The sequence below is a fragment of the Paenibacillus ehimensis NBRC 15659 genome, from assembly GCF_004000785.1.
Lineage (GTDB): Bacteria > Bacillota > Bacilli > Paenibacillales > NBRC-103111 > Paenibacillus_G > Paenibacillus_G ehimensis.
In genome coordinates, this window is the sequence record NZ_BILX01000027.1 from 1 (window position 1) to 57,112 (window position 57,112).

Sequence of the window (57,112 nt, forward strand, 5' to 3'; positions counted from 1 at the left end):
CCAGCCGGTACCGGGTTTCGCGCCCAACTTTCCGTTCTTTGACCAGTCCGGCATCGGCTAAGATACGCAGATGCTTGGACACGGCCGTCCGGCTCATCGGAAAGTGGCCGCTGATCACGGTCACGGGCATTTCCCGTTCTCCCAGCATGCTCAGCAACTGGCGGCGGGTCGGATCGGCAATGGCTTGAAAAACGTCAGTCTTGCGCGAAGGGGCGGCCATATCAGCCCTCGACGAAGGTAACGAGTTTCTGCACAATGCCGACCCAGCCTTGGTCCATCCGGTCGCGTACGGCTTGATGGGTTTGCCCGAATTCGGTAACCTTGTCGGCATCCCAGCCGGAGTGAATCAGCGTAAATTCCGTTTGACCGTCCTTCTCCGTCAGCTCGAAGACAATCGTCCAATCTTTACCCCATTGGAACGAAAGGCGGGTAGGAGGGTCAAGCTCCGTTACTTTGCAAGGAGACATGCCGAACGGGCCGGCGTTCAATTGGAATTCATAGCCGAGGATCGGCTGAAAATCGTTGGGCATAAACCACGCGGCAATGCCTTCCGAGGTGGCGACGGCGTCCCAAACTTTTTGAATCGGCGCTTTGAGCAGGGCAGTTTTACGGATTTCAGGCAGCGTATTTTGCGTATTGTTTTCCATATGATTTTATTCCTCCTCTGTAAATGGGGGTAAGTTATTTCGAAGTCTTCACTTTATCCTGATGGCGGAAACGCAAGGCGGACCATGTGGCGTCGACGGCTACGTTGCTGACCGGACGGTAGGCTGTTTTTGCCTGCACCATCGCGGCCAGAATGTCGCGATTAATATCCGTTTTCACCTTTGAGCTTTGCTTCGGGTAGGTGATCCAGAATACCGCATCTTCGTTCAAGAGCGGGATCACTTTCGGCAGCCATTCGTCCGTTTCTTGCGCATTTTGAACGAAGAGCTGGATAAAATCGTAGGTTTTGTCCGGCACCGTGCCGCTTTCGATGCCGAGCCGGTACCCTTCGGGAGCATTTAAGACTAAAGCGGCTCCTTCTTTGTACCGCAGTTTTTTCAATAATGCCTCCACGTGTTCATCCCTTTCCTTGTATAGCATGTCCTTGAAGCGATCACCCGTATTATATGAAACCAAAAGGTTTCATGTCAAGCTGCAGAAAAAACTGGTTATAAAAAGCCCGAATACTCATCGATTGATCGAATGGTATCCGGGCTTTGCAGGCGGTTGCTTCAGTCACTTCCGCTTTTTACGGGCGGCTTCGCGCACCATGTCCGGGGTGACGTGAACCCGGGTCGGGGAGATTCCGCTCTGGGCGTGGCGGTTGATGCGATCCGTCGCTGCGTTAATGGCATCGACGCTGAACGGTTCGCCGGCGATGCATAAGGCGATCGCTTCTTCAATCGCAGCCTCCCGTTCGTTGTCCAGCACAAGGAATCGTTCCAAGTGCGCGTTTTGTTTACGGGTATGTTTCGTGATAGCTTCATGGACACTCATCAGATAGCAGCTCCTTTAACAGACGGAAATCGATAAAATTTATGATACTATAAGGGGCTTGGCGTGACAATGCCGCAAAATCAAATAACGATGTACTTCTGCATTATTCGGCAAGCATGCTTGAACGTCGTAATACGCAGCAAGAGGCGGTAGTATATTGACTAAATTTAATGCTATTAAATAAAAAGATTAATGACATTAACTTAATTATTGATTAACTATGTTAATTATGTAGAGAAAGGAGGAACGGCTTTAGCTCCATTCTTCAGAATAATTTAAAACTTCTGCTACTTTCTCCTAAGATGTATTGGATACGATGGGAAACGTAGGAAATAGGAGGATGAGGAAAGAAGGGGCCAGTTCATGAAAAAAGTAGGGCGTTATACGTCGGCGTTGGTGGTACTCCTAACGGGAGCGTTACTGCTTCTGGACCGGACAATGGAGACGGAATATTTGCATTTGGCGATTGGCTGGTGGCCTGTCGTGCTGGTTGCATTTGGGGCTGAGTTGTTGGCCTTTAACTTCCTCCGGCGCGAGAAGCGAGGGAGGTTGAAGCTGGATTTCGGGGGCATGCTGTTCACGGTGTTGCTCTTATGGGGGCTAAGCTTTTTTACACCGGCCTCTCCTACCGTTTCCTCTTCTGCAGCGAGCTATAAGATTGCAGGAGGCATCAGCACCGTGGCGTTGAGCGAACGAACGGACAGCCTCATCATCGATAACCCTGCCGGCAGCGTGGTCGTCAAGCCCGGACCTGTGGACAAAATTCAAATCGATGCTTCTTTGTGGGCCGAAACTCCAACGGCATCGCACGACTTCAAAGTTGCCGCCAAAGAGAAAGACGGAACGATAATCATCACCGCAAGCGGAGGTCTATCCGGCTTGAGCAAAAAGAGCAAGCCGCTCATTCGCCTGCTGGTTACCGTCCCCGAGCAGCGCAAGCTGGATATGCGGCTCAAATTAAAAAGCGGCGATGTGGAAGCTTCGAGACTGCCTATCCGCAATCAACTGACGGTGGAAACTTCGAACGGAGAAGTGACGGTCGCGGAGATCGGCGCAAACGTAATGGTCCGTACGACGGAAGCCCAAGTCCAAGCGGACCATATTCAAGGCGATATGAAGATGCATGCGTCAGGCGGTTCGATCCGGCTGTCCGAAGCAGGCGGCAAAGTCAATGTCGTCGCCTCCAATGGCCCTGTTTGGATAAGCGGCTCGACGGTCCGGGGAGATTGGAACGTGGATTCGAAGCACGGTGACATCACCGTCGAGGTTCCTGCGCAGGGCGATTTCCGCATCGACGGCTCCAGTCCCGGAGGCCGCGTAACCGCCGGGCTGCCTATGAAGGTAACCGCCAATGCCGCGATAGGAACGGTCGGCTCCGGTGCCCATCTCATCCGCTTGCATGCGGCGAACGGGAACATTTCGATATACGAAGCGCAAAGTACCGGACAGGGCGGAGGAGGGGTGAAATGAATCAGCTAACGGATGTTTCATGAAAAACAAGGCGGCGGTCTTCATCATCATGCTGCTGCTTCTTTGAAGAGGCGCTTTCGCATCCGCACTGTTGTCAGTTGAAATGATGCCGGCATGTTCAGCAAAAAGGCCGCAAAGTCCGCTTGACGAAAGAAGGCCTGACATGGCATATAGGTTGTATGAAAAGGAGGGGAACGGATGCTGCCGGATCAAGGAACGTTAGAGAGCGGACTGACGATGATTGCGATGTGCAAGCAGGAAACGGGGGATATATGGCACGCCCACTTCGGCGCCGCCGCGATTGCCGGTTATTTTTTCGCTAAAGAGAACCGGTTGTCCGACCTGACGCTGCACAGCTTGGCCGATCAGTCCGAAGCGATGATCAAGAAGCATTTGCAGACTCCGGCAATCCCCAGGACGAACGGGTGTACGGTTCGTTGGGCCGAATCGGCCATTTTGGAAGCTCTCGAGCCTACGATCGACCGGCTTCATTGGGTAGGGCACAATGTCATTTACGCCGCGGTCAGCTTGCTTGCCCTGCATGAACTCGGAGGCTGGGGCAGCGAGAAAAATATAGCCGGCATATGCGAGCTTCTTCGTTCTTTTGAGAACACCGTCCCCGGACGGTCGTGGCTCGGCTTTACGGCCTCGAAGGTCAGGCGGCTGGGACTCGACGAAACCTGAACATCTTGTCGGATCTCGGTCATGAATCGTTGTTCCGCCGCGGGCTGCTTCCGCTTTTTACTTTGGTTAAGGTGCTTCGGCGAAGTCATGACCTCCAGCCGGGGGACCCGATCCGGTTGGTCTCGCCGGTCGACCGACTGCCGCTCATGAAAGCCAGGAGGGCTGCGGCGCTGCCTACGGAGCCGGATTATTGGACCGCAGATCTTGGCCGGTATGATTGGGATTTCGGCCATTCGTTTAAATTCGCTTTCAGCTTTTACAACCATTTGAACCGGCCGCCGCAAGACAAAGAAGCGTCCATCGAAAACTTTCGCTATCTTATCTGCGGTTAAGGCGGCAGGGGAGAGCTGAATGAGGGCAGTATGGAGTGTAGGCAAAAGATAGCCGAACTGCGGGCGGAATGTTTGCAGCCCTTACGCCGAAGCGGTTATGATAGAAACGTTATGCGCAAATAAGAACGGACGGAGTGACCGTTGATGCAGATCGAGAACATTATTATTACGGGACGGATGTACCGGGAGCTGGAAACCGCATGGCCGGAGGGCGCTGGCAAGCAAGTGCGGTTTCTCGCCGAATCCGAGGTGAGGGAAGCCGATATGGCATGGGCCGATGCGTATGTCGGCTTCAAGCCCGTCCCGGCGTTTCATCTGGAGTCGGTCCGCTGGGTGCATGCGCTCGGAGCGGGTGTCGATGCATTCGTCTACCGCAAGCCATGGAAGCCTGACGTGCTCCTCACCCGCACGACCGGCTCGTTCGGGCGGAAAATCGGCGAATATTGCCTCGGTCATATGCTCGCCGAACTCCAGCGTCATGAAATGTTCGCGCGCAGCCAGTCGGATAGGAGCTGGCGCCCGGTCCCGCCGCAATCGCTGTCCGGAAGCCGGGTGACGGTGATGGGGACCGGCTCCGTCGGGCAAGAGCTCGCCCGGATGCTGCAGGCGCTTGGAGTTCAAGTGTCGGGCGTTTCCATGCGCGGGGAAAAGAAGCCGTACATGGATCATGTTTATCCGATATCACGCATCGGGGACGCCGTTTCCGCCGCCGACTGGGTGATCAATACTTTGCCTCTGACCGCGCAAACGGATAAGCTGTTCGGGTCTGCGCTTTTTGCACGGATGAACGGTGCCGGTTTTATTAACGTTGGCCGTGGCCCGTCGGTCGATCACGCTGCGCTGCTGGAGGCGCTTGATAAGGGACATCTACGCCTGGCGGTGCTCGATGTGTTCGAGGAGGAGCCGCTCCCCGACGCGTCGCCGTTGTGGCAGCGCAACGATGTTCGGGTGACGCCTCACGTAGCCGCCGTCACTTCCGTAGAAGAGGCGCTGAGCGGGTTCTTGGATACGCTGCGCAAGCTGGAGGCGGGGGAACGGGAGCTTGCCAATAGGGTGGACCCGGCACGCGGGTATTAAACGGGCGTCGGGTTGCGGGTTATGCAACCCGTTTTAACGAGCCGAGGGGGAAAACATCATGACGCCAAGCGAAGAAATCTTTGACATTTTTGACGAACGGATGAATCCGGTGGGACAGGCTTCCCGCTCCGAGGTTCATGCCCGGGGGCTGTGGCACCAAACGTTTCACTGCTGGATTGTAGACCCTGCGGAAGGGGAGACGGTACTGCTGTTTCAAGAGCGGCACCCGGGGAAAGATACGTTTCCGTCATTGCTCGATACGTCCTGCGCCGGTCATTTGCTGTCAGGCGAAGGAGTCGAAGACGGTGTCCGGGAGCTGGAAGAGGAGCTTGGACTAAGCGTTCCGTTCGAAGCATTGGTTCCTTGCGGTTTGTTTGCCGAGGAGGACATCATCTCCGAAGCGTGTATCGACCGCGAGTTTTGCCATTTATTTCTTCATATGAACCGGCAGCCGCTCACCCGGTACCGCTTACAACCGGAGGAGGTCACGGGGTTATATCGAGTTCCACTTGTGCAGGTACGGAAGATGGCTCAAGGAACATTCGTGGAGCCGATCCGAATCGACGGCGTTGCGCCGGATGAGAATGGCGTTCTGGTACCCGTCGAGCGGACGGTCGGACCTGCGGATTTCGTTCCGCATCCGGGGGCTTATTATGAGCTGGTGCTGCAGGCGATAGTCCGGATAGGGAAATCCGCGCCTTGACAGCGAGCGTCCACCTGCATCCGGATATATCACGAGCTGGGCACCGGGAAGACAAGGCGGTGAAAGAGAATAGGGAAATGAAGCAAAGCTGGGAAATGAACGGTGTATTTCCCGGGTAAGCGCACAACTCGATTCATTTTTCGATTTTTCAGACATTTTCGACAAATATTCCCGGTGAAAATCCACATGTAAACTGAACAGTTACGGACTGTTCAGTATGGACAACCGTTTCTCTCTATACGCTATCGATCCCAAACCGGCCAAAGCGTCGTCACTCACGAATAAGCTCCATGTTCCATTGGGGGGCAATCCGTTAAAATTGCTGAGTGCAACAGAGGCAGACGATGGGGGCGCAGGAGCCGGGAGATTTTCAGGAGGGAATTCAAAGTTGGTCGGCTTAAACGTGCCGGAAACAATCGCAGTAGTAAGCGGAAGGAAGCTTGGCGCCTGGTCGTCAAATGTCAATGTAACATTGGCGATGTCAAATGCGCCTCCCGTGTCTGACATCAGGATAGTATTGGTTAGTCCGTCGGGTCCGACAAGCAAAATATCAATGTCTGTCGGATCTTGATGAGATAGATTGAATAGCGTCACGGTCACCTTCGTAATGGGACCCGTGAGGCCCGATACGTTTATCGTTGAAGGATAAGGAACAGCCGGAGCGAGGTCGATAAAAGGTAAATGTACTTGCCGGGAATCGGCTGCAAGAGCTTCGGAAAGGAATAAACGGTCCAGGGGGGCCTGCCGGGCCTGTTAAAACCGTTGGACCTGTCAAGCCTGTCGGACCTGGTACTCCGCTCATTTCGTATTTACCTCCTCTGAGTTTTGTTATATTACGTATTCTGCCATTGCAAGGAGTTGGATGCTTGCCTAAATTCACGAAATATAGGTACGATGCCAGACCTAAAACGATCAGCAGCGGGTTCCTGCGCCTCTCCTCAAATGGCCAATGTCATAAAGAGGGAAGCGGCAGGTGACCCGCTGCTATTGGTTTACACGGACATGCGGCTGATGGTCAAGAAGGTCTGGTGCACGCCGCCCGGCGGCACTTCCACCAGCTCTTGCTTCCGGTTCAGCTCGTCGGTTTTGGCCATCCACGGTTCGACGCAGACGAAGCCTTTGCCGCTTACGGACCACAGCACGACATATTTGAACGGATCGCCGTATGTCATCCTCACGATCAAGCGCTCCGCCGGGCTGAAGGTAATGTCCCGTCGCTGCGCATTCAGGAAAACGACCGATTCCGGCAGCTTGTCGAGGTCGATGACCCGGCCGTCATAGCTTTTTTCCATACCATCGTTGTAGTCGAAATATTTCGTCGCGTCGGTTTCGTACGCGAGCGCTTTGCGGTCGGCCACAAAATACGGGTGGAATCCGGGGTACATCGGCATCGGCTCTGCCGACCCGTTCCGGTATTCCTGCTCGATGGTCAACTGGCCGCCCTTCAGCCGATAGGTAAAGCGAAGCTCAAAGTCGAACGGGTACGATTCCCGTGTTTCCGCATCGCTCGCGAGCGTCAACGTAATGGCGGCGCCGTCGGTGGTATCCGTCGATTCGACACGCCACGGGCGTACGCGGGCGACGCCGTGATTTTTCATGCGGTAGCGCTGTCCGTTCCATTCGTACGAGCCTTCCGAAAGCTGCCCGGAAATCGGAAACAGCACCGGAATGCCGCCGCGGATATTGGCGTTCGGATCGTCGAACGTCGCTTTGTCCAAATAAAGCAGCTCCTGACCGTTCGCCCCGAAGCTGATGACGATTCCGCCGCGCTCCGGAGCGATTTTGAACCACGAACGGGTACTGTGCTCGATCAACTCGTAAATTTCGTAGGAATCTTGGTAAGTCCGGATTTCGTATGGTTTCATGGTCCGTCTCCTTTCTCGTCTCCGCTATATTTTACCATACCGCTCCGCGTTTGTTCTACGAGGACGCTTGCGCACATGGAAGGAGATCCGAAAATGTATAGCTAAGTCGGGGGATGCATAATATTTCTGCACATGAAGATACTGGAATTAAAAAAGAAGAGGTGTTCTTCATGTGCGAGCGTTTTTCGTTGACGGCCGAGCTGCCGGAGCTGTCGGAGCGTTACCGGATCGCCCGAGTGACTTACGACTACAAGCCGCGATATAACATCGCGCCGACACAACAGGTGGCCGTCATTGTCCGGGGAACGGAAAGCCGGATGCTGGAGGAGCACCGGTGGGGGCTCGTCCCGTTCTGGGGGAAGGACGCCGTGAATGCCGACAGCGCAGCCGTACACGAAAAACCGGCGTATCGCAAGCTGTTCGGCAAGCAGCGCTGCATCATTCCGAGCAACGGCTTTTATGTTTGGAAAACAGAGGGCAAAACAAGACGGCCGGTTCGCGTCGTCATGAAGGACCGGGGCATTTTCGCCATGGCCGGGCTGTATGAAATATGGAAGGATTCGCGAGGCGGGGAAATCCGCACCTGTACGGTCATGACGACGAGGTCAAACCGGCTGGTGTTCGATTACGACGAGCGGATGCCGGTCATTTTGGACGAACGGGATATCGAAATGTGGCTCGATCCGACCATGAACGGTGAACCGGACAGGCTGCAATCGCTGCTCCGGCCTTATGCGCCCGAGCGCATGCATGCGTACCCGGTCTCTCCGCGGGTCGCGGACCCTCTTGTCGAGTCGGAGGAATGCGTCGAAGAAGCGGTGGTACCCGTCAAGTATGCGCTGCTCAAGCGCTGAGCCTCCAGGCGGCTGGTTCTGCAACGCAACGCCTACCGACGCATAACAGCTCTTTGAGCCTTATTCCCTTGCGGAGTAAGGCTTATGGAGTTGGTCAATAAGGATGGAAAAACAGGTTAAAAAAGGATTTTGGCACGGCTCTCTCGAACTTGGAAAGGAATACCTTGTACCAAAACAAGCTGAAGAGGGAGTATGGGCGATGGCGAAGCAAGTTTATCCAGTGGAGGAATGGATCGAGGAAGCGACGGTCGACGAATTGCAGCAAGCGATGGAATCCGGGAAGCGAACCGCAGCGGAGCTGGTCCTGGCGTATATGGCGCGGATTGCGGCATACGACAAGCAGGGACCGGCGTTGAATGCGGTATTGGAGCTTAATCCGGATGCGCTTGCAATCGCCGAAGCGCTGGACGCCGAACGGCGGTCGCAAGGTCCGAGAGGCCCTTTGCACGGCGTTCCGGTGCTGTTGAAGGACAATATCGATACGGCCGATAAAATGCACACGAGCGCAGGCTCCCTTGCGCTGGAGGGACACTATGCGGCCAGCGACGCCTTCCTGGTCAAGCGGCTGCGGGAGGCTGGCGCCGTCATTCTGGGAAAAGCCAATATGACGGAGTGGGCGAACTACATGACGCAGGGGATGCCGGGAGGCTACAGCTCCAGAGGCGGCCAAGTGCTGAATGCGTACGGCCCCAAGTTTGGAGCGGGGGGTTCGAGCACCGGCTCCGGCGTGGCCGTGGCGGCAAACCTGTGCACGCTGGCCGTAGGGACGGAAACGTCCGGATCGATTTTGAGTCCGGCGGCGAGCAGCTCAGTCGTCGGCATCAAACCGACGCTCGGGTTAATCAGCCGCAGCGGAATCGTTCCGCTGGCCCACAGCCAAGATACGGCGGGACCGCTTGCCCGAACGGTGGCCGATGCGGCGCTGCTTCTCGGAGCGATGGCCGGAACGGATCCCGCCGATCCGATCACGGGCGCATCGCTGGGCCAGGTGCCTGCCGATTACAGGCAATTCCTGGAGAAGGACGGATTGCAAGGAGCCCGGATCGGCATTCCGCGGGCGGTCTACCATGACAAGCTGGGCGAGGAAGAGCGCCGGGCGTTCGAAGCCCACATTGCCGCTCTGCGGCTTGCCGGAGCGGACGTGGTCGATCCGGCGGACATTCCTTCCGCGCAGGAGCTTGCTTCGTTCAATTCCAGCGTGTTCCGCTATGAGTTCAAAGCGGACGTGAACGCCTACTTGAGCAAGCTTGCGCCGCATCTTCCGGTCCATTCGCTGCGCGAGGTTATCGCCTTCAATGCGAAGCATTTTGAGAAGACGCTAAAATACGGCCAAATCACATTGATGCGGGCCGAAGAGACATCGGGAACGCTTACCGAAGCGGAATATATGAGGGACAGGTTGAAGGACCTCCGGCTGTCCCGCGCCGAAGGCATCGACGCGGTGATGGCCCGGCACCGGTTGGATGCTTTGCTGTTTCCCGGGACGGCCGGTGCCGCGATTGCCGCCAAGGCGGGCTACCCTTCGATTGCCGTTCCCGGAGGCTATGCCGCAGACGGCCGGCCGCTCGGAGTCACGTTTACGGGGCAGGCGTACAGCGAGCACGTGCTGATCCGGCTCGCCTATGCGTTCGAGCAGCTCGGACCGCAGCGGCGAAAGCCGGTATGGCCGAAGTAAGACGAAACGCCCAACCGGATTCGTGCGGTTCATGATACGACGAGTACGGATGGGGAGAAAAAGGTTCGTTTTGGGCGGCCTGTGTTGTTTTGAACAGGTTGGAGTTGAAGGGAAGTTGGTGCAAGGCAAGGCGTAAGAGGAGCCGGGGCTCCGTCCTTGATGAACGTTTAATCCCCGGCTTTTTTGCGCGCGCGAAAACGGCGCACCTTCATCAAATTGCCGCACAATTTGTCATCGCAGTATCGCTTGGACCGGTTACGGGTATCGTCGTAGTAAACCCACAAGCAGTCGGGGTTACTGCAAATGCGCATCCGGGCAGGATCTTTGTCAGCCAAAGTCTGTGCGAACGAAGCGGCAATTTCGGCTCTGATTTGCGTCCAGCCGAGCAGGGGCGGCACGCAGTCCAGCCGATAACGCTCGTCCTTCCGGACGATTTGCCGAACGACCGGCCCGTCGGCCATGACCCGGTTTAATTCCCCGAGATCGCCCGGATCGGGCTGCGAGCCTGCGGCGAAGGCTTGAAGCATGCTAAGCAGCAGGTCCCGCAGCTTTTTCAATTCGGCCAACTCTTGAGGCGAGGGAAGGTGAGGGGCAGTAAGACGGTGCTCGGACAGCCATTGCTTGATCCACTCGGGGCTTTCCAGCCGGTCCTCGCTTCTGCCGCTACCGCGCCAATCCCGCCACACGCTGTTGAGAAAATCATCCCATAACATTGCAATCCCAGCTTTTTTGTCCCTTATTGTAGCATGGAAAGATTGGCCTGCGCCAGCTTCTATACAAGTGGCTTAGCCTGTGGTATATTATGGATGTAACCATTAAAATAATATTAGATGGTTACAATCATGGTGAAACGGGAGGAGAACACGGAATGAACAAGAAGGAGCTGCTCCTGCACGAATGGGATATTTGCTATGACAAGGAAGACTGGTTTCCGCCGCTGAGCGAGGCTTTGAATGGATTAACGGCGGCCGAAGCCGACTGGCGGCCGGAGGGAGCCGCGGCCAATACGATCCGCGAAACCGTCCGGCATTTGACGTTCTATAAGGAGCGTCTGCTGAAACGGCTGTCGGGGGAAGATCCGCAATATCCCGACAGTATGAGTAACGATGATACATTTGCGGCGTACGGGGAAAAGGAAGAGACCTGGGAGGAAGAGGCCGCCCGTTTGGAACATGTGCATAAAGCCGTTCGGGCTGCGCTGGCAGCGTTAAGCGAAGACGACTTGGAACGGCAGCTCACGCAAACAACGATTGCGCTTTCCGTTACGAGTCTGGTCGTGCACGACGCGTATCATACAGGACAGATCGTGCAGATCCGCAAGCTGCAGGGCTCATGGCCTGCGCGGCGTTCTTTCGATTAGCGTAACGCCACAGCTCATACATCCTCATCATACGCCAAAAAGACCCGGGCCTTTCCCGTTCGTGTGAAAGGTCTCGGGTCTTTTTGCCGCGCCCTGTGCTTCGCTCAATACGAAGGCGCTTGGACATCTACTCTTGCATGATGGCTTCGATTCGATCAAGCACGTCCGCAGACAGCACGATGCCGGAAGCGGCGCAGTTCTCCACGACCTGCTCCGGACGGCTCGCACCGACAAGCGCGCTTGCCACGTTATCCTGCCGCAAAATCCAAGCCAGCGCGAGCTGCGATACTTTGATGCCCAACTCGTCCGCAACCGTCTTCAACTGCTCCACTTTGGCCAGGCGGCTCTCGGACAATTGCTTCTCGTCCCAGCCTTTGCTCACGGCGCGGCTCTCTTGCGGCAGAGCTTGTCCGCTGCGGTATTTCCCGGTCAGCAGTCCTTGCGCCAACGGGGAGAAGACGACTTGGCCGATGCCTTTGGCGATGCCGGTCGGGATGACTTCTTTTTCAATATACCGATTGAACAGGTTGTACACCGGCTGATTGACGACGATGTGGTCCAGCAAATATTTGTCCGCGATCGCGTGGGCCTCAATCATCTGGGCGGCCGTCCACTCGCTGACGCCGATATAGAGCACTTTGCCCTGCGTGACCAGATCGTCGAGTGCGCGCAGCGTCTCTTCCAGCGGCGTCTCCGGGTCGAACCGGTGGCAATAATACACGTCCACATAATCCGCTTGCAGCCGCTTCAGGCTGGCATGACACTGCTCGATGACATGCTTGCGGGAGAGGCCGCGATCGTTCGGGCCTTCGCCCATCGGCCAGAAAACTTTGGTTGCCAGCACATAAGATTCGCGGGGGTACGCTTTCAGCACCTCGCCCACGACTTTCTCCGCTTCGCCCCGTTCGTATACGTTAGCCGTATCGAAAAAGTTTACGCCTAAATCGTAAGCTTGTTCGATCGAACGGACGGCTTTTTCGTTCTCTACATAGCCGCCGTATGTCATCCAACTGCCGAGACTGATCTCGCTAACCTTCAGTCCGGTTCTGCCTAATTTGCGGTATTTCATCGATGCTCCGCCTCCCGAATCGAAGTATAAGAACATTGCTATTATATCGATAATCCGTAGGGATTGATAAGTACTGAAAAGTTATTGCCTTAGTTACTTGAATGTAAGTTATGGCGCGGGACATGGCTTCGTGACGAAGGATCTCGCGTCCTACTGGCGGTTCACAACGAAGCGCCTAACTCCACGTTAGGCACTGTATGGATGCTTTGCGTTCTATGCTCTCCGTAACCGAGGCGCAGGGGATGGCGCTGTTTTTTGCTGATTTTGCTTGAGGGAAAGGAAATATACACACCAACTGGGAATATATAGTAAACGTAACGATCATTTTGGAGGACTGATCTTTTATTGTTAGGGGGGTTCACTTTGTCCAAAGGCAAAAAAATACTGCTGTTCTCATTATCCGGTGTATTGGCATTGGGGGCCATCGCCAGCGGAGGCAGCTATTGGTTTGTCCGTCATACGCTCGCGAAGACCGACGGCGAATTGAATTTGGGCGTATCCAAGCCGGTGTCCGTCGTGCGTGACGATTATGGGATTCCGCACATTTATGCATCGAACGAGCGTGATTTAATGTTTGCGCAAGGGTATGTCCATGCCCAGGACCGCCTCTGGCAGATGGAGCTGGCGCGTCGTTCCGTCAGCGGAACGCTGGCTGAAGTGTTCGGCGAAGCTGTGCTGCCGCAGGACCGGTTTAACCGTACGATCGGGTTCAGACGGATGGCCGATCAACTGGTTCCGAAGCTGGACGAACGGACCAAGGAAGCGCTACAGGCCTATGCGGACGGCGTTAACGCTTTTCGGGAAACGGGCCCGCTGCCAATCGAGTATACGTTGACCGGCGCTGCTTTCGAGCCATGGCAGGTCAGCGATTCGATCGCCATCGGCAAGAATATGGCGTGGTATCTGGGCGATAACGCCATCACGGAGCTGTTCGTGAGCTCATCCTTAAAGAAGCTCGGTTTCGACAAGACGCAATCGCTCATCCCGGAGATCAGGCCGGTGGAAGAGGGAGCCGCCGCTCTAAAAGACAGAGATGTGCGGCAGCTTGTCGACCTCTTGGACGCTTCGCGCCGATACGGCATTCCCGGCGAAGGGCTCGGCAGCAACAACTGGGTCGTCTCAGGAAGCAAAAGCGCAACCGGCAAGCCGCTGCTCGCCAACGATATGCATCTGCAGCTGGGCGCGCCATCGATTTTTTACCAAAACCACCTGACCGTCTCCGGGCAGTACAGCGTCACCGGCGTGGTCTTCCCGGGGCTGCCGGGCGTCGTAGCCGGACATAACGAGCATATCGCCTGGGGCTTTACCAACTTGAACCCCGACGTCCAGGACCTGTACATCGAGAAGCCGAATCCCGATAATCCGCACCAATTTGAGTATGCGGGCCGTTACGAAGACGCCATCGTGATTGAAGAAACGTATCGCGTCAAGGGAAGGGCGGAGCCCGTTCGGGGCGAGACGGTCATCACCCGGCACGGTCCCATCATTACGGATATCGTCAAGGAAATCGGTTTGTCGGAACAGCCCGGCCAACCGCTGGCTCTCCGATGGACTGCCTATGACATCGGCCCCGAAAACGAGATCACCGCATGGCTTATGATGAACAAAGCCAAAAACCGTGACGAATTTGAACAAGCGATGCGTCTTTTTGCCGCGCCCGCCCAGAACATTGTCTATGCGGACGATCAGGGGAACATCGGCTGGCGGGCGAACGGACGGATTCCGATCCGCGCCAAGGGGGATGGCATGCAGCCGGTGCCCGGCTGGACCGGCGAATACGAGTGGAAGTCATACATACCATGGGAAGAGCTGCCGCATGCCTGGAACCCTCCGGAAGGCTATATCGCCACCGCCAACAACCGCATCGTCGATGACAAATACCCGTATTTCATTACGAACAACTGGTCGGAATCGTACCGCGCCGACCGGATTCACGAGATGCTGCGCGAGAAATCGCTATTGACCCTGGAAGACATGCAGCGCATGCAAGGGGACTGGAAAAACCTGCAAGCGGTCCAGTATCGGGACATCTGGCTGCCCATTTTGAAACGCGGCTCCTGGAACGCAGCTGAGCAGGAGGCGCTGCGCACGCTGGAGGAATGGATGCGGGATCCGGTCGACGCCCCCGATCTGGTCGGTCCGTCCCTATTCCACACCACGCTGAACAAGACGATGGAGAAGCTGTTTGAGCCCCAGCTTGGACCGGCTCTTTACGCCGATTTTCTGTCTACCGGGTTGAGCAGCAAAGCGGTTAACGAGCTGTTCGCAGGCAAAAATAACAAATGGCTGGCAGGCACCGGCGGGACGATGGAGCAGGCGCTGCTTGACGGCTTCAAGGAGGCGATGCGCCTCTTGGAGCGGCAGCTTGGCGGCAAACAGGAAAAGTGGGTATGGGGAGCGATTCATACGCTGACGTTCGAGCATCCGCTCGGCGCCAAGAAACCTCTGAATCTGATGTTTAACGACGGCCCGCACCCGTACGGCGGAAGCAACGTTACTGTAGGCGATGCCTCTTACTCGCGCCAGCGTTGGCCCTTCAAGGTGGTTGCCGGGGCTCCGTGGCGCTTTACGGCCGACCTCTCCAACTTGAAAGCATCGGAGGAGATCATGATCATGGGAGCCTCCGGTCAGCTCGGCAGCGCGCATTATTCCGATCAGACCTCGATGTGGCTCGCCGGGCGCTACAAAACGATGTATTTCGATGAGGCGGATGTTGCGGCTCATACGAAAGCGACGCTTGTCCTCCGTCCGCGTTAGAGAGGAGGAGCCGGATGAACGTGGGAGCGCAGACTCCCGCGTTTTTCATTAGTTAACATAATAAATATTATGTATACTTTATTGAGGCAAGCAAGCTGCCGATTAAATATGGTATAATAGCAGGAAACTTAAACTGCGGGAGGGCCGAGGCCATGTTTGTCGTTACGGCGGAAGAAATGAGAAGGATCGATCGGCATACGATTCAAACGGTCGGCATTCCCTCGCTTGTGCTGATGGAGAATGCGGGCCGGGCCGTGGCGGAAGAAGGCTTTGAGCTGTTCGATGCCCGAAGGGGCGCCTTGGCCGTTCTCGCAGGGAAGGGCAATAACGGCGGGGACGGGCTTGTAGCCGCCAGACATTTGATCGAAGCGGGTTACGACGTTAAAATCATATATGCCGAATCCCCGGATTCGTTCCGCGGGGAAGCGGCGATTCAGCGGGATATCGCGTCCCGGTTAGGAATACCTTACGAAGTGTACGATTCGACGACTATCGATTGGAGAGGATACGGCGGCATTATCGATGCGCTGCTCGGAACCGGCAGCCGGGGGGCGCCGAGAGAGGCGTATGCCGATTTGATCGGACAAGCGAATCTTTCCGGACTGCCCGTCCTTTCCGTTGATTTGCCCAGCGGCTTGGAGGCGGATACCGGGCAAGTGTCCGATCCCTGCATCAGGGCCGCCCGTACCGTTGCGCTGGCTTTTACGAAGCGGGGTTTGGAGCAGTATCCGGGCGCAGAGCATGCCGGTGAGGTGAAGGTGCGTTATATCGGCATCCCTCAGAAGACGGCTGCCGAAGCGGGTGTCCGCACATTCCGGATCGAAGAGCCGCTCTTGTCGCGGCAGCTCCGGCTTGGGGATTACCGGCTGCGCCGGGCCGATTCGCATAAAGGCACCTACGGCCACGTGCTTGTTGCCGCAGGCAGCCGATCGATGAGCGGGGCGGGGCTGTTATCCGCCAAAGCCGCGCTACGTGGCGGAAGCGGCCTGGTTACGTGGGCACTGCCGGATCGGCTGGCCGAGGCGATGTTCGGCAAGGTGCCGGAGGCCATGCTTGCGGGGCTGTCAGACGAGCAGAGGGGAGACTGGAGCGTCGTCCGGGCGGAAGCTCTGGTACGGCTCGCCGTCGGAAAAGACGCGCTGCTCTTTGGTCCGGGCGTCGGACGATGGCCACAGGACACGGCCTTCTTGCGCACGCTATGGGAGGAAACCGATGGTCCGCTCGTGCTGGATGCGGATGCGCTCAATATACTGGCCGCTGCGGGAGACGCCGCTACTTGGCCGAAGCGCGGTGCACCGGTCGTGCTGACGCCACACCCGGGGGAAATGGCGCGTTTGACCGGCTCCTCCGTACCGGCTGTGCAGCGAGACCGCATAGAGACAGCCCGCCGTTATGCGGCGCGCACCGGCGTGACGCTTGTGCTGAAAGGGGCGCGGACGGTAATTGCCGCTCCCGAGGGGGATGTCTATATCAACCCGACCGGCAATGCGGGCATGGCTACCGGAGGAGCCGGGGATGTGCTGGCGGGAATCATCGCAGGCTTGTTGGCCCAAGGTTGGGGCGGTCCTGAGGCGGCCGCGCTAGGGACGTATCTTCATGGCGCAGCCGGAGACCGGGCGGCTGCCAGCCGCGAGCTTCCTGCATCGCTCACCGCCGGGGATATTGTCGACCATTTGTGACAATTATCGACACTTATAATTCATTCGATTGATTGTACTTTGCATTAATATTTAATGAGATTAATTATAAATTTCGACACAATTTATGCTTTATCGCCATAAAACGCCTCACAAAAATTGTTCGGCTGTCGAATACTATAATCATGACGTTTGAAGGAGGTTTCCATGGAGAAATCCATCAATCAACGTTACGTGCTTACCGAGCCGATTCTTCCGATGTTAAGCGGAATGCTATACAGCGGAAAAGATTTGCCTTTGCGAAGAGACGTCGTTTTTTTCGTCGTGGAAAGCACGGACGAAGCAGTCAAAGAGGCGTATATCCGCAAGCTGCGCGAGGTTGCGCCGCTTAGCGATAATCGTTTTTTACATATCCTCGATGTGGGGATGGAACCAAACTATATTTTTGCCGTGCTGAAGACGTTCGACGGCAAGCCGTTTATCCAGGAGCTGAAGGGACATCGTTTTACCCCCGAGGAAGCGGTATCCAAAGTGCTCGAGCTCGGAAAAGGCTTGATGGATGCGCTTGAGGAAGGGATATCCGGCTGTTCCGTACATGCGGCCAACCTGTGGCTCAGCGATGACGGCCAGCTCAAGATCATTAATTACTGGGAGAAAGGGACGCACGCGCAGCGCGGCGCCCAAGGTCTCGGCTGCCTGCTGTACCAGATCCTGACCCGTTCCGAATCGATCCCGGTTTCGTTCGATTCGATGGAGCCCCGGCTTCGCGAGGCGCTCTCGTCAACTTCGCGCGTAGAACAGGATCTGTTGATTGCTACGCTGCGACGGGTATGGAACGATCAGGAAACGTTAGCTTCGTTTATGCTGGTGCTGCAGAGCTTGCGGCAGGACACTGCCGTCAGGCAGGATCCGGTATGGGACCGGCAAGTCTGGGATAAGAAGGAACCGGAGAGAGTGGATAAAGAGGAAGATCCGGCCGAAAAGGAAGAAGAGGAGCAAGAGGCTCCGCCCCGGAGAAGCTTGGGACGGGCAGGCCGTAAGCTTCTGGTCGGTACGGCAATTGCCTGCTTGGGAGGCGCCGCAGCTTTCGTATGGCTGGGGAAGGATCATGAGGAGCCTTCGGGCAGGAGCGCCTCGCCAACCCAAACCGAGCACCGCGCTCCCGTGCAGCCGACGCATCAGACGTACGATAAGCCGGCCGGACCCGAAATTGTAGAGGCCAGCGATCCGAATCAAGCGGAAGCCGAAATCGTAATTGTGCCTAATTTGATCGGGCTGCAGAACGATACGGCCGGCAAGCAGGCCATCGCGGCCGGATTGCGTTTCAGATTCTTTATGGAGGTGGATGAGCGCGAGGAAGGCACGGTGTTCAAGCAGGAGCCGGCGGCCCATACGCAGGTCCCCAAAGGCACTCAGATCACCTACTGGGTAAGCAAAGGAAAGCAGGAATAAACAAGCCGGCCCCGAGCGAGACGGGGACCGGCTTACAGGCGTTATTCCGAAGGCTTATCGATCGCTTCGGCCATCGTTTTATCGGTCAGGTGCGCGTAAATTTGCGTCGTTTCCGGCGACGCGTGCCCCAGCTGCTCCTGCGTTTTGTACAAATCGTTGCGCAGGTAGTAGTCGGTCGCGAACGAGTGGCGCAGCTTATGCACGGACAAGTAAGGCTTGCCGAACCGTTTGGCGTATTTGATCACCATCTCCTGTATGGCGCGCTTGGTCATGCGCTCGCCTTCTTTTTTGCCGTTGGCGATGGCAAGGAAGAGGGCTTTTTCCCGTTTGGGCGCTTTGTATCTCAGCTGGCGCTGCTCCAAATACGCGGACAAGCAATCGACGGCCTCCTGCCGGAAATAAACCGGCGTCTTGAACGTATCGTCGTTTTTCCCTTTGCGGTATACATACGTCAGCTTTTTCTTCAAGTCGATGTCATCGACATTGAGATTGAAAACCTCGGATACGCGGAGACCGGAATTCAAGATCAGGCTGATGATGCAGACGTCGCGGACCTTGTTGAGCTCGTAGGAGTAGAGCGCTTGTTTGTTTTTGGCCACATCGACCGGATAGCCGGTTTGCACGTAATTGATAAACTCCGCGATTTCCGACTCCTGCAGCAGCTTCCCCTCCAGCTTGGCCGCGGTATCCTTGGGCTTGTGCGTGCGTTTGATTTCGACCTTGGCCATCACGTTGCGCTTCAACAGCGGATAAAAATTCTCGTCCTCGGCAATTTGGCTCAAGTAATGAAACAGGGAGCGCAGCGAGGACAGCTTGCGGGCGATCGTCGTCTTGCCGTTCGAATTTTCTTTGCGGGTGGCGAGGAACATTTTAAAATTGTCGATGCTGTCCATATGCAGCCGTTCCAGGTCGATGAGCGGCACATCCTTCACCGAAGCAGCGGAGGACAAGCCTTCCGCAAGCAGCCATGAAAAGAAAGTATCGTAGTCCCGCACATATTCGAGCAGTGAAGAAGGGGAGAGGTCCGGCAGCTTGTAATTGATGAATTTCTCCACATACCAAGGCATGGAGGGTAATTTTTTCTCCAGCTCGCTTCGGTCTTTGATTTTGATGATATTCATGCGAACCGCCTCCATACGATAAATAGTTTACATAATAATTATTATGTAATGTAATGAGCTTGCTGAAAAAAGTGGTCATTAAGGGAACAGAGGGGGCTGAGAGGGATGTTCCACTTCCGGTCACTGCTTTACCCTGCAAAGTGAAGTTGAATCAGGGAAGCTCAGTGGAAATCACAGCTCAATTGTATCTCTGTTCTTGGTTAAGGATAATTTGTTCGTTTTTTTGTTTACATAAAAATAATTATGTAAACTCATTGGCCGATATCATAAAACTCTTTGGTTCCTTAAATTTATTATGGGAGAGCAGGAACAGGTCTGTCAATGATCATCGGGGGTCCCCGCGTATTAGCGGCGGCCGATGCCCAAAAAAACGCCATCTGCTTAAATTTCAAGCAGCGGCGTTTTTCTGACATGCATGCAAATTAGGCGGGCAATGGAGTCGGAGTCGGTTTGGCGTAGCCTTTTTGATACTGCTTGTCGATCTGCTCGCGGATGTCTTTGGCCGATTGGCCCTGCTGCTGCCACTGCGCGGATTTGACGGCAATCTCCAGACATACGCCACAGCGGGTGGCGTGATCGTCCCATACGACCGAACCGTCGGATGCGGTTTCTTTAATGAAACAGTTCATGTTGCTCTGATGTCCTGCGCTCTCGCCGCAGCCGCAATAACAAGGGATATTGCGCAGCAGATCCTTCGTCTGGGCCGCGACCAAATACGCTTTCTTCATCTGCTCCGGCTGCTTGTCCAAAAAGGAGGGCAGCGTGCTCAGCGAAGCCGTCTTCTCTTGCAGATCGCCGCTCGGCGTTTGATGCCGGGCATCAGACTCCTCCGCCGGCTTGGCGCCGCCGCAAGCGCCCAGCATCAGCAGAAGGGCGGTTGAAGCCAGAACTACCGTTGCGCGTCGTAACAATGGATTCACCTCTTCGCATTCGCTTTATTCGATCAGATTATACCATACCCTCGTATACCATGACAAAAGCAGCTCGGCGTCCGCCGCGTTTATCGATACTGTCAGGATCGCTTGAAGAAGATCAAGCTCTTGCAGGTCTATGCGATCTCTCCTTCACGACCCTGCGCGCAAACAATTGCCTTTCTCAAGCTTTCAAAATGAAATGGATTGTATCCCATAATAGTGGAAATTTATCCCTCCTCACCTCTATACCGATATGCCATAATAAAAAGGAATGAGCCTTAGAGACCTTATATGCCAAGAGGAGGGAATTGATGTGTTTGATACGATCGTCCAAATTTTGTGCCAAATTAAGGAGGGCAGCCCGTCGCTGCGGGAAAGGCTTACGCTCGAAACGGATCTGAACGACGATGTCGGACTGGATTCGCTGCAAATGATCAACTTTATGGTCAAGGTAGAGGAAGAGCTGAGGATCGAGATCGATTACGACGAATTCGATTATAGTCACCTTCGCTCCATCGGCACGTTTATCGACTTCTTAAACCGGTGCGCTCCGGCGGCGGGCACTTACGAGCATGCTGTCGAGTAAATCCGCTGTCGCTTTGCGCAAAACGGTCATGGGTACGTTTGACCCGGAAACGCGCTGGAGAGATCCTCTGCTGTCGATGCTGCCCCGGATTCCCGATCCTGAACGAGACAGGATCGTTCTTTGCATGGATGAACTGCTCTTCCCGCTCTGCGGGCCTGACGATATATTGGTTACCCGCTGCCGGATCGACGATGCGCTGCTGGATTATTTTTCCAAGCTGGGCGTCTCGTTCGAACACCGCAGCGTCATCGATTTGACTTCGCCGGAGGCCGGGGAAGCGCTGCGCACGGAGCATTTCTCGTCGTGCGTATTCAAGCTCGCTTCCAGGGACGGAATCCCCGGGTTCGGTGCGGACAAGCCGTATGTGCTTGAGCCGTACGCGGTAACGGAGGAGGCGCACGAATACGCAGGGAAGGATATTTTCGCGAACCCGCTTCCGGATTTGGCTGTGGTGAAGCGCGTGAATTCCAAGCTGTATCACCATCGGCTGCTGGAGGACACAGGCATGGGCACTTACGGTACGCCGGCCATGAGTGCGGAGGAAGTGGGACAATACGGCACCGAGCTGCTGCGTAAAGGCGCTTTTCTGATTAAGGACCCGTTCGGCGTTTCCGGAAAAGGCAATCAGCTGATCGAAAGCCCGGCGCTGCTGAAGCGGATCGTTTCGCACCTGCGGAAGCAAGAAAAAGCAGGGTCCCAGACGCTCTTTTTGCTCGAACCGCTATTGCCCAAGGCAGCGGACTTCTCCAGTCAATGGCTGCTTGAGCCGGACGGCTCCCGGCAACTGATTTCCGTCCAGCGGATGATGAACCGCCAGCAAAATTACGGAGGCTCCGTCACGGCGGAAGCCGCCTTTGTGAACTCCCTCGAACAAAAAGGCTACTTTAGCATGCTCGAAGCGGCCCTGCACGAGCTGTTTCTCGACGGCTATTTTGGATACGTTTGCTTCGACTCGATGATGCTGGAGGATGGAGAACTAGTTCCCATCGTCGAAATTAACGCCCGCATGTCGATGGGACTTATCAATGCCCATCTGGACCGGCTGCTTGCTGGATGGAACCTTAAGGGCTGGCTAACCTATCTGTCCGTCGCTCTGCCGGATGAATTCCGCTTCGAACGGCTGCTTGAAGCGCTGGAGGCCGAGCGGCTGTTGTTTACACCGCTGCGGCAAAGCGGGATCATGCCGCTTTCCTCCGGTACGTTAACCGTAAACGCCGGTCCGGGCGGATGGTCGAAGGGGAAGCCGAAAGGCCGGTTGTATGTGTCGGCAATCGGACTGACGGGGGAGGCCCGGGAAGACGCATTGGCGCGGCTGAAGCAAGTGCTGCATGACCTCTCGGTTAAAGTATTCCATTAACGGAAGGGCAGGGGGCTGTCCATGACCAAGGATGCGATCACGCTGCTCGCCTCGGGCAATTCGCTCGGCGCCTATATTCCTGCCATTCATCTGCGGGAAACCCTTGCGCGCCGACATGTTCGGGCGGAAGTGCAGGTGCTTGAAACGCTCTACCGCGAGGAGACCCGCAGCAAAATCAATGGGTATAAAAAAGCGTTCCACAACAACTTTTCCGTCGCCTTGACCGGCCATAGGCTGGCCAAGGACATCAGCCCGAATCTCGACGATTCGGCGGTCCGCCGGCTGCATGCGCATTGGCGGCAAACGGGCTGCGCGACATTTATCGCATTCACGGGGTTTTGGCTGCCTGTTCTCGAAGCCTACAAGGAGGTTGCGGGGTTTCCCGTCCATATCGAATGGATTCGTATGGATGCTTGCGACACCCCTTCGTATAAGGTTTACAAGTCGTCCTACGAAGCGTACCGCAATGTGCGGTTTTACGAACCCGCGCTCGAAGGCCCCGGTTATTGGATTGCGCCGCCGGACGCAGAAGCTGTGCCCTTCGAGGACCGGAAAGACCGGTTTCTGATTCATGGCGGCGGCTGGGGGATCGGCACCTACCGGGACAAAATCGAGCGGCTGCGGCGCGGCGGCTGCTCGCTGGATATGATTGCGTATGACGAGAGCGAAGTGCAGGAGGACGATGGAGAAACCCGCTATTTTATGGTGGATCCCGAGTGGAGTCCGTGGATCAAGGACGCCGGCGGAGCGCATACCTATCCTCCGATGCTGGAGCTTGTGAGACGGCAGGGGACGGTCGAAAAGCAGAGGCTGCCGGACTACGCTTCTTACCTGGAGCTCGTTCGCTTAAGCCGGGCGATTATCAGCAAGCCGGGAGGCGCTACCTTGAACGATTCACTGGTATACGCCACGCCGCTGCTGCTGCTTGAGCCGTTCGGATACCACGAGGAAAGCAATGCCGCTTTTTGGAAGCGGTGCGGATTCGGCATCGGCTATGACGATTGGGAGGAGGACGGTTTTCCGATCACGTCTTTGCAGGCCTGCCACGAACGGCTGCGAAAGCAGCGAATTGCAGCCAGCAATTACGGGAGGGAATTGGATACGATCCTTGCAAAAAGATGAAGGACGGAGATCTACGATCAGGAGGACGCCATGGAACGGATCCGGGTGAACGGGCTGCATAAATCCTACGATTATTACACGAAGGAAGCGGGTCTCCGGCATTCCTTGAAAAATTTGTTTTCCCGCAAAATGTTGACAAAGGAAGCGGTCAAGCCGATTTCGTTCGAGATCGCCCCCGGGGAATGCGTAGGCTTCATTGGGCCGAACGGAGCCGGGAAGACGACGACGCTAAAGATGCTTTCCGGGATACTTCATCCGACAGGCGGGGAAGCTTCGGTATTTGGCCATACGCCCTGGGAGCGCAAAAACGAATTCAAGCGCATCTTCTCGCTCGTCATGGGGCAAAAAAATCAGCTGTGGGTCGATTTGCCGGCCATCGAATCGATCTACCTGAACAAATGCATTTACCAGATTCCGGACGATGCCTACGAGCGGATGCTTGCCGAGCTGTCGGAGATGCTGGACGCGAAGCATCTGCTGCATGTTCAGGTCCGACGGCTGTCGCTCGGCGAGCGGATGAAGATGGAGCTGATCGCGGCGCTCATCCACAGCCCCAAGCTGTTGTTTCTGGATGAGCCGACCATCGGCCTCGATCTGATCTCGCAGAAGAAGATCCGGGAGTTTCTGACCTATTACAACGAGCAATTCAACGCAACCTTGATTTTGACCAGCCATTATATGAAGGATATCGAGGACGTCTGCAAGCGCACGATCGTCATTAGCGAAGGCCGGATCTTGTATGACGGCGATTTTAAGAAGATTAACGAGCTGTTCAACGAAGTCAAGGTCCTGAACGTTCAGTTTTCCGAACCGGTGCCGGAAGAAAGCCTGAGGCCGCTCGGCTGCGTCACGAAGCGCGACTCCTATCACGCGGTAATCGAACTGCCCAAGGAGCATTTGAAGCCGGTATCCCGGATGCTGCTGGACCGGTTTCCGGTGGTCGACTTCACGGTGGCGGACCTCCCGCTTGAAGAAAGCATTGCCAAGCTGTACGGCAAAGAAGTAGCCACCGGATGACCCTGCAAGGGAAAACAATCGTGGTGCCTATGAAAGGCAAAGGGGGGAGTTTATGCTATGAACCGGTACCAATTGCCGCTCCAGCCGCCGCCGATCAAGGGCTTCTTGCGCTGGGCGTATACGTTATCGATTACGCACAATTACGAAGAGACGCTGCCTTGGTATTATACCAATTTCATCCAAATGTCGTGCACAAAGTATTTTCTGGAGAAACGGCAGACGTTTTTTTTCGATTTTTTCCGGGGCAAGCCGAACGAGCTGAATTTCAACAATCCGTTTCTGCTGACCTGCGCCGTCAATTATGAGCTGTTGTCGGGCTATCGGCCGGATGAGCTTGTCGAGTTTATGATCGGGCGCATCAAGCAAGGCTATTATGCGATCGTCTTCATCGACGAATCGAAAATTACGGCCAGCCCTGCCTATGAGGGCGATGCTTTTCCCCATCATCTGATGCTCTCCGGATACGACTTGAAGGAACGAACGTTCGATGTGTCGATGTTCGATTTCAATCAGGTGTACCGGACGTTCAAAATCCCGTTCGAGGAATTCATTAGCGCCTGCGAATCGATGAAGCGGCTTATTGAAAGCGGACTTGAGTCGGATCACCATACGTTTTTTTACCGGTTTAACGGGGGGCATCCCTTTGCGTTCGATCCGGTGGCGGTCGCGGATCAGCTGCGCGATTATTTGAACAGCGAGACCCATTTGAACCGGATCAACTATAACCCGGACGGGGAAGTGTTCGGCCTGGAGACATACGAGTATCTCCAAATGTATTTCAAGGCCGCTGCGGAGCGGCATCCCGCATTGGTGTGGCCCAATGCCGTAAGGCATCTGCATTTGCTCTGGGAGCATAAAAAGGTGATGGCGGATCGAATCCGGTACTTCACGCAGCGCGGCATCATTGAGCAGGACGAGGAGCTGCAGCAGACGTTCGAGGAGCTCGCGAACAAGGCGAAGCTGCTGCGCGATCAGCTGGCCATTGCGGAAATGAAGGGCGATGACCGCATTTACGCGAAGATGCCCGCGAAGCTGGAGGCGATTAAGGAAAGAGAACCGGAACTGCTGGAGCGCTTGTTGAAGCGCGTGGAGGCGGGCCAGCCGGTAGGAACATAGCCAGAAAAGAGAAACAGCTGCTCGTGGGCGGCTGTTTTTTCATGCGCGGCGGTTTGGAGTCTGGATTGCATTTTATAGTTGAACCGACCGTTGCTTCGACATATACTATATCGTAACGATATGTCGACACGATATAAAAAGAGGAGGGTCACGATGTACGACTTATTCGTTTTAGGGGAGTTGATGATCGGAGACACCCACGGCTACCAGCTTCAAGAAAGACTGAAGCGCGCCGTTGGCCCGGTCCGGCAGATCAGCTCGGGAACGCTGTATCCGCTTCTTTCCCGGCTCGTGGAGCGCGGGTGGATCAATCTCCGGCTTGAGGAGCCGAAGGGCGGGAGAGTGCGGAAAATTTACAAGCTGACGGAGGCCGGAAGAGAACGGTTTTTCGAGCTGATGGTCAGCCCGCTGGATTACACCGCCGAGACGGAGCTGATGTTCCATTTCAAGATGTCCAACTTTCCTTTTGTCACAAAAGAAGTCCGGTTGGCGTCATTAGAGCAGTATCTGAATTACCTTCAGCACAACCTGAAATATGTCGACTCGGAGACCCGCATGGTTTCCAGCAAGAAGATGGACGAGCGGAAGCGCGCGCAAGTGCTGCGAATGCTCGATCACCGGAAGCATGTCGGGCTGGCGGATGCGGAGTGGGTCGCGAAGGAGCTGGAGCGCATGAAAACAGCCAAGGAATAGCAGGCATCATGCAGCTTTGAAATTTTGACTACTTCGAGGAGGAAACAAAAGATGGAGCGTCTATGGACCAAGCCCTTCATTCAGCTGACGGCAGGCATGCTGTTCCTGTTCACGGGCTTCTACTTGCTGCTGCCGACAATGCCGCTGTTCATCAAGCAACTAGGCGGCAGCGAGGCGCAGGTCGGATTTGTCGTCGGCGTATTCACGCTGTCCGCGGTTATTTTTCGCCCGATTGTCGGGGGCTTGCTGGACCGGTACGGCCGCAGGCCTTTTATCGTATGGGGGCTGCTGCTCTTCGTCGTGGCGATGTATTTGTACAGTTGGGCAGGCGGTATTATGGTTTTGCTTTTGCTGCGGATCGTGCACGGCATGAGCTGGGCGCTGTCTACGACGGCCGTCGGGACGGCCATTACGGATGTGATTCCACCCGCCCGGCGCGGGGAGGGGATGGGCTGGTACGGGATGGCGATGACCGTAGCCATGGCCATCGGTCCGATGCTGGGGATATGGATGCTGCAAAAGCTTTCGTTTCACGGTCTGTTCTTGTACGCTACCGGCTTTGCGGCCATTGCTCTGCTCTTGGCTCTTGGAACCAAAATCCCGTTTCAACCGAAAGCGGCCGCCGGGCGGATTCAATTGGTCGAAAAGTCGGTATTGTCCGTGACGGTGGCGATTTTCTTTCTGGCCGTTCCTTATGGAGGCATTACGACCTTCCTGCCGCTTTTCGCCGAATCGATCAAGGTGAATCCGGGTACTTTTTTTCTGGTCTACGCCGTGGCGCTGACGCTGATTCGTCCCATCGCCGGAAAGCTCTCGGACCGGTACGGCGAGACGTTTATCATCGTGCCGGCGCTTGGGACGACGGTGGCGGCGCTGCTCGTTTTGAGCTTCTCCAGCGGGCTGTCCGGCGTGATCGTAGCGGCCGTATTGTACGGGATCGGATTCGGCTCCGCACAGCCGGCGCTCCAGGCGGCAACGCTGCGTCTTGCGCCTGCAGACCGCAAAGGGGTGGCCAACGCTTCGTTCTTTACCGCGTTCGACTTGGGCATCGGGCTTGGCGCCATTGTGCTCGGCTGGGTTTCCCAGCATACGGGGTACCCGGCCTTGTTCACGGTTAGCGCCGTGTCGGTGGCAATTTCTTTGATCCTGTTTGCCGTCTTCGTAAGACAGCTGCTGCGCGCTGCGCTGCCGCAAAATTAATGCCAAAAGTGGGAATGGAGGAAATGTAAATGGACGTAAGTTTTTACTTGCAGCGCATCCAAATGACAGAACCCGCTCAAACGACCTTGGAAGGCTTGACGCTGCTGCAGAAGCGGCATGTGACCCGAATCCCTTTTGAAAATTTGGATATTCTGCGCGGCATTCCGATCTCGCTTCGGACCGGCGACCTCTTCGATAAACTCGTTAACCGGCGGAGGGGAGGCGTCTGCTATGAGTTAAACGGTCTGTTTAGCGAGCTGCTGCGCCGGACCGGCTTCAATGCCCATTTGATTGCCGCAACCGTCTATCGGGGGGACGGCCAATGGGGGACGGAAGGCTCGCATGCCACCAATCTCGTAACTTTAGAGGGAGGCTCATATTTGGTTGACGTCGGGTTTGGGGGCAACTCCCCGCGCCGGCCGGTGCCCATGACCGGGGAGGAGATTCGGGACGCGGACGGCTTTTATCGGATCAGACCGTTTCCTGAACTGCGGAACGGTTATGTTTTGGAGAAAAAGGAGGACCGGGACTGGACCATGCTGTACAGGTTTGGTACGGACCCGAAGCAATTGGACGATTTTGCCGAGGTGTGCGATGTGACGCAATACGCCCCGGAATCGCCGTTCAACAAGGTTTATTTCTTGATGAAGGTGACGGAGGAAGGCAGGATGACGCTGTACGATCGTTCTTTGACTGTGGTCGACGGCCTCCGTAAAACAAAAGAAACTGTCGAAGCCGACCATATCGACGACATCTTGGACCGGTTTCTCGCTCCCTGAGTCCGGCGTACCGTTGCAGCCGCTCCGGCGCATGACATATAATAACGACAGACTTGCGAGAACAGGGCAGAGGAGCGTACATACGTATGAACAAACCGATTCCGTTACATAAACACGGATTTCCCGCCAGCCGGCTCGTGCTCGGCTGCATGGGGCTTGGCGGAAGCTGGGACCGGGAGCCGTACACGGCGGAGCATGTCAAGCAGGCGCATGAGGCGGTCGAGGCGGCGCTTTCCGCGGGCATCAATATGTTCGATCACGCCAATATTTACACCAAGGGCAAGGCCGAGCAAGTGTTCGGCCAAGTATTGAAGGAGCGTCCCGACCTGCGGGAGCGGATTATTATTCAATCCAAATGCGGCATCCGTTTCGAGGAAGCGGGGGTTCCGGGGCGGTACGATTTCTCGAAGGAGCATATTGAAGCGAGTGTCGACGGAATTTTAAGCCGGCTCGGCATCGAGACGCTGGATATTTTGCTGCTGCACCGCCCCGATCCGCTGATGGAGCCGGAAGAGGTGGCGGAAGCGTTCCAGCGGCTGCACGAGGCGGGGAAAGTGAGAGCGTTCGGCGTCTCGAACATGAGCGCGGCGCAAATCCGCTTCCTGCAGTCCGCAATCCGGCAGCCGCTGATCGCGAATCAGCTGGAAATGAGCCTGCTTAAGCTGGACTGGCTGGATGCAGGCGTGCATTTGAACCAGCCGCAGGGCACCGGCGTCTCGTTCCCGGAAGGGACGATGGAATATTGCCGGATGGAGCATATCCAGATCCAGGCATGGAGCCCGCTCGCGCGAGGCTTGTTCACGGGCGGCGACTTGTCGGGACAGCCGGAGTCCGTCCGGGCTGCCGCGGGCTTGGTCAGCCGTATGGCCGAGCAGAAGGACGTATCGCCCGAAGCGATCGTGCTGGCGTTTCTGCTTCGCCATCCCGCAGGGATCCAGCCGGTGATCGGCACGGTGCGTCCCGAGCGCATCCGGGCTTGCGGCGAAGCGGAGCGGGTGACACTTACGCGGGAAGAGTGGTACTCGCTCTACGTCGCTTCCCGGGGGCGCACCATGCCTTAACGGGCGGTCCGCCTTCCGGCGAAAACAATTATAATCGAACGCTCCCTTGAGAGACGACCCGTTCCGTGTTAGGTTAAATTCAACATGAATGAGAGGGTGACCTTTAAGCCGATGATTTATTAATCCTATTTCCAAGAAAACTTTCGTGAAATGATAACGAATCTTTTTCTGGATAGGATTGGTCTAGGCTTTTATGGTGACTCAAGGATCGGTCATGCCCTTGCAACCGGGCGTGTCTTGTTTTTTGTCGCTCTTTGCCTCCTGTCCAGAATAGGGATAGGAGGTTTTTTGTATGATACGATTGGAAGCACTTCAACTGGAGAAAAGCATCGGAGACCGTCTGCTGTTTGCTGTCGAGCAGCTTCGGGTAGCGGAGCGGGACCGGATCGGAATCGTGGGAAGGAATGGAGCGGGGAAGACGATCTTGCTCCAGACGCTCGCAGGAAGGGCGGAAGCGGATCGAGGCACGGTATCGGTATGCGGCAAGGTGGGATATATTCCTCAGCTGCAGGAGGACGATGCCGGGAAAAGCGGCGGTGAATTGACGCGCCGGTCCATTGAAGAGGCGCTGGCCGGAAAGCCGGACCTGCTGCTTGCCGATGAACCCACAACCAACCTGGATGTGGAGCATATCGCTTGGCTGGAGCGCGCCTTTGCCGATTTTCCGGGCGCTATCGTCGTCATTTCGCACGACCGTTCGTTTCTGGACCGGATCTGCGCCCAAATCTGGGAGCTGGAGGCGCGGCGGATTACGGTCTTCAAGGGCAATTACAGCGACTATGACGCGCAGAAGCAGCTCGCCAAGCGTCAGCTGCAAGAGAAGTACGAGGAGTACGTTGCCAAGAAGCAGGAGCTGGAGCGGGCCATCGCCTTGAAGAAGCAAAAGGCGGTTCACATGATCAAGCCGCCCTCGCGCATGGGAACCTCCGAATCCAGATTGTGGAAGATGCAAAAAGGGACCAAGCAAAAAGGGATGCATCAATCGATTAAGGCGATCGAAACCCGGATCGATAAGCTGGAGCGGGTGGAGAAGCCCAGAGAGCTGCCCCAGGTCAAAATGGACATTCCGGACGCGCTTGCTTTCCGCAGCCGCGCGGTGCTCCGTGTGGAGCGGCTGTCCGCTTCGGCCGGTCAGCGGACGTTATGGAAGGAGGCTTCATTCCGCTTGAAGGGCGGAGAGAAGGCCGCGTTGATCGGCCCGAACGGCAGCGGCAAAACGACCTTGATCCGCAAAATCATCCGTGCCGAGGAAGGCGTGCACCTCATGCCGGGGCTGCGAATCGGCTACTTCAGTCAAAATCTGGACATTCTCCGCCCGGAAAAGTCCATTCTGGATAACGTCAAAGAAACGTCCGACCATTCCGAGCAGCTGGTCCGCAGCGTGCTTGCCCGGCTGCTGTTCCGTCAGGAAGACATCTACAAACGCGTTGACGTCCTGAGCGGAGGAGAGCGGGTCAAGGTCGCGTTTGCCAAAGTGTTTTGCAGTCCGATCCATATGCTCGTCATGGACGAGCCGACGAACTTTTTGGATATCGACTCGATTGAAGCGCTTGAGCAGCTGCTTGCGGCCTATCCGGGAACCGTCTTGTTCGTTTCGCACGACCGCCGGTTTGTGCGCCGGATTGCAGGCAAAATCATCGAAATCCGGAATGAAACGGTTGTCACGTTCGACGGGACGTATGACGAATACGAGGAGCGCCGGCGGCGGCGGGAGACGGATTCGCAGAGCCGGGATGTCGCGGAAGAAGAGCTGCTGCGGATCAATATGCGGCTGACGGAGCTGATCGGACGATTAAGCGTCCCCGTCTCGAATGCGGATAAAGCGAAGCTGGAAGAGGAGTACGAACGTTTGCTGCGCAGGCGGAAAGAGCTGAATAACCGCTGAACCTGCGCAAAAACGGCCCAAGGCGAAAAATGCCGCCTTCGGGCCGTTTTTTGCGCAGCCAAGCTGCAATGCTAGTTTCGTTCACATGCTCTCCGTGCTGCTGCCGGGAGATCGCTTCGCCGCTTTGGCATCAGGCGCCACTTTGTTCGTTCCCATGACAACGTCCATGACTGGGTTGGACACGCCGTACCATGCGTGCTCGTCCAAGTAATGATGCAGCAAATGCTTCTTTTTCAGCCATTTGCCCCATGGAGTAAGAGGCACGATAGGGCGGTGGGAAACAAAGTGCTTCCATTGGTAGTACATCTGGCAAATGACCGTCCCGAACACAACCGACACAGCCAGATGAAGCTCTCCCGTCAGTGCCCAGAAAAGCAGCAGCAGCAAGGGATAGGTGACGACCTCGTACCAGACGGAACCGAACAAATACCGGTCGTCGTTCGGATGCTGATGATGCGCCACATGCCCTTCATAGGCGCTCGGAAGCAGCCTGGGAAATTCATGCATGATATACCGGTGCACGACGTATTCGATGAGTCCGAACAGCACGATTCCGCCCGCAATGGCAAGCCAGGTCAGCGAAGAACCGTAAGTTATGACGACCCCCGCTCCACTAAGCACAATCAGGATCATCAGGAAAACGATCAGCCGGAATTGCAAAAACTCAAGTACGTACTTCATGATTTATACACCTCACCCGTCGCAAGCGCCTTTCATCATCGGAAACGCATGAAAGGCATCTCTTTGTAATATATATACAAACCTTTAGACGGTCCCGGACGGAGAAGCCCTTCAAATCTAGTGCAAATTCATAGAAAAAAGGGGAGAGGCTGTATGCTCGATCAAACCGGAGAGGGGATGGAGAAAGGGTAGAGATGGCCGTTCAGGCAAAAGGAGGTTTTCCCGGTCTCCTCGGATACGACGATGATTAAGGCATCGGTCCGCTCCGACAGTCCGATGGCGGCACGGTGACGGGTTCCCAGCTTTTGATTGGGGAAGGTTCGTTCGGTCAGAGGAAGAATGTTGGCTGCGGAGACGATCTGATCGGAGCGAATGAACACGGCACCGTCATGCAGCGGGCTGCCTGGAACGAAGATGGACTCCAGCAAGGAGCTGGTAATTTCCGCGGACAGGAGGATGCCGGGGGTGATCCAGGAATCGATGCTGTCTTCCCGCTGGATGACGATGAGGGCGCCTTGACGCTTAAGACTCAGGTGGTTCACCGAACGGGAAATCTCTTTATACTTGCTCGTATAAGGCGAAAGAAAACAATTCAAATAATAGGTCGAAGCAAGCGCCCCCGTCACGGAGAACCGCTTGGAAATGTGCTCGATCTCGTTCAGCAGGCACGTGTTGACCTCGTCCAGACTGGAGACGACTTGTCCGATGCTGTGAAGGATATCGGTTAATTGCTCCTTGAGCTCCTTTTTTAAAGGAGAAACGTCACAGTCCAAATGCTCCATCGGTGATTACCATCCTTTCCATGGCTTAGCTTAACCGATCCAAAAAGCGATTATGCGAGTTTGAACTTGCGTAGGGGGGATGGGGAGGGATATCGAAAAAAGCAGCCCCGAAGTCATCCGGGAATGACTTGCGGGACTGCCCATCGTATTATTTTCGGTTGGTATCCGCATAAACGGCCATCGCATCGCGCATAAATTTCGCCAGGCCGTCGCCGAAACGATCGATGTTTTTGGTAAATCGCTCGTCATCCACATACATTTGACCCAAGCCTTTGAAGGCTTCGAGCGAGTAAGTGCCCATTTGGTTCAATAGATCATACCATTCTTTAATGGCCGCTTGGGCCTCAGCAGAATCAGGCGAGCCGCTGCGAAGTCCGGCAAGCTTTGTGTAGAGGGCATTCATGGTGTTGGCCATCGCTTCCTGCTCGTCTTTGGACATGGAGCCGACTTTGGCGTTGGCCTTGTCGACCGCTTCATCGCCCCAGCGTTCGCGGGCTTCTTGTTCATAAGGATTACGGCTAAAGTCAAAGCCTTCGAATTTTTCTTTTGTCGTCATTTCAATTTCTCCTTTCGCGTGACGAATCGTTTTATCGATCGTCGCGATCATTTTTTCGAGCCGGCTGCGTTTTTCGAGCAGCATGCTCCGGTGCAGCTCCAGCGCTTCCAGACGGTTAAAGGAAGGGCTGTGAACAATTTCTTTGATTTTCGTCAAGGGGAAGTCCAGTTCTTTGAAAAATAAGATCTGCTGCAGCATTTCGAGATTTTCGTCGGAGTATAAGCGATACCCGGCTTCCGTCGTCCCGTCCGGGGTCAACAGCCCGATCGCATCGTAATGATGAAGTGTGCGCACACTGATGCCGACTAAATCCGCAACCTCTTTTACCTTCACTGGAATCGTCGCGACCTCCTTCCAAGAATCACTATAGAGTATAACGTAACGTTAGAGTCAACAACAAAAATGATATTCTAAAAAACAAAAAACACTTCCGATGGGAGAAGTGTTTTTACGGCGACCCGCTTCCTATACAAAATTACCGGTGCATATTCCGGGCCATTCTTTCCATCCGTTGGTCCTGCTTGCGTTCGTGGACGACCAGACAAGCATGAATGGCGCCAGGCAGCCAGAAGAAGAGCGTCAGAATGAAATTGAGAAGAGCCTGTATCGGTTTTCCGCAAAATAAAACGGCGACAGGAGGGAGCAGTATAGCGAGAAGATACATTTCGAAAAGCCTCCTTTGAGGTTCGTTATTGTTCTATACGAAATGAGGGTTAAAAAGTTTCCGGAAAGCGACAGTGCAATTTTTGCACGGTACGAACGACAATAGTTGTTCTGTTTTTGGCGCGAAGGCCGATTGTATAATAAGGGCGTCAGATAACATACTAGATTTGAAAGATAGACTGACGGAAGGGGGGGATGGGCGATTCTGGACCAAAGGCGCGCCGGCATGCTCGCCATGCTGCAGGAAACCGGAGATTACGTGTCCGTCCGCGAAATCATGAACAAATTCGATATCTCCAAGCGGACGGTCTACTACGATCTTCAAGCCGTCAACGAGTGGCTCTCGGACCACGGACTCGCCCCCGTCGAATATGTTCGGGGCCGGGGATATCTGCTGCCGGAGGAAAGCCGCTCCCGTATCCCTTCCATGGCGCATGAAGTCAAGAAGGACGACTATTACTTGTCCCCGCGGGAACGAAAAGCCTGGGTAGCGATTCAATTGCTCACCCGCAGGGAACCGTTGTTCATGCAGGACATCACGGACTTTTTATTGGTGAGCCGCGGAACCGGCCTGAATGAGCTGAAGCAGGTGAAGAAAGAGCTTGCCGCTCTTCAGCTTGAGGTCTTGTTCGATAAAAAGAACGGCTACAGCGTCGAAGGGAAAGAGACCGACCAGCGCAAGGCGCTATCGTACTTTATGTCCCAAGTGCTCCATCACGTCAGCTGGAAAAGCTTCGTTTCGCAGTTTCAAGGACTGGTCAATGCCAACGTGGTTCACCGCAAGCTCCCGTTCTTCCAAGAGGAACAGCTCGCGGAAGTGTACGGGCTCGTCACGCGCTGCGAGAAAACGCTCGGGCTGGAATTCACCGACGATATGGTGTTTAGTCTGACCACAAGATTGCTCGTTTACGCGAACCGGCTCCAGCAGGGACATAGCATTACACTCGATGCCGACGAGAAAGAGGCATTGAAGCAAACGCCGGAATACGCGGGGGCCATCCAATTGGCAGGCGAGCTCGGGCGCATGTTCGATCTCGAATTTCCGGAGGACGAGGTATGCTACTTGACTCTCCAGCTGTTGGGCGCGCGGGTGAACCGGTCGAACGGCAGGAAGGCGTTGGGCGATCCCGGCAAGGATGCCGACGCCGACGAAACGATCCTGCTATTAAAGCGGTTGATTCGGCAGATGATCGATTTGTTCGAGCGGCATGCGTGCATTTTCTTTCAAAACCGCGACGAGCTGGAGCAGCGGCTGCTGATTCATTTGAAGCCGGCCTATTACCGGATCAAATTCGGACTGGAGATCGACAATCCGCTCGCGGAAGCGATGAAATCGAAATATGGGGAAATATTCGAGATTTCCAGAAAATGCGTCAAACCGCTGGAAGAGCATCTGGGCAAGCCGGTCGATGACAATGAGGTCGCTTACCTGGCGATGCACTTCGGAGGCTGGATGCGCCGGGAAAACGCGATGCCGGTCCGGCGGAAAAAGGCGGCGATCGTATGCGTCAACGGCATTTCCGCCGCGCGCATGCTGAGAATCCAGCTGGAGCAGCTGTTCCCGGCGTTGGATATCGAAGCGGTCCTGTCGCTGCGGGACTACGAATCGTTTCCGGCGGAATCGGTGGATCTGCTGTTCTCGACCGTTCATCTGCAGGACAGCCCGGCGCCGGTATTTACGGTGCATCCCATTCTATCGGATGCGGATAAAGCACACCTGCTTCATCAGGTGAACCGGGTGTCGGGACAGATGGATGCGCCGCAGGGCCGCTCCGCGCAGGCGATTCTGGAGATGGTCCGGAAGTACGCCCGGATCTCGGACGAACAAGGGCTGCTGCGGGAGCTCCAGCGCTACTTGTCCGCAGGACGCTCCCCGGGGGCGGAGGAAGAGAAGCCCTCGCTCGCCGGCCTGCTGCCGCCGGAGCATGTGGTGCTGCGGAACGGAGCGGCCGATTGGAAGGACGCGATCGGGCTGGCGGCGGAGCCGCTGCTCCGCAACGGCTTCGTCGAACAGCGGTACGTGAAAGCGATGATCGCCAAAGTTGACAGCTACGGACCGTATATCGTCGTCAGCCCGGGGGTGGCTATCGCTCACGCCAAGCCGGAGGAGGGCGTCCGGCGGCTGGGCATGAGCCTGCTGAAGCTGGGGCAGGCCGTCCCGTTCGGTCCGGAGGCCCGGCATCAGATCCGGCTCGTGCTGGTGCTGGCCAGCGCGGACGGCGAATCGCATTTGCGGGCGCTTTCGCAGCTGACGGTACTGCTGCGCGAGGAGAAAGTGAAGGAAAGCCTTCTCGAGGCACAGACCGCCGAACAGCTTGCCGGACTCATCCGGCAGCATACGTCATAGCAAGGAATCGTACCAAGGAGGAGAGAAACGGATGAAATTTTTGGAGAGGGAACTCATCGGTCTCGATGTGGAGGTGCAATCGGCGGAGGACGCGATTCGGGCCGCAGGCTCGCTGCTCGTCAGCGGGGGAGCGGCAGACGCCTCCTACGTCGACGCGATGGTACAGGCGTACGGGGACAAGGGGCCATACTTCGTGCTCGCGCCGCACATCGCCTTGCCGCATGCGAAAGCCGAGGATGGCGTCCATGAGGCGTCCGTCGCTTTCGTCCGCTTGAAACGGCCGGTCGTGTTCGGCCATCAAACGAACGATCCGGTGGATCTGGTCTTCGCGCTCGGCTCGGCCTCCAACGCCGACCATATCGCCTTGCTGCGCAGGCTGACGCTGCTTCTGAACGACCCGAGCCATGTGCAGTGCTTCAGAGAAGCCACAAGCCCGGACGACATCGAAAACATGATCTTAAGGAGGAACGAAGTATGAAAATCTTGTGTGTTTGCGGTTTAGGTCAAGGAACGAGCCTTATTTTGCGAATGAACGTGGAAAGCGTGCTGAGGGAATTGGGTGTGAGCGCGGATGTGGAGCATACGGACGTTTCTTCAGCATCGGGCATGTCCGTCGACCATATCATCACCAGCAACGAGCTGGCGCAAAGCCTGCAGGGGCACTCCGCCAATATCGTCATCGTGAACAACTATTTCGATCTGAACGAAATTAAGGAGAAATTGAAAGGCACCATCTAATCCTTAAAGGGGGATTTCACATGGAAGTCATTTTTTGGATTGCGACCAACGTCTTCGGCACGCCGGCCATTTTGCTCGGATTCATCGTGCTGGTCGGTCTCCTGCTTCAGAAAAAGACGACAAGCCAGGTGATCAGCGGGACGTTCAAGGCGGTCATCGGCTTCCTCGTTATCGGAGCGGGAGCAGGGGTCATCGTCAACGCGCTCAACGTGTTCGAGCCGATGTGGAAGGAGGTGTTCGGGCTGCAAGCCGAATCGCTCGGCCAGTTTATGGGGCAGCAGACGTTCAACTCCAAATTCGGCAGCGCGGTCACGCTGGCGATGTTCATTGGCTTTTTGATCAACGTCCTGCTCGCGCGGTTCACGAAGTTCAAGTTCATTTACTTGACCGGTCACATGATGTTCTGGACATCAAGCGTATTCGCCGGCATCGTGGTTCATTCGGCGGGCAACGTTTCTTTCGGCAAGCTGGTCTTATTCCTCTCCGTTATTCTTGGTCTGTATTGGACACTGCAGCCTGCGCTCACCCAGCCGTTCGTCCGTAAAATTACGGGCAACGACAACATCGCCCTCGGGCATACGTCGGCGTCGGTTGCGCTGCTTGGCGCGCTGCTCGGCAAATGGTTCGGGAACAAAGAGAACGATGCGGAAAAAATCAAAGTGCCGAAGGGCTTCGAGTTTCTGCGCGATTCCAACGTCATTACGGCGCTCAGCATGGGGCTCCTGTTTCTGGTCGGCGCGATCGTCGTCGTCCTGAAAGACACGCCGGGCGCGAAAGAGCTGGTCGCCAAAGCGGGCGAGCAAAACTTCATCATCTACGCGCTGCTTCAATCGCTCACGTTTGCCGGCGGGATTGCAATCGTTCTCATGGGCGTTCGGATGTTCATCGGCGAGCTGGTGCCGGCGTTTAACGGGATCGCTACGAAGCTTGTTCCCGGCGCGAAGCCTGCGCTCGATTGCCCGGTCACGTTCCCTTATGCGCCGAATGCCGTCATTCTCGGGTTTATGGGAGCCTTTGTCGGAGCCTTGATCTGGCTCGTCGTTCTCGGCAACACCGTCGCTTACATTTTTGTGCCGACGATGATCGTGCTGTTCTTCCACGGCGCGACGGCGGGCGTCTTCGGCAATGCAACCGGGGGAGCGCGCGGTGCGGTGCTCGGCGGCTTTGCCACCGCAACGGTCGTTGCCTGGGGCCAGTACGCCATGGTCAAATTTTTCATCGCATCGACGATTCCGGATACGGCCATGTGGGCGGCAGACTCCGACATGTTTATTATCGGGCCGATCATCAGTTTTCTTGCGAAGCTGCTGTTTTAATCAAAATCGCCATTCGGCCTCAGCCGGTTCGCCGGACGAGGTGCGGATAAGGAGGTCACAGAGAGATGAGTTTCGTTCGGACTTTGCGTGGAGATATCCCTAAGGACCAGCTCGGGTTTACGTATTCCCACGAGCATATCGTTTGCCGCCCGGCATTCTGGGCGGAGCGGGGAGAAAACGACCTGCTGCTGGATGACAAGGAAAAATCGAAGCTGGACGTGCTGGACTTCAAATGCCACGGCGGGCAAACGATCGTCGATGCCACGGCCGTCGATTACGGACGCGACGTCGAGGCGGTGTACGCGATCATGGAAGAAACCGGCGTTCAGATCGTCGGCACGGCAGGCTTCAACAAAAGCTTTCTGTGGAACGCCAAAGTGAAGGAAGAGCTGAAGCCGATCATCGGCAATTACAACACGTACTACGAGTGGATCGATGCGAAAAGCATCAACGAGCTGGCGGATTTCGTTATCCGCGAAGTGGAGGAAGGACTGGAAGGAACGCCGTTCAAGGGCGGTCAAGTGAAATTCGGCACCGGCTACAACCGGATTACGCCGCTGGAGGAGAAGACGCTGCGGGCCGTCGCCCGCGCGCATCACGAGACGAAAGCGCCGGTCCACTCCCATACGGAGGTCGGCACGATGGGTCTGGAACAGATCGAGCTGCTGCGGAGCGAGAACGTGAATCTGGCCTATGTCAGCTTCGGCCACATGGACCGCAATCCCGATCCGTATTACCACGAGCAAATGGCGAAAACCGGCGCCTATCTGTGCTTTGACGGCATTGCCAAAATCAAATACGCGCCGGAAAGCACCCGGATTCATCTCCTGCTGGAGCTGGTGCGCAAAGGGTACGAGAACCAGATTTTGATCAGCGGGGATACGGCCCGGAAAACGTACTACAAGCACTACGATTACGGGCTCGGCTTGGAATATATCATTGCCAAATGGGTGCCGCGCTTTATCGACGAGGCGAACAAAGCCGGGTTCGACGGCGACAAGCTCGTGGAAAAGTTTTTCGTGACGAATCCGGCGAACTGCTTCGCCTTTAAACGGTGAGGAGGGGCGGCCATGCAGCTGCAATACGAAAATTCGTTCGACGTCAAAGAGAAAATCGTCCGGGCGCAGGCTGCGATTCTGCCGATCGGTGCTGTGGAAGCGCACGGGCCCCATCTTCCGCTCGGGACGGACAATCTGCTGGCAGAGCGGATGGCCGCCAAGCTCGCCGAACGGACCGGCAGCTTCGTGCTGCCGACGATGCCTTACGGCCAGGTATGGAGCCTGCGGAATTTTCCGGGCAGCATCAACGTGTCCAACGAGGCGCTGATCGCCTTGCTGAACGATATCGGGGAAAGCTTATTCCGGCAAGGCTTCCGCATCTTCGTTATGCTGAACGGCCATCTCGGCAACGCCACGGCCTTGAAGGAAGCGGCCCGCAAGCTGGCGGAACGGGTGCCGGAGCTCACGGTCTATTATTTCTTTTATCCCGGTGTCAAAGACATTACGGCGCAGGTCCGCGAGTCTTCGAGCAGCCATGCTTCGTATTTTCACGCTTGCGAGATTGAAACCTCGTACATGCTGTATCTGGCCGGCGAGCATGTCGACATGAGCCGGGCGATTTGCGACATTCCCGACATCGGCGTAGAGGCCGACTGTACGCCTACCCCGTGGGAGACGTTCACCTCGTCCGCCGTCCTCGGCGACGCCACGTTGGCTACCGCGGAGAAAGGGCGGGCCATCCTGGAGACGAGTCTTGACGTCATGACCCGTATCGTGAACGATGCCAAGAAGCGGCATCAACCCACACCCTAAAGAAAAGCAGGTGAAGGCAGCAATGATCCAAACGTATTTCAATCATATCCGGCGCATGCTGAATCTAGTGGAAACGACCGAAACGGCCGCCATGCGTCAGGCTGCGGAGCGGACGGCCGACTGCATCATCGGCGGAGGCGTCGTTCATTTGTTCGGCTGCGGCCACTCGCATATTTTGACGGAGGAAGTGTTCTACCGCGCAGGCGGTCTGGTCCCGATCCGGCCGATCTTCGTGGAGCCGCTCATGCTGCACGAAGGGGCGGTCCGCTCCTCAGAGCTGGAAAGGCAGAACGGACTGGCAAGCACGTTTATGGAGGAGCAGGACATCCGTCCCGGCGAGGTCGCGTTCGTGCTGTCCACTTCGGGACGCAATCCGGTTCCGGTCGACGTCGTGCTGGCAGCGAAGGAAAAAGGCGCCTTTACGATCGGCATCACCTCGCTGGAGTATTCGCAAAGCCAGCCTTCGCGGCATACGAGCGGCAAGCACTTGTACGATGCCGTAGATTTGGTCATTAACAATTATGCGGTCAAAGGCGATGCGGTGTTGAAGCATCCGGACATTCCGATTCCGTTCACCCCGACGTCCACGGTGATCGGAGCGGCGCTGCTCAATGCCGTGCTGGCCTCGGCCATCGAACGGATGGCAGAGCGAGGGTTCCAGCCGCCGGTCTTCCTAAGCGGCAACATCGACGGAGCCGACCGCCACAATGCCGCCTTGATCGAACGGTACAAAGAACGTATCCCGCTATTGAAGTAATTAATATCCTATTAAATATATAAAGATTATAGGTTAGGAGGTAGTGCCGCATGGTGGCGAAAGAGATAATCATACGAAACGAACAAGGTTTTCATGTCCGGCCGGCCCAGCTGTTCGTAGACAAGGCCAACGAGTTTCGGTCGGACCTCAAGGTGCGCAGCGAGAGCGGTGAAGAAGCCGACGGAAAAAGCATGCTGGACCTGATGACCCTCGGATTGGAGCAAGGCGCCCGCATCGTTTTGGAAGCAAGCGGCGAGGACGAACAGGAATGCCTGCAAGCGTTGGCCGAGCTGATCGAAAGCAAGTTCGGTGAATCGTGATGAGGGAGCAGCGGATTTCAGGCATCGGCGTGTCGGAAGGCGTACGGATCGGAAGCGCGCTGCGATATTCGCCGGTCCCGGCGGCAGGCATGGAGCCGGAGCGCGAAAGCATCGGTCCGGATGAGGTGACGGCGGAAACGGCAAGGCTGCGTCAGGCGAAGGAGGCCTGCGCGTCGGAGCTTCAAGCTATGGTGGAGCGGACGAAGCGGACGCTCGGCGAAGACAAGGCGGGAATTATTGCGGGCCAGCTGCGGTTTCTGGACGATCCCAAGTTTTATCCGGCGATGGAACGGAAGATCGCGGAGCTGCATGTACCGGCGGACAAAGCGGTCCGGGAGGTGACCGAATTTTACGCGGCGCGGCTGGAAAGCATGGCCAACGAATACATGCGGGAGCGCGCGACGGATATTCGGGATATCGGAGGCCGCTTGCTGTCCAGCTTGCGCGGAGGGACTTCGGTCAGGCTCTCGGACCTGCGTGAGCCCGTCATTCTGGTCGCCGACGATCTGGCGCCGTCGGATACGGTGCAGCTTGATCCGCGCGTTGTCCTGGCTTTCGTCACGCGGGTCGGCGGGAAGACGTCGCATACGGCGATTTTGGCCCGGTCGCTGGGCATTCCTGCGGTTGTCGGAGCGGGCAACGCGTTGGACGCCGTCCGGGACGGCGAGACGCTGGTCGTCGACGGGCGCGCAGGCCTGTGCGTCCGCAACCCGGAGGCCGCCTACCTTCGGCAGGCGGCGGAGCTGCAGGAGCAGGAGCGCGAGCTTAGGGACGAGCTTGAGGCGTTCCGCTTCCGCCCGGCGGTCACCGCGGACGGCCAGCGGGTGGAGCTGGCCGCCAATATCGGCACCGTTCCGGAGGCCGAGGCGGCCGCGCATGCCGACGCGGACGGCATTGGGCTGTACCGGACGGAATTCCTGTTCATGGGCGCGTCCCGGCTTCCGGACGAAGAAGAGCAGTATGCTGCCTACAGGCAAGCTGCGGAAGCGATGGCAGGTCGTCCCGTCATCATCCGTACGCTTGACATCGGCGGAGACAAGGAGCTTCCGGCGCTCGAGCTGCCCAAAGAGACGAACCCGTTTCTCGGCTATCGCGCCATCCGGATCGGCCTCGATCGTCCCGAGCTGCTGAGAACGCAGCTCAGAGCGATTTTGCGGGCCAGCGCGCACGGCAGCGTCAAGATCATGTTTCCGATGATCTCCAGTATGGACGAATGGAGAAAGGCGAAAGGGGCGGCGCACGAGGCAATGGAGGAGCTGCGCCGCGAGGGCGTCGATTTCGACCGGAACGTCGAGCTGGGCATCATGGTCGAGGTTCCGTCCACGGCGGTAATGGCCGACAGCTTTGCGCGCGAGGTCGATTTCTTCAGCATCGGAACGAACGATCTCGTCCAGTACACGCTGGCTGTCGACCGGATGAACGAGAAGGTTGCGGAGCTGTACGATTATTTCCACCCGGCGGTGCTTGAGCTGATTCGCCGGGTGATCGAAGCCGCCCGCCGGCACGGCAAGTGGGCGGGGATGTGCGGCGGCATGGCGGGCGACCCGCTGGCGGCGCCGCTCCTGCTCGGACTCGGTCTTGACGAGTGGAGCATGGAAACGGGGGCGCTGCCGAAGGTGAAGCGCGCACTCGCTCAGCTGAACGCCGAGACGTGCCGGGAGCGGGCGCAGCACTGGCTGCAGCTTGCCACCGCCGACGAAGTGCGCCGCGAGCTGGAGCGCTTCCGGGCACAATTGCAAGGCTGAACTGTCGCTAGTGGCGAAAGCTGTTGAAAATATTATTTTGAGGACGTATCCCCAAGCTGCGGAAATGCGCGGGGAACGTCCTCTTTTTTTCGAGACGGCGCGTTAGCGGGCGCTGTGTTTTTTGGATTGACAAACCGCAATAGAGCAAGATAAGATAACTAATAGTAATAATTACGAATTACAAACGTTAATATGCTTCCGAGCTTGTTTCAGGGATATGGATTTAATTAGGACGAGCTGACGAAGTATGCTTTAACATCGGTTTTAATCGTAATTATTATCCTTTATTTCGTCGGTCCGCGGCAGCACAGAGAGTGGTGAACATGATAGCTTATTTTTTGCGGCGGGTGCTGCATATGATTCCGGTATTCATCGGCGTCACTTGTATAACCTTTGCGCTCATGAATTTGACCCCGGGCGATCCTGCTGAAATTATGCTGCGCGGAGCATCGGGCGTGCAGCCTTCGCAAGAAGCGATTGAGGCGGCCAGAGAAGCGATGGGTTTGAACGCCCCCGTGTACAAGCAATATGCAGCTTGGTTATGGCGGGTGCTTCATCTGGATCTTGGCCGTTCGTACAGCACCGATCTCCCGGTTTGGCAGGAGCTGACGGACAGGCTTCCGGCGACACTGCTGCTCGCTATGTGGGCGCTTGTGGCGATGCTGGCCATCTCGCTTCCCTTAGGAATCGGTTCTGCACTGTACCCGCATTCGTGGGTGGACCGATTGGCAAGAATCGTCGCGATGCTGGGCGTTTCGATGCCGGGCTATTGGCTCGGTCTGCTGCTTGTTTATTACGGCTCGGTCAAGCTTAAGCTGTTTCCGGTGATCGGCATGGACGGTTTCCGGAGTGTGGTGCTGCCTGCGCTCACACTTGGGATCGGCATGGCGGGCCACTATATCAGAGTAATTCGCTCCGGTCTGGTCGATGTGCTCGGCACCGTCTATATCAAGGCGGCCAGGGCCAAAGGGTTGCAGGAAAGTCTCGTCATCGGACGGCATGCGCTTATCAATGCCCTGCTTCCGGTACTGACGATGCTGGGCATCCATATCGGGGGGCTGCTCAGCGGTTCGGTGATCGTCGAGACGATATTTTCTTGGCCGGGGGTCGGCAAATTTGCCGTCGATGCGATTTTTAAAAAAGACTTTATTGTCATTCAGGGGTATGTGCTGCTGATGGCCGTTTTCGTCGTAAGCATCAATCTGGCTGTCGATTTGTGCTACCGGATGATCGACCCGAGAATCCGGCTGCGCTGAGCGGCATCGCGCAGAGAAGCGCCATATGGAAAACACAACAAGAACGCTCGAAACGAAAGGAGACCATCCGGCATGAAACGGGGGCGTAAATTTCCGGGCAACGCCGCGATTTGGAGCGGCGGGCTGATTGTGGCCGCTTTTATCGCGGTCGGCATCTTTGCGCCGTATGTCGCACCCTGGGACCCGCTGAAGGTGAATCTGGAAGTGAAGCTGGCCGGACCTTCGCCGGAGTACCCTTTCGGCACGGATCAGATGGGACGGGACATACTATCCCGTCTGATGTACGGAACGCGTTCTTCGCTGTTTTATTCCGCCGCCGTGCTGGGTGCGACGCTTGCGGTCTCCATCCCGGTCGGAATCGCCGCCGGTTACATCGGCGGTAAAGTCGATCACATCATCATGCGGCTTATCGATATCCTGCTCGCTTTTCCAAGTCTGATTCTGTCCCTGGCGATCACAGGGATGCTGGGGCCTGGCTTGTTCAACCTGCTGCTGGCGTTCGTCTCCGTCTGGTGGGCGGGCTATGCGCGCCTTATACGCGGCATGGTGCTGCAGATCAAGGAAGAGGACTACATAACGGCGGCGCGAGCCGGGGGAGCGACACACTTGCAGATTGTGCTTCGCCATGTTCTGCCTCATGCGCTCAGCCCGATTATCGTGCTCGCTTCGGTCGAAATCGGGACGATTATTTTGTCCGTTTCCGGCCTCTCGTTCCTCGGCCTAGGCGCCCAGCCGCCGACGCCCGAATGGGGCGCGATGCTCAACGATTCGCGGCCGTATATGCAGACCGATCCGCAGCTGATGCTTTTCCCGGGACTGACCGTGATGATCGTCGTACTCGGCTTCAATCTGGTCGGAGAGGGGCTGCGGCGGACGCTGCGGGGCACGGGATAAGCCGGGGGCGAGGCGGAAAGGGAAGAAGGGCTGCCGTGCCCGCCTGACATAGCTTCGCAGGCACATGGCTTGAACATGACATATTTTGCGCAAGGGGGAATCGTGATGCTGGTTACGACGCAAGAGGCAGAGCCGCGAGTCATACGGAGCCATACGCAGGAAGCGGCAGAGGTCCCCGCAGTACTGCGTATTCAGAGGCTGAGCGTATCGTATCATGCTTCGGACCGCCGCGCCTCCGGTCCGGCCGTGGACGAGGTGAGCTTGGAAGTGAAGGAAGGGCAGATCGTAGCGCTCGTCGGGGAAAGCGGCAGCGGCAAAAGCACGCTGGCCCAAGCCGTGCCCGGTCTGCTCGACCCCCGCAAGCATCGCGCAGAAGGGGAAATTTGGCTGGACGGCACAGACCTCCGCCGGCTATCCGCAAGGGAGCTGCGCCGATATAGAGGCAGCAGGGTGGCGATGATTTTTCAGGACCCGGCGAATGCGCTGAATCCGGTTCTGACGATCGGCAGGCAGCTGACCGAAACCATCCGGCGGCACGGGAAAGGGCAAGGGGCTGGGGCCAAGAAGCTGGCCGTCGACCAGTTGCGCCGGGCGGGGCTGCCGGATCCGGAGACGCTTCTGCGCAAGTTTCCTTTCCAGCTATCCGGGGGCATGTGCCAGCGCGTGATGATCGCAATCGCCCTCGCCTCCGGAGCAAAGCTCCTGATCGCCGATGAGCCGACGACCGCGCTCGATGTCACGGTTCAGGCGCAAATTTTGCACGAGCTGGACCGGCTTAGGAGGGAGACCGGCATGGGCATTTTGCTCATTACTCACGACTTGGGCGTCGTGGCCGAAATCGCCGACCAGGTCTATGTCATGAAAGGCGGGCGCATCGTCGAATCGGGCAATGTGTTCGAAATCTTCGCCCATCCGCGGCATGCCTATACCCGAGAATTGCTTGAAAGCAGGTAATCCGTCGGAGCTTGGAAGGGAGGCAGGACCGCCGTGAGGCTGATCGAGACTCAAGGACTGACGAAGATCTATAAACGGGAGGGACGATGGTTTTCTTCCTCCGCAAACGAAGCTATGCCGGCCGTAGACCGGGTCAGTCTTCATGTGGAGAAGGGGGAGACGCTCGGGCTTGTCGGCGAAAGCGGCAGCGGCAAGAGCACGCTCGCCCGCCTGCTGCTCGGGCTCGAAAAGGCCACCGAAGGCCGTCTGCTGTTCCGCGGCGAAGATATGACCCGATGGGGATTCAGGCGGCTGCGGAACATCCGCGGCAGGATGCAGATGGTGTTCCAGAACAGCTATTCCTCGTTCGATCCGTTGTTTACCGTGGAAAAAATTGTCGGCGAGCCGCTCAGCAATTATGGAAACATCACAGCGCGCGAACGCAGACGCATCGTCCTGGAAAGTCTGGACATGGTCGGGTTGGGGGCGGCCTATGCGGGGCGGTACCCTCACGAATTAAGCGGCGGGCAGCTGCAGCGGGTGAACATCGCGCGGGCGCTTGTCCTGCAACCGGAGCTGCTGGTCTGCGACGAGCCGTTTTCGAGCCTCGATTTCAAGCTTCGCCGACAGATCCTCACACTCCTTGAAGAGCTGAAGAGACGCCTCGGACTGTCATACCTGTTCATAACTCACGATTTATCGGCCGTATCCCGCTTCTGCGACCGGGTAGCCGTGATGTACAGGGGGCAAATCGTCGAGACGCTGCCGGGAGCCCGTATCGCCGAAGAGGCGCTGCATCCGTACACCCGTTCGCTGTTGGACGCGGTTCCTGTGCAAGATCCGCGGCTCAGGCGGAGCAAGACAGGGAGGCCGCCCGGCGAACCGGCTCTGCTGCGGGGAGATAACATTATTCGGGGCTGTCGGTTTTGCAGCCGTTGTCCTGCCGCGATGCCGGTCTGCTATACGGTCGAGCCCGCACTCGAACGGAAGCGGCCATCTCATCAGGCTGCGTGCCATCTCTATGCGCATGAAGCCGAAGGCAAGCCAAACCTTCCAAATTGTTAAAGAATAGGGGCAACTACGATGAAACCGAACAGCGCAAGCCGCAACAAACGATCTTTTGCCATACAAGGCCTTTTCGTGTTATTAAGCGTTCTGCTGGTGTTGGTTACCGGCTGCTCGGCCGGAGACAAAGCCGGCACAAGCCAAACGGCCGCAGGTACCCGAAGCGACGGGGCGACGGGCGAAAAGCAGGTGGTCGTCGCCGTCGCTTCCGATCCGGGGCTCGACCAGCTCGATGCCGGGACTTACAAAGGCTCGATTCAGGTGCATCCGATGATTTACGATTCCTTGGTCGAATACGGCGAGAAAGGCGAAATATTGCCTTCGTTAGCCGAATCGTGGACAATCTCCCCCGACGGCAAGGAATATACGTTCAAGCTGCGCAAAAACGTCAAATTTTCCGACGGCACGGAATTTAACGCGGAGGCGGTCAAGTTTTCGTTCGAGCGTTGGTACAAGGACCCGGCCAATTCCTCCATCAATGTCGCGAAGGCGATGCAGGAAATTACGGCCGTTGACGCCCACACGGTCAAGATGACTTTTAGCCAGGCGTTCTATCCGTTTCTGACCGAGCTGACGTATGCCAGACCGGTGCGCATCCTTTCTCCTTCGGCCGTTGAGCCGGCGGGGGACGTCAAAGGCAAGTTCGTCAAGCCCATCGGCACCGGCGCGTGGAAGGTCGACAGCTATACGAAGGACCAGCAGGCCGTGCTGGTGCGAAATTCCAACTACTGGGGGAAAGCGCCGCTGCTGAACAAAATCGTGCTAAAAGTCGTCAACGATCCGCAATCGCGCCTGCTGGCGCTTCAGAACGGATCGGTGGACATTTCCGGCGGCCAGATGGGTAAAATTTCGTCGGAAAGCCTTCAGGTCGCCCAAACCTCCGATTCGTTAACCGTACAATCCGCCCCCGGTTCGAATTCGCATTTTGTCGTCTTTAATGGCTCCAATCCGTTTCTGCAGGATGTGAACGTGCGCAAGGCGATCAATTTGGCGGTCAATAAAAAAAGCATCGTCGACAAGCTGATGGGAGGGAGCGGCAAGGAAGCGCAAGGCTTGTTCCCGGCTACCGTGCCTTATGTGACCGCAGAGAATATCCGATGGTACGGCTATGAGCCGGAGCAGGCGAAGCAATTGCTTAAGGAAGCCGGCTTTGCGGATACGAACGGCGACGGCATCGTGGAGAAAAACGGCAAGCCGCTTGAATTGAATTTTGTGCTGCAGCAGACCGAGTTTCCCGAATGGAAAGCGATCGCCGAATTTGTCCAGGCGCAGCTTAAGGAAATCGGCATTACCGTCAACCTGAAGGTGCTGGAAGCGAACGCCTATTACGATGCGCTGTGGAAGAACAAGCAGTACGATATGCTCATTTACCGTACTTATGCGGATTCCCAGAACCCGCACTTTTTCCTGCTGTCTTTGTTCCATCGGACGGCAAATGCTCCGGCTGTCGCCTGGTCGGATCCGCCATTGGAGGCTTTGATTGACGAAGCGATGGGAGCGATGGATGCCAAAGCAAGGCAGGAAACATACGATGCGCTCTTCGGCCGGATGTTCGAGCAGGCGATGGTTTTGCCGGTTTATTATCCGGATGACATTTTTGTCGTCAATAAGAGAGTCCAAGGCTTTAAGCTGGGGCAAACCGCATATTTGCCGGTCGTTTGGAACGAGCTGGATGTCAAGTAACTATACAATAAACTATAAAATTTCAGGAGAGACGCTATGTTGAATGACATTTCCAAGTACTGGACGTCCAGCTCCGGCAGCTACGATAAAGCAGTCAAGGCGCAATTCCGCAGCCGTCGGACCGTAGCCATGTGGACATCGCTGCTGAGCGAAGGGTTGGGCGGCAGGGAGGGACAAGCCGTCCTGGATATGGGAACCGGCCCCGGATTTTTTTCGATCCTGTTGTCAAGAATGGGGCATCGCGTTACGGCGATCGACGCCTCGCAGGGGATGATCGAAACGGCATCGCGCAATTTCAAGGCGGCCGGCGTTAACGTCAAGGTCTATGTGGGGGACGCGGCCCATCTCCATGCCGAAAAAGACAATACCTTCGATGCGGTCGTGTGCCGCGATGTCGTCTGGACGCTGCCTGACCCGTACGGGGCCTATGCGGAATGGTACCGCATCCTAAAGCCGGGCGGCACGCTAATCGTATTCGACGGCAACTATTTTTATCGGGAGAAGCAGGAGAAACAGACGCCCTTCAACATGCTGTGGCACGCCCTTGGGTGGACGCTAATTCTCCTTACGGAGATGAGGGTAAGGAGACGGTCCGATCAGGATAAGGAACTGCTCGGCCAACTCCCGTTCGTACAGGTCATGCGCCCGGAGGCCGATCAAGAGGCATTGCAGCAGGCCGGATTTCGTATTCAGGAAATTCGCCGTAATTTTACGTCCGGCTACAAGATGACGATGCAGCATTTGAAATACGGCTACGAAAGCGACAGACGTTTTATGATCCTAGCAAAGAAGGTGTAACGGATGACGATGCAAAATGAAATTGAAACGTACTGGAATGGCGAAGCGGAACTGTACAGCGACAGCATCCAAAAGGAGCTGAACGGTTTTGAAAAGCAGGCCTGGCTTGATTTGATTTTTGAATATGCTCCGCCGAAGGAGCGGCTCGATGTGTTGGATATCGGCTGCGGACCGGGCTTTTTCACGATTATTTTATCGCAGGCCGGCCACAATGTCCTGGGGATCGACTGCACGGAAAATATGCTGAAGTGTGCCCGCCGCAATGCGGAACAGGCAGGAGTGAAGCCGGAATTCCGCAAAATGGACTCGCAGAAGCCGGAGCTGGAATCCGATAGCTTTGACTTAATCGTGTGCCGCAACCTGACTTGGACGCTTCATGCGCCGCAGGCGGCTTACGGCGAGTGGCTAAAGGTGCTGCGTCCAGGCGGCCGGCTGCTCGTATTCGATGCCAACTGGAACCGACATTTCATTGACGACGACCTGCGGGCGAAGCGGGATGCGGATCTGCGCGAGTACGAAGCGAGAGGTTGGGGCAGTCCGCCAAGGCATGTCGATTGGGAAGAATCCGACCGTCTCAGCCTGCTGCTTCCGTTAACGAAGGAATGGCGTCCGGCATGGGACCTGCAGGCGTTGAAAGCCGAAGGCTACAGCGATGCGTTCAGCGTGGAAAACTTGTCGGAGCGGGTGCTGGATGAGAGGCAGCAGGTACTCAGCCGGTCAACGCCAATGTTTATGGTATGCGGACAGAAAGGATAAAGAACTGGTCTCGTGCAACCTTTTAGCCGGACGCCGCGTTTAGGAGGTAGAGAACAACACCGTGGAGCGCTGACTCCATAGGTTATTCTCCTACATAGGTTGACTACAGGAGGTATAGGACATCATGCAACCATTCAAAGTACTCGGGGCGGTGTTGGCCGGCGCGCTGCTGGCAACCAACGTCGCGTCCGCCGCTCCAAGCGAGCCTGCGACGGTAAAACCGCTGCCGATTTCCGCTCCTGTTCCGCAGGATTCCAACGGCGGTCTAAAACTTGTACTCGTGATCGACGGAAAAGGATTCTCCCCGGAAGAGAACCCGATATACGTAGGCGCCAAAAATCAAATAATGGTACCGATCCGCGCTGTCGCCGAAGCGCTTGGCTATAAGCTCACGTGGAAGCAGGATACGCACTCGCTGGAGCTGGTTCAAGGCAACCAATGGCTAACCCTTCAGATCGGACAAGACAAATACGGCTTTGCCAAAATGCTCGTTCCGCTTGAGGTGGCCCCGGAGCTAACGAATGAGAAAACGTATGTTCCTCTGTCCTATTTCGAAAAGGTGATGAAGCTTCAAGTGAAGGTGGATGCAACGGGAACGATCAGTATCCATTCCAAGAAGCAAGAAAGCGACGAACAGGCTGCGAGCACGACCAAGCAAGGGACCGTTACCAGCATGACCTACCGCGATAAAGGCGGAGAGATCGGCCTTAACGGCTATGGGCACGGCGTCCGACTGAACATCTCCGACGAAACGGAAATCGTATCCGATACGAACCAGAAGCTGACGCTGGCCGACCTGCAGCTTGGCATGTCCGTCGAAGCGGAACACGGCTTGGCGATGGCTATGAGCATGCCGCCGATGACCCATGCCAAAAAGATTATCGTGAAACAAAGCCCTGCCGCGCAGCCAACTTTAGGTACGGCAGGCGAGATCGGGGAAATCACTTCTTCGGCGGAAGGGACAATGCGTCTTACGATCAAAGGAAACAAGCTTAGCGACGGATCGCATGACACGGTAGTCCTGAACGTGGCAGGGGATACGCCTGTGATCGGTACGAAGGATAACCAACCGATTGCCGCCGACCAGCTTAAGAAAGGCGATAAAGTGTATGCCTTCTATGGTCCGGTCTTGACCAAAAGCTTGCCGCCCATCGGCCAAGCCGTCAAAATCGTTGTAGAAAACTAAATTACGGCATCCACGCAAAAAAAGGCAGTCCTTTAGCCATTTCATGGTAAAGGACTGCCTCTTTTTTGGGCGATTCCGGAAGCGACTAATAAGGGCTCAAAGTTCTGCTCGATCACTTTTTATCATGGCATCCATGGCGGCCATTGAATTTTCGAGCACGCCGGTAATATCGCTGACCAAACGATCGATGAATTGAAAGTCCTCGTCCGAGTAGCGGCTGATGAAATCTAAAAAAAATTTCTCCACATACTGATGATACCTTTCATGGACATGATAGACGATCTGGCCATCCGGCGTCAGACGGAAAAGGACTTCCTTTCGGTTCCCGCTGAGCGAAAACTTCTCGATCCAGCCGCGATCCAGCAGCTTGGCGCTGATTTTGGTAATCGCGCCTTTGGTCATGCCCATCTTCTCGGCAAGCCGGGTTACGTTGATGGATTCGTGATTGCCGATTAGCTCAATCGCGTGCGTTTCGGACATCGTCAGATCGTCGGTTAAATTCCTGATCCCGTATTGCCGGGCAATGGCAAAGAATATATCTTTTTCTTTCTTATCATGATCTTCATACAGATGCACCATTTGCATCACTTTGGCGTATAAATGCTGGGCGTTGGCATCGTTTCCCAAGATCAGGCTCCTCCGAAAAACAAGTATAGGCTACCTTAACTGTACCATTAGAGCCATCGCTGTTTCAACTGGCAGGAAGAGTCAAGTCACCCTTCGGTCTTCATAGGGGAGAGTGCCGTACGGGTTTCTTTGGGCTGCAAATAACGGGCAAGCACCGCAGATAATGCGAGTAACAGCGCGGTAACCGCGCTTACTAGAATAATGTCGTTCCCGCCGGTATATAAGATTCCTCCCATGGTCGGTCCTGCGGCCATGCCGAAGTAACGAACGAGATTATAGACGCCGATCGCGGTTGCCCGGTTATGGACAAACTGTTCACTAAGCAGCGTGGTCTGCATTGGCAGCGTCAAGCCCAGGCTAAAGCCGAGCAGCAGGAAGGAGGCCATCAGCAGCGGAAAATTAATTCCTGCCAAGCTGCCGAACAGAACGACAGCTCCGATGGATGAAGCTGTCGTGACAAGCAGGCTTCGCAGAACGCCGAACCGGGATTGCAAACGAATGCTGACGGCGCTAGCCCCCATGAGCAGAACGATAAACGGCATAATGACAACCCCTGTCAAGGCAGGTCCCATGCTATATCGATTGTTCAGAAAGGTTGGCAGGAGCACAGCGATGATGTACAGCGTGAAATTGGTTGTGAAGCCGATCGCCAGCACGATAGCCCCGATTTTATTACGCACGACGTTCAGGAAATTTTGCGTGATGGATGGCTTTGCGGCGGTGGTAGGCCCGGCGGGCGGCCTCTGTTCTTCTTTGATCCAGAATGCGTTCATGATGAAAATGGCCAAGCCGCTAAAGGCAAGGAACAGAAACGCATTCCCGTAGTGACCCGATCCGCCCAAAAGACCGCCAAGCGGGGGACCGATAGCCGGAGTTACTGCAAGGAGCGTTTGGTATATGCCCATGGCCTTGACTCGTTCCTCTCCATGGAACTTATCGCCGATCAGAGTCACGGCAACGAGAGGGATCGCAGCCGCGCCGACGCCCTGGAGAATGCGCATGGCTAACAGCAGGTAGATATTTCCGGCATATGCGCAGCCGATGGAGGCAGCGACATAGAGCAAGATGCTGGGCAGCAGCACGATCTTGCGTCCTTTCGCATCGACAAGCGGGCCGTAGACGACCTGCATGGCGGCAAGCGCTACGGTAAAGATCGAGACGGTTAAATTGGTTGTAAAGTAAGAGGCATTCATAAGTTCTCGCACCTGTGACAGTAATGGCGTGTAAATATGCGTAGCCAGTGAGCTGACAAGGGCACTGATGCCTAAAATAAACAGCGTGCTTTTTAATTTCATTCCTATTAAGCACCATCCTTTCGCAAAGCGAATAGAAAATATTGTTTCCCGGGATACAATGAATGTGAGCTTCGGCCTAGGAACGAGCAGACACGCTTTTTTTATGTTTCCCAGTAAACAATATAACTTGGATTAAAGTGAATTGCAAGATATGTTACTTCCGGGCTGTTATCGGGGAAAGAACGAGAAGCCGGGCTCCCTAGATGGAGAGCCGGCTTCCCGATGCTTAAAGCTTTTTGCTGACAAGGGCCATACTAATCGCCAATACAAGAAAATACATAGGCATGGTAGCAACGAACCATTGTGAAGATAGCTCATCCCGCTGGTAATCAGGCTGACCACCACGTAATACCCCAATCCGAAAATGGCGCCTGCGGTCCCAAGTACATCGCCGTAATGGACGAGCGCCAGACTCAGGCAGTTCGGAATCGCCATGCCAACCCCCAGCAAGAGGATAAAAATGAAAGCTATCATCAGTGTCAAGCCTATTCCCGAAGGGCTTATACCATAAAGTGCAAGAACGGTGAGACATAGGGCTCCCGCCATCGTGACGAGAGAACCAAGAAATATAATGTTTCCGGCTGAAATCCGGGTAAGCAGTTTCTTCGACAGCATCGCACCGATGATGGAAGACAGCGCCACGAAAATCCCCAAAAAGCCGAACGCGCCCGGACTCATGTGAAAAAACTCCATAAAAATGAACGGCGCCTCGGCATAATAGCTAAACAAGATGCCGTTTGTCGCTCCGATGAGAAAACCAAATGCCCATATTCTTCTGTCAGAAGCCAAGCGCTTGACAACAGAAAACGTATGAATGCTTGAGGTCGCAGACACTCTTGTCTCAGGCAGAGAAACCAGCGTGTACGTAAAAATGGCGGCGCTCATCACGACCAGAGCGAAGAACACAGCTCGAAAACCGAACGATTGATCAAGCCATCCTCCAATTAACGGCCCGAGGGCCGGCGTAAAGGCAAGAGCCGCAGAGATCTGAGCGAATACGGCATGACGCTTGGCTCCATCGATACTCTCACGCAGCATGGTTTGAGTCACCACCGAGCCGGTGCCGGCGCCAAAAGCCTGAATGAACCGGCTTGCGAGCAGCCATTCATCCGAACCGGACAGGTAGCATCCCAAGCTGCCAAGGGCATACACCAAAATTCCCCAAAGCATAGCGGGACGCCGTCCGATGGAATCCGAAAGCCTTCCCCAGCAAAACACGCCAACGGCGAAACCGAGGAAATAAATACTGAGTGTCAATTGAATCGCATTCCCGGTTGTATGCAGGCTATTTGCGATATCCGGCAATGAAGGCGTATAGATCGTTTCGCTAATTTGCGGGAAACCCACAAGAATGATGAACAGCAATAATGATGGTGTTGAGATTTTTCTTTCCACAGCCAATCCCCCTATAATTCAAAAATCTCAATAAGCCGGGAAAGAAATTACGGGATCGGGGGTTTGCATTTAATCAATCTGGCAAAGGATAGCACTATTTTTCACCTTTATTGTTTTATAGGGGGAGGTTTCTAGTGCATTCTAGCAGGATTTCGGGAGTCTGTCGACCACTTGGAAGTCAGTTATGCATATGATCATCAATGCCGCCGGGTATGCGGTTGGCTATCATACCGTTCAGCAATTTTTGAAAAACTCGGGGGCTACGATTTATGAGGCAACGCGGTTGACGAGAGCAGAGATTATTGACGGCAGCCAAGTTTTTTGAAGGGAACATTTTCTTAAATTTTTCTGCAAGTCCTTCCAAGGACTTGCTTTTTTGGCGTCAACGTAGGAAATTTAATGGGTTAGTATCCATAAATTCATGCTGCGGAGGGACGGAAAGTTGCGGAAGCTTTTCAAAAACAACGCAAGCCAGATGCGGCTCGGATGGGATTTGTTCTTAGCCTTGCTCTTGTTCGTGGGCTTGCAATTTGCGATTGTACTCGTACTGTCGATCAAATGGGGCGGCAACTCGCTCGTATCTTCTGTGCGACCGGAGCTGATTACCCCGCTGGGGGGAATTGCGGCCACGCTTCTAATCTGGGTGCGCCTGAAAAAACGAACCTTGCGGGACCTGGGCATGCGCTGTTCATTCACGGGAGTTCGTGAACTCGGTGCCGGCATAGTACTGGGCTTCGGATTCATGTCGACGATCACGGCGATTCTGGTGGCCGCCGGTGCGGTTACGCTTCGCATCAATCCTTCCTGGAGCGCGTCCGGCCTGCTCTGGAGCCTGATGATGTTTATAGGGGTCGCATTCTCGGAGGAAATGTTTTTCCGGGGATACATCACGAAAACGATGGAAGCCTTAAAATACCGGCTGCCCTTTGCTTATACGGTGTCGGCGATATTGTTCGCTTTGATTCATCTTGGAAATAACGACGTGTCTGCCTTGGCGCTTTTGAATATTTTTCTGATCGGCCTGTTGTTTGCTTATATGTTCACGGTGACGGGGAGCCTATGGATGCCAATCGGCTATCATCTCGCTTGGAACTTTACGCAGGGCAGCGTTTATGGGCTAGCCGTCAGCGGGAACGAGGTAAATGGAATATTCGAGGCTGCGTTTCAGCCGCAGTTAAGCTGGTTGACCGGCGGAGACTTCGGACCGGAAGCGGGGCTGCTGGACACGGCAATGAGTATGCTCGGTTTTATGGTGTTGTATGTGTGGCATAGGAGAAGAAGGGTAAAACGTAATCCATTTTGAATGATATGAAGAGCGGAAATAGCATAGAAAAGCAAAGGCATGCCCGCGTATCGGGATGCCTTTTTATGCGTTGGCAGGTAGAGCTTTTGCGAAAGAGTTAGGACTTTTAGAGTGGCGGAATTGGGAAAGTAAACGATTGAAATAATTCACCAATTTGGTATGCTGGAGAAGGATTTATCTTCCATTTTCATTTTGATAGTTTGGAGGAAGGAGAGGATAAGTCAAATAAAGAGCCCTCGTTTTTTTGTAAGCGCTTCGCCTAACCTAAAGGAGAGTGAACTCGTAGATGATGAACTTAAAGAAATGGAACGGTTTGCTAACAGCTTTCATCCTGCTTGTGTCCCTAATTGTGACATCCCTTTTTCCGTCAGTCACCTTTGCGGCATATTTACCCAAGAACAGTGAAAAATCCAATGGCGCTTCGAACATGGCACTCATCTATACAGGTTACTATAACCCGGACGATTATGATGGCATGAAGATAGGGGATTATGACAAGGAACGGTTCCTGCCTTATGTAGGGTATCTGAACGACAAGGGCGTTGCGGAAGACTATTTTTTCGACACTTTCCTGATGCTCACAGCCTTCTCTCCATACAAAGGGAGCTTGGGACGTTATTACGATTGGACAGCCGGCAGCAGGCCCGGTACCCTGCAGGATTGGAAATGGGCGATGGATCGGGTGTTCGAGAAGGACATACAGCTGGATGGTCTTGAGGCGGCGGTTGAGCAGGTAAGCGGTGATTTGAAAGATCCGGGCAAGAAGGTCAATGTGTATTTAACCTTGCCGTTCCCCGATCCGCAAAGCAAAGATTTCGGTGATTTCAACGGAGACGGAACCGTTAAAAATCTGGAGAGTCTGGATACGCGAAAAGCATTGATCCGCTGGTATGTCGATACGATGACGGCGCGTTTCGAGCAGCAGAAATATAAGCAT

The 57,112-nt window shown here is 55.6% G+C and carries 56 protein-coding genes and 1 pseudogene (1 of these 57 cut by a window edge); 41 read left to right on the forward strand and 16 right to left on the reverse strand.

The window, feature by feature from the left end; all coding sequences use genetic code 11:
* From PEH01S_RS16785 to PEH01S_RS16800, 4 genes are all read right to left on the reverse strand, one after another.
* Positions 1-220 (reverse strand): ArsR/SmtB family transcription factor (locus PEH01S_RS16785; protein ID WP_164827889.1); only part of this gene is annotated, 220 nt, incomplete at its 3' end.
* Between the two features lies 1 nt (position 221).
* On the reverse strand, positions 222-647 hold the full coding sequence (locus tag PEH01S_RS16790; protein WP_025845695.1) for an SRPBCC family protein: 426 nt from the start codon (positions 645-647) through the stop codon (positions 222-224).
* A 34-nt stretch (positions 648-681) separates the two neighbouring features.
* A complete protein-coding gene (locus PEH01S_RS16795) occupies positions 682-1,059 on the reverse strand; it encodes a hypothetical protein (protein WP_174807142.1) in 378 nt (125 codons plus the stop codon).
* A gap of 162 nt (positions 1,060-1,221) precedes the next feature.
* Complete coding sequence (locus tag PEH01S_RS16800) at positions 1,222-1,482, reverse strand: YpbS family protein (RefSeq protein ID WP_036712580.1); 261 nt, start codon at positions 1,480-1,482, stop codon at positions 1,222-1,224.
* Positions 1,483-1,845: 363 nt separating this feature from the next.
* Between PEH01S_RS16800 and PEH01S_RS16805 the strand changes: the two genes are divergently transcribed.
* The 5 genes from PEH01S_RS16805 (at position 1,846) to PEH01S_RS16820 (ending at position 5,748) form a co-directional block, all read left to right on the forward strand.
* On the forward strand, positions 1,846-2,952 hold the full coding sequence (locus tag PEH01S_RS16805; protein ID WP_025845691.1) for a DUF4097 family beta strand repeat-containing protein: 1,107 nt from the start codon (positions 1,846-1,848) through the stop codon (positions 2,950-2,952).
* A gap of 198 nt (positions 2,953-3,150) precedes the next feature.
* Positions 3,151-3,636 carry a hypothetical protein gene (locus PEH01S_RS36015; protein ID WP_051570180.1) on the forward strand — a complete coding sequence of 162 codons (486 nt, stop codon included), beginning with the start codon at positions 3,151-3,153 and terminating at the stop codon, positions 3,634-3,636.
* Positions 3,637-3,641: 5 nt separating this feature from the next.
* The gene (locus PEH01S_RS36020; RefSeq protein ID WP_051570178.1) at positions 3,642-3,968 is read left to right on the forward strand and encodes a hypothetical protein; all 327 of its coding nucleotides are present in this window, start codon (positions 3,642-3,644) and stop codon (positions 3,966-3,968) included.
* A gap of 144 nt (positions 3,969-4,112) precedes the next feature.
* Entirely contained in the window at positions 4,113-5,045 is a 933-nt protein-coding gene (locus PEH01S_RS16815) for a D-2-hydroxyacid dehydrogenase (protein ID WP_025845689.1), read from the forward strand.
* A gap of 58 nt (positions 5,046-5,103) precedes the next feature.
* On the forward strand, positions 5,104-5,748 hold the full coding sequence (locus PEH01S_RS16820) for an NUDIX domain-containing protein (RefSeq protein WP_025845687.1): 645 nt from the start codon (positions 5,104-5,106) through the stop codon (positions 5,746-5,748).
* Positions 5,749-6,740: 992 nt separating this feature from the next.
* Here PEH01S_RS16820 and PEH01S_RS16825 read toward each other — a convergent pair.
* Complete coding sequence (locus PEH01S_RS16825; RefSeq protein WP_127486849.1) at positions 6,741-7,613, reverse strand: aldose epimerase family protein; 873 nt, start codon at positions 7,611-7,613, stop codon at positions 6,741-6,743.
* A gap of 170 nt (positions 7,614-7,783) precedes the next feature.
* Between PEH01S_RS16825 and PEH01S_RS16830 the strand changes: the two genes are divergently transcribed.
* Both PEH01S_RS16830 and PEH01S_RS16835 read left to right on the forward strand, forming a co-directional pair.
* A complete protein-coding gene (locus PEH01S_RS16830) occupies positions 7,784-8,467 on the forward strand; it encodes an SOS response-associated peptidase (protein ID WP_025845683.1) in 684 nt (227 codons plus the stop codon).
* Between the two features lie 199 nt (positions 8,468-8,666).
* Positions 8,667-10,142 (forward strand): amidase family protein, encoded by a 1,476-nt coding sequence (locus PEH01S_RS16835; protein ID WP_127486851.1) that lies wholly within the window; start codon positions 8,667-8,669, stop codon positions 10,140-10,142.
* Positions 10,143-10,309: 167 nt separating this feature from the next.
* Here PEH01S_RS16835 and PEH01S_RS16840 read toward each other — a convergent pair whose 3' ends face one another.
* The gene (locus PEH01S_RS16840) at positions 10,310-10,855 is read right to left on the reverse strand and encodes a CGNR zinc finger domain-containing protein (RefSeq protein WP_127486853.1); all 546 of its coding nucleotides are present in this window, start codon (positions 10,853-10,855) and stop codon (positions 10,310-10,312) included.
* Between the two features lie 155 nt (positions 10,856-11,010).
* Between PEH01S_RS16840 and PEH01S_RS16845 the strand changes: the two genes are divergently transcribed.
* On the forward strand, positions 11,011-11,502 hold the full coding sequence (locus PEH01S_RS16845) for a DinB family protein (RefSeq protein WP_127486855.1): 492 nt from the start codon (positions 11,011-11,013) through the stop codon (positions 11,500-11,502).
* Positions 11,503-11,629: 127 nt separating this feature from the next.
* Here PEH01S_RS16845 and PEH01S_RS16850 read toward each other — a convergent pair whose 3' ends face one another.
* Positions 11,630-12,571 (reverse strand): aldo/keto reductase family protein, encoded by a 942-nt coding sequence (locus PEH01S_RS16850; protein ID WP_025845677.1) that lies wholly within the window; start codon positions 12,569-12,571, stop codon positions 11,630-11,632.
* Between the two features lie 363 nt (positions 12,572-12,934).
* Between PEH01S_RS16850 and PEH01S_RS16855 the strand changes: the two genes are divergently transcribed.
* From PEH01S_RS16855 to PEH01S_RS16865, 3 genes are all read left to right on the forward strand, one after another.
* Positions 12,935-15,328, forward strand: coding sequence for a penicillin acylase family protein (locus PEH01S_RS16855; protein WP_025845676.1), 2,394 nt, complete (start codon positions 12,935-12,937; stop codon positions 15,326-15,328).
* A 152-nt stretch (positions 15,329-15,480) separates the two neighbouring features.
* On the forward strand, positions 15,481-17,007 hold the full coding sequence (locus tag PEH01S_RS16860; protein WP_127486857.1) for an NAD(P)H-hydrate dehydratase: 1,527 nt from the start codon (positions 15,481-15,483) through the stop codon (positions 17,005-17,007).
* A 165-nt stretch (positions 17,008-17,172) separates the two neighbouring features.
* Positions 17,173-18,417 carry a PASTA domain-containing protein gene (locus PEH01S_RS16865; RefSeq protein ID WP_127486859.1) on the forward strand — a complete coding sequence of 415 codons (1,245 nt, stop codon included), beginning with the start codon at positions 17,173-17,175 and terminating at the stop codon, positions 18,415-18,417.
* Positions 18,418-18,458: 41 nt separating this feature from the next.
* On the opposite strand, the gene xerS is transcribed toward PEH01S_RS16865, so the two are convergent.
* Both xerS and PEH01S_RS16875 read right to left on the reverse strand, forming a co-directional pair.
* On the reverse strand, positions 18,459-19,538 hold the full coding sequence (gene xerS, locus PEH01S_RS16870; protein WP_127486861.1) for a tyrosine recombinase XerS: 1,080 nt from the start codon (positions 19,536-19,538) through the stop codon (positions 18,459-18,461).
* Positions 19,539-19,960: 422 nt separating this feature from the next.
* Positions 19,961-20,449 (reverse strand): PCYCGC motif-containing (lipo)protein, encoded by a 489-nt coding sequence (locus PEH01S_RS16875; protein WP_407669441.1) that lies wholly within the window; start codon positions 20,447-20,449, stop codon positions 19,961-19,963.
* Positions 20,450-20,765: 316 nt separating this feature from the next.
* Between PEH01S_RS16875 and PEH01S_RS16880 the strand changes: the two genes are divergently transcribed.
* From PEH01S_RS16880 to abc-f, 10 genes are all read left to right on the forward strand, one after another.
* On the forward strand, positions 20,766-21,038 hold the full coding sequence (locus tag PEH01S_RS16880; protein WP_127486863.1) for an acyl carrier protein: 273 nt from the start codon (positions 20,766-20,768) through the stop codon (positions 21,036-21,038).
* The gene (locus PEH01S_RS16885) at positions 21,025-22,395 is read left to right on the forward strand and encodes a hypothetical protein (RefSeq protein WP_127486865.1); all 1,371 of its coding nucleotides are present in this window, start codon (positions 21,025-21,027) and stop codon (positions 22,393-22,395) included. Before PEH01S_RS16880 ends, PEH01S_RS16885 begins: the two co-directional genes overlap by 14 nt.
* 21 nt (positions 22,396-22,416) lie before the next feature.
* Positions 22,417-23,517 carry a glycosyltransferase family protein gene (locus PEH01S_RS16890; protein ID WP_127486867.1) on the forward strand — a complete coding sequence of 367 codons (1,101 nt, stop codon included), beginning with the start codon at positions 22,417-22,419 and terminating at the stop codon, positions 23,515-23,517.
* Between the two features lie 30 nt (positions 23,518-23,547).
* A complete protein-coding gene (locus PEH01S_RS16895) occupies positions 23,548-24,534 on the forward strand; it encodes an ABC transporter ATP-binding protein (protein WP_127486869.1) in 987 nt (328 codons plus the stop codon).
* A gap of 57 nt (positions 24,535-24,591) precedes the next feature.
* On the forward strand, positions 24,592-25,650 hold the full coding sequence (locus PEH01S_RS16900) for a hypothetical protein (protein WP_127486871.1): 1,059 nt from the start codon (positions 24,592-24,594) through the stop codon (positions 25,648-25,650).
* Positions 25,651-25,803: 153 nt separating this feature from the next.
* Complete coding sequence (locus tag PEH01S_RS16905; RefSeq protein ID WP_127486873.1) at positions 25,804-26,343, forward strand: PadR family transcriptional regulator; 540 nt, start codon at positions 25,804-25,806, stop codon at positions 26,341-26,343.
* 51 nt (positions 26,344-26,394) lie between these two features.
* The gene (locus PEH01S_RS16910) at positions 26,395-27,543 is read left to right on the forward strand and encodes an MFS transporter (protein ID WP_025845658.1); all 1,149 of its coding nucleotides are present in this window, start codon (positions 26,395-26,397) and stop codon (positions 27,541-27,543) included.
* Between the two features lie 29 nt (positions 27,544-27,572).
* Entirely contained in the window at positions 27,573-28,322 is a 750-nt protein-coding gene (locus PEH01S_RS16915; RefSeq protein WP_127486875.1) for an arylamine N-acetyltransferase family protein, read from the forward strand.
* 86 nt (positions 28,323-28,408) lie between these two features.
* The gene (locus PEH01S_RS16920; RefSeq protein ID WP_127486877.1) at positions 28,409-29,383 is read left to right on the forward strand and encodes an aldo/keto reductase; all 975 of its coding nucleotides are present in this window, start codon (positions 28,409-28,411) and stop codon (positions 29,381-29,383) included.
* A 292-nt stretch (positions 29,384-29,675) separates the two neighbouring features.
* Entirely contained in the window at positions 29,676-31,268 is a 1,593-nt protein-coding gene (gene abc-f, locus PEH01S_RS16925; protein WP_127486879.1) for a ribosomal protection-like ABC-F family protein, read from the forward strand.
* 81 nt (positions 31,269-31,349) lie between these two features.
* Here the strand turns inward: abc-f and PEH01S_RS16930 are convergent, their stop codons facing one another.
* From PEH01S_RS16930 to PEH01S_RS16945, 4 genes are all read right to left on the reverse strand, one after another.
* Positions 31,350-31,949 carry a sterol desaturase family protein gene (locus tag PEH01S_RS16930; protein ID WP_025845653.1) on the reverse strand — a complete coding sequence of 200 codons (600 nt, stop codon included), beginning with the start codon at positions 31,947-31,949 and terminating at the stop codon, positions 31,350-31,352.
* A gap of 161 nt (positions 31,950-32,110) precedes the next feature.
* Entirely contained in the window at positions 32,111-32,731 is a 621-nt protein-coding gene (gene cdaS, locus PEH01S_RS16935) for a sporulation-specific diadenylate cyclase CdaS (protein ID WP_025845652.1), read from the reverse strand.
* 148 nt (positions 32,732-32,879) lie between these two features.
* Positions 32,880-33,626: a MerR family transcriptional regulator gene (locus tag PEH01S_RS16940; protein ID WP_025845651.1), complete on the reverse strand. Its 747-nt coding sequence runs from the start codon at positions 33,624-33,626 to the stop codon at positions 32,880-32,882.
* Positions 33,627-33,762: 136 nt separating this feature from the next.
* On the reverse strand, positions 33,763-33,951 hold the full coding sequence (locus tag PEH01S_RS16945) for a YqaE/Pmp3 family membrane protein (RefSeq protein WP_025845648.1): 189 nt from the start codon (positions 33,949-33,951) through the stop codon (positions 33,763-33,765).
* A 225-nt stretch (positions 33,952-34,176) separates the two neighbouring features.
* Between PEH01S_RS16945 and PEH01S_RS16950 the strand changes: the two genes are divergently transcribed.
* The 17 genes from PEH01S_RS16950 to PEH01S_RS17030 all read left to right on the forward strand — a co-directional run bounded on the left by PEH01S_RS16950 (position 34,177) and on the right by PEH01S_RS17030 (position 51,555).
* On the forward strand, positions 34,177-36,297 hold the full coding sequence (locus PEH01S_RS16950; RefSeq protein ID WP_127486881.1) for a BglG family transcription antiterminator: 2,121 nt from the start codon (positions 34,177-34,179) through the stop codon (positions 36,295-36,297).
* Between the two features lie 31 nt (positions 36,298-36,328).
* Positions 36,329-36,775: a PTS sugar transporter subunit IIA gene (locus PEH01S_RS16955; protein WP_025845645.1), complete on the forward strand. Its 447-nt coding sequence runs from the start codon at positions 36,329-36,331 to the stop codon at positions 36,773-36,775.
* Positions 36,772-37,035 carry a PTS sugar transporter subunit IIB gene (locus PEH01S_RS16960; protein WP_025845644.1) on the forward strand — a complete coding sequence of 88 codons (264 nt, stop codon included), beginning with the start codon at positions 36,772-36,774 and terminating at the stop codon, positions 37,033-37,035. Before PEH01S_RS16955 ends, PEH01S_RS16960 begins: the two co-directional genes overlap by 4 nt.
* 20 nt (positions 37,036-37,055) lie before the next feature.
* Positions 37,056-38,351: a PTS ascorbate transporter subunit IIC gene (locus PEH01S_RS16965; RefSeq protein ID WP_127486883.1), complete on the forward strand. Its 1,296-nt coding sequence runs from the start codon at positions 37,056-37,058 to the stop codon at positions 38,349-38,351.
* A gap of 65 nt (positions 38,352-38,416) precedes the next feature.
* The gene (locus PEH01S_RS16970) at positions 38,417-39,409 is read left to right on the forward strand and encodes a phosphotriesterase family protein (protein ID WP_127486885.1); all 993 of its coding nucleotides are present in this window, start codon (positions 38,417-38,419) and stop codon (positions 39,407-39,409) included.
* Positions 39,410-39,421: 12 nt separating this feature from the next.
* On the forward strand, positions 39,422-40,162 hold the full coding sequence (locus PEH01S_RS16975; RefSeq protein ID WP_127486887.1) for a creatininase family protein: 741 nt from the start codon (positions 39,422-39,424) through the stop codon (positions 40,160-40,162).
* A 22-nt stretch (positions 40,163-40,184) separates the two neighbouring features.
* Complete coding sequence (locus tag PEH01S_RS16980; RefSeq protein WP_127486889.1) at positions 40,185-40,919, forward strand: SIS domain-containing protein; 735 nt, start codon at positions 40,185-40,187, stop codon at positions 40,917-40,919.
* Between the two features lie 50 nt (positions 40,920-40,969).
* Positions 40,970-41,239, forward strand: a complete 270-nt coding sequence (locus PEH01S_RS16985) for an HPr family phosphocarrier protein (RefSeq protein WP_025845634.1) — start codon at positions 40,970-40,972, stop codon at positions 41,237-41,239.
* Complete coding sequence (ptsP, locus tag PEH01S_RS16990; protein WP_127486891.1) at positions 41,239-42,984, forward strand: phosphoenolpyruvate--protein phosphotransferase; 1,746 nt, start codon at positions 41,239-41,241, stop codon at positions 42,982-42,984. Before PEH01S_RS16985 ends, ptsP begins: the two co-directional genes overlap by 1 nt.
* Positions 42,985-43,307: 323 nt before the next feature.
* Positions 43,308-44,240 carry a nickel ABC transporter permease gene (gene nikB, locus PEH01S_RS16995; RefSeq protein ID WP_025845631.1) on the forward strand — a complete coding sequence of 311 codons (933 nt, stop codon included), beginning with the start codon at positions 43,308-43,310 and terminating at the stop codon, positions 44,238-44,240.
* Positions 44,241-44,312: 72 nt separating this feature from the next.
* The gene (nikC, locus tag PEH01S_RS17000; protein ID WP_127486893.1) at positions 44,313-45,134 is read left to right on the forward strand and encodes a nickel transporter permease; all 822 of its coding nucleotides are present in this window, start codon (positions 44,313-44,315) and stop codon (positions 45,132-45,134) included.
* Positions 45,135-45,239: 105 nt separating this feature from the next.
* Positions 45,240-46,088, forward strand: a complete 849-nt coding sequence (locus PEH01S_RS17005; RefSeq protein ID WP_127486895.1) for an ABC transporter ATP-binding protein — start codon at positions 45,240-45,242, stop codon at positions 46,086-46,088.
* Positions 46,089-46,121: 33 nt separating this feature from the next.
* The gene (locus PEH01S_RS17010; protein WP_246062963.1) at positions 46,122-47,132 is read left to right on the forward strand and encodes an oligopeptide/dipeptide ABC transporter ATP-binding protein; all 1,011 of its coding nucleotides are present in this window, start codon (positions 46,122-46,124) and stop codon (positions 47,130-47,132) included.
* Positions 47,133-47,150: 18 nt separating this feature from the next.
* Positions 47,151-48,815: a nickel ABC transporter substrate-binding protein gene (locus PEH01S_RS17015; protein WP_127486897.1), complete on the forward strand. Its 1,665-nt coding sequence runs from the start codon at positions 47,151-47,153 to the stop codon at positions 48,813-48,815.
* A gap of 36 nt (positions 48,816-48,851) precedes the next feature.
* Positions 48,852-49,613, forward strand: a complete 762-nt coding sequence (locus PEH01S_RS17020; RefSeq protein ID WP_127486899.1) for a class I SAM-dependent methyltransferase — start codon at positions 48,852-48,854, stop codon at positions 49,611-49,613.
* A 3-nt stretch (positions 49,614-49,616) separates the two neighbouring features.
* The gene (locus tag PEH01S_RS17025) at positions 49,617-50,369 is read left to right on the forward strand and encodes a class I SAM-dependent methyltransferase (RefSeq protein ID WP_127486901.1); all 753 of its coding nucleotides are present in this window, start codon (positions 49,617-49,619) and stop codon (positions 50,367-50,369) included.
* A gap of 124 nt (positions 50,370-50,493) precedes the next feature.
* On the forward strand, positions 50,494-51,555 hold the full coding sequence (locus tag PEH01S_RS17030; protein ID WP_127486903.1) for a copper amine oxidase N-terminal domain-containing protein: 1,062 nt from the start codon (positions 50,494-50,496) through the stop codon (positions 51,553-51,555).
* A gap of 96 nt (positions 51,556-51,651) precedes the next feature.
* Here PEH01S_RS17030 and PEH01S_RS17035 read toward each other — a convergent pair whose 3' ends face one another.
* From PEH01S_RS17035 to PEH01S_RS17045, 3 genes and pseudogenes are all read right to left on the reverse strand, one after another.
* Positions 51,652-52,182 carry a MarR family transcriptional regulator gene (locus PEH01S_RS17035; RefSeq protein WP_127486905.1) on the reverse strand — a complete coding sequence of 177 codons (531 nt, stop codon included), beginning with the start codon at positions 52,180-52,182 and terminating at the stop codon, positions 51,652-51,654.
* An 86-nt stretch (positions 52,183-52,268) separates the two neighbouring features.
* Complete coding sequence (locus PEH01S_RS17040; RefSeq protein WP_127486907.1) at positions 52,269-53,477, reverse strand: MFS transporter; 1,209 nt, start codon at positions 53,475-53,477, stop codon at positions 52,269-52,271.
* Positions 53,478-53,703: 226 nt separating this feature from the next.
* A pseudogene (locus PEH01S_RS17045) lies at positions 53,704-54,872 on the reverse strand (multidrug effflux MFS transporter).
* Between the two features lie 190 nt (positions 54,873-55,062).
* Between PEH01S_RS17045 and PEH01S_RS17050 the strand changes: the two are divergent.
* From PEH01S_RS17050 to PEH01S_RS17060, 3 genes are all read left to right on the forward strand, one after another.
* Positions 55,063-55,197 (forward strand): DUF2268 domain-containing putative Zn-dependent protease, encoded by a 135-nt coding sequence (locus PEH01S_RS17050; RefSeq protein WP_246062965.1) that lies wholly within the window; start codon positions 55,063-55,065, stop codon positions 55,195-55,197.
* Between the two features lie 117 nt (positions 55,198-55,314).
* Positions 55,315-56,175: a CPBP family intramembrane glutamic endopeptidase gene (locus tag PEH01S_RS17055; protein ID WP_025845615.1), complete on the forward strand. Its 861-nt coding sequence runs from the start codon at positions 55,315-55,317 to the stop codon at positions 56,173-56,175.
* A 286-nt stretch (positions 56,176-56,461) separates the two neighbouring features.
* Positions 56,462-57,112, forward strand: partial view of a DUF4855 domain-containing protein gene (locus tag PEH01S_RS17060; RefSeq protein ID WP_127486911.1) — the 5' portion only. 60 nt of this gene lie beyond the right edge of the window; 651 of the gene's 711 nt are visible here — the first part of the coding sequence; it begins with the start codon at positions 56,462-56,464; its stop codon lies beyond the right edge, outside the window.

Bases quoted from the DNA above. Each gene is read 5' to 3' on its own strand.
- PEH01S_RS16815 (WP_025845689.1), top strand. From the start codon at position 4,113: ATGCAGATCGAGAACATTATTATTACGGGACGGATGTACCGGGAGCTG.
- PEH01S_RS16865 (WP_127486859.1), top strand. From the start codon at position 17,173: ATGGAGAAATCCATCAATCAACGTTACGTGCTTACCGAGCCGATTCTT.
- PEH01S_RS16800 (WP_036712580.1), bottom strand. From the start codon at position 1,482: ATGAGTGTCCATGAAGCTATCACGAAACATACCCGTAAACAAAACGCG.
- PEH01S_RS16920 (WP_127486877.1), top strand. From the start codon at position 28,409: ATGAACAAACCGATTCCGTTACATAAACACGGATTTCCCGCCAGCCGG.
- PEH01S_RS17005 (WP_127486895.1), top strand. From the start codon at position 45,240: ATGCTGGTTACGACGCAAGAGGCAGAGCCGCGAGTCATACGGAGCCAT.
- nikB (WP_025845631.1), top strand. From the start codon at position 43,308: ATGATAGCTTATTTTTTGCGGCGGGTGCTGCATATGATTCCGGTATTC.
- abc-f (WP_127486879.1), top strand. From the start codon at position 29,676: ATGATACGATTGGAAGCACTTCAACTGGAGAAAAGCATCGGAGACCGT.
- PEH01S_RS16895 (WP_127486869.1), top strand. From the start codon at position 23,548: ATGGAACGGATCCGGGTGAACGGGCTGCATAAATCCTACGATTATTAC.
- xerS (WP_127486861.1), bottom strand. From the start codon at position 19,538: ATGAATATCATCAAAATCAAAGACCGAAGCGAGCTGGAGAAAAAATTA.
- PEH01S_RS16860 (WP_127486857.1), top strand. From the start codon at position 15,481: ATGTTTGTCGTTACGGCGGAAGAAATGAGAAGGATCGATCGGCATACG.
- ptsP (WP_127486891.1), top strand. From the start codon at position 41,239: ATGAGGGAGCAGCGGATTTCAGGCATCGGCGTGTCGGAAGGCGTACGG.
- PEH01S_RS17015 (WP_127486897.1), top strand. From the start codon at position 47,151: ATGAAACCGAACAGCGCAAGCCGCAACAAACGATCTTTTGCCATACAA.
- PEH01S_RS17030 (WP_127486903.1), top strand. From the start codon at position 50,494: ATGCAACCATTCAAAGTACTCGGGGCGGTGTTGGCCGGCGCGCTGCTG.
- PEH01S_RS16945 (WP_025845648.1), bottom strand. From the start codon at position 33,951: ATGTATCTTCTCGCTATACTGCTCCCTCCTGTCGCCGTTTTATTTTGC.
- PEH01S_RS36015 (WP_051570180.1), top strand. From the start codon at position 3,151: ATGCTGCCGGATCAAGGAACGTTAGAGAGCGGACTGACGATGATTGCG.
- PEH01S_RS16805 (WP_025845691.1), top strand. From the start codon at position 1,846: ATGAAAAAAGTAGGGCGTTATACGTCGGCGTTGGTGGTACTCCTAACG.
- PEH01S_RS17020 (WP_127486899.1), top strand. From the start codon at position 48,852: ATGTTGAATGACATTTCCAAGTACTGGACGTCCAGCTCCGGCAGCTAC.
- PEH01S_RS16825 (WP_127486849.1), bottom strand. From the start codon at position 7,613: ATGAAACCATACGAAATCCGGACTTACCAAGATTCCTACGAAATTTAC.
- PEH01S_RS16930 (WP_025845653.1), bottom strand. From the start codon at position 31,949: ATGAAGTACGTACTTGAGTTTTTGCAATTCCGGCTGATCGTTTTCCTG.
- PEH01S_RS16890 (WP_127486867.1), top strand. From the start codon at position 22,417: ATGACCAAGGATGCGATCACGCTGCTCGCCTCGGGCAATTCGCTCGGC.
- PEH01S_RS16820 (WP_025845687.1), top strand. From the start codon at position 5,104: ATGACGCCAAGCGAAGAAATCTTTGACATTTTTGACGAACGGATGAAT.
- PEH01S_RS16905 (WP_127486873.1), top strand. From the start codon at position 25,804: ATGTACGACTTATTCGTTTTAGGGGAGTTGATGATCGGAGACACCCAC.
- PEH01S_RS16835 (WP_127486851.1), top strand. From the start codon at position 8,667: ATGGCGAAGCAAGTTTATCCAGTGGAGGAATGGATCGAGGAAGCGACG.
- PEH01S_RS16950 (WP_127486881.1), top strand. From the start codon at position 34,177: ATGCTCGCCATGCTGCAGGAAACCGGAGATTACGTGTCCGTCCGCGAA.
- PEH01S_RS16850 (WP_025845677.1), bottom strand. From the start codon at position 12,571: ATGAAATACCGCAAATTAGGCAGAACCGGACTGAAGGTTAGCGAGATC.
- PEH01S_RS16985 (WP_025845634.1), top strand. From the start codon at position 40,970: ATGGTGGCGAAAGAGATAATCATACGAAACGAACAAGGTTTTCATGTC.
- PEH01S_RS16900 (WP_127486871.1), top strand. From the start codon at position 24,592: ATGAACCGGTACCAATTGCCGCTCCAGCCGCCGCCGATCAAGGGCTTC.
- PEH01S_RS16965 (WP_127486883.1), top strand. From the start codon at position 37,056: ATGGAAGTCATTTTTTGGATTGCGACCAACGTCTTCGGCACGCCGGCC.
- PEH01S_RS16915 (WP_127486875.1), top strand. From the start codon at position 27,573: ATGGACGTAAGTTTTTACTTGCAGCGCATCCAAATGACAGAACCCGCT.
- PEH01S_RS16955 (WP_025845645.1), top strand. From the start codon at position 36,329: ATGAAATTTTTGGAGAGGGAACTCATCGGTCTCGATGTGGAGGTGCAA.
- PEH01S_RS16980 (WP_127486889.1), top strand. From the start codon at position 40,185: ATGATCCAAACGTATTTCAATCATATCCGGCGCATGCTGAATCTAGTG.
- cdaS (WP_025845652.1), bottom strand. From the start codon at position 32,731: ATGGAGCATTTGGACTGTGACGTTTCTCCTTTAAAAAAGGAGCTCAAG.
- PEH01S_RS16910 (WP_025845658.1), top strand. From the start codon at position 26,395: ATGGAGCGTCTATGGACCAAGCCCTTCATTCAGCTGACGGCAGGCATG.
- PEH01S_RS16830 (WP_025845683.1), top strand. From the start codon at position 7,784: ATGTGCGAGCGTTTTTCGTTGACGGCCGAGCTGCCGGAGCTGTCGGAG.
- PEH01S_RS17050 (WP_246062965.1), top strand. From the start codon at position 55,063: ATGATCATCAATGCCGCCGGGTATGCGGTTGGCTATCATACCGTTCAG.
- PEH01S_RS16975 (WP_127486887.1), top strand. From the start codon at position 39,422: ATGCAGCTGCAATACGAAAATTCGTTCGACGTCAAAGAGAAAATCGTC.
- PEH01S_RS17025 (WP_127486901.1), top strand. From the start codon at position 49,617: ATGACGATGCAAAATGAAATTGAAACGTACTGGAATGGCGAAGCGGAA.
- nikC (WP_127486893.1), top strand. From the start codon at position 44,313: ATGAAACGGGGGCGTAAATTTCCGGGCAACGCCGCGATTTGGAGCGGC.
- PEH01S_RS17040 (WP_127486907.1), bottom strand. From the start codon at position 53,477: ATGAAATTAAAAAGCACGCTGTTTATTTTAGGCATCAGTGCCCTTGTC.
- PEH01S_RS16885 (WP_127486865.1), top strand. From the start codon at position 21,025: ATGCTGTCGAGTAAATCCGCTGTCGCTTTGCGCAAAACGGTCATGGGT.
- PEH01S_RS16960 (WP_025845644.1), top strand. From the start codon at position 36,772: ATGAAAATCTTGTGTGTTTGCGGTTTAGGTCAAGGAACGAGCCTTATT.
- PEH01S_RS16840 (WP_127486853.1), bottom strand. From the start codon at position 10,855: ATGTTATGGGATGATTTTCTCAACAGCGTGTGGCGGGATTGGCGCGGT.
- PEH01S_RS16790 (WP_025845695.1), bottom strand. From the start codon at position 647: ATGGAAAACAATACGCAAAATACGCTGCCTGAAATCCGTAAAACTGCC.
- PEH01S_RS16845 (WP_127486855.1), top strand. From the start codon at position 11,011: ATGAACAAGAAGGAGCTGCTCCTGCACGAATGGGATATTTGCTATGAC.
- PEH01S_RS16970 (WP_127486885.1), top strand. From the start codon at position 38,417: ATGAGTTTCGTTCGGACTTTGCGTGGAGATATCCCTAAGGACCAGCTC.